This window comes from Streptomyces sp. NPDC001093, from assembly GCF_040298985.1.
Taxonomy (GTDB): domain Bacteria; phylum Actinomycetota; class Actinomycetes; order Streptomycetales; family Streptomycetaceae; genus Streptomyces.
The window spans coordinates 1-56,135 of sequence record NZ_JBEPBF010000048.1 but is presented as its reverse complement, the minus strand read 5'-3'; the positions used below and the strand labels follow the sequence as shown (position 1 = coordinate 56,135).

52 protein-coding genes, 1 pseudogene and 1 riboswitch (1 of these 54 running past the window's edge) are annotated in these 56,135 nt (G+C 71.9%); of the genes and pseudogenes, 28 read left to right on the top strand and 25 right to left on the bottom strand.

Annotated elements, in window-relative coordinates; translation table 11 throughout:
• From ABT288_RS23815 to sucD, 3 genes are all read left to right on the top strand, one after another.
• Positions 1–1,156, top strand: the 3' portion of a protein-coding gene (locus ABT288_RS23815; RefSeq protein WP_351611161.1) for a hypothetical protein. The gene continues 881 nt to the left of window position 1, outside the view; 1,156 of the gene's 2,037 nt are visible here — the last part of the coding sequence; its start codon lies off the left edge, out of view; it ends in the stop codon at positions 1,154–1,156.
• A gap of 453 nt (positions 1,157–1,609) precedes the next feature.
• Complete coding sequence (sucC, locus tag ABT288_RS23810) at positions 1,610–2,788, top strand: ADP-forming succinate--CoA ligase subunit beta (RefSeq protein WP_055706939.1); 1,179 nt, start codon at positions 1,610–1,612, stop codon at positions 2,786–2,788.
• Positions 2,789–2,816: 28 nt separating this feature from the next.
• A complete protein-coding gene (gene sucD, locus ABT288_RS23805; protein WP_351611157.1) occupies positions 2,817–3,701 on the top strand; it encodes a succinate--CoA ligase subunit alpha in 885 nt (294 codons plus the stop codon).
• 94 nt (positions 3,702–3,795) lie between these two features.
• Here the strand turns inward: sucD and ABT288_RS23800 are convergent, their stop codons facing one another.
• The gene (locus tag ABT288_RS23800) at positions 3,796–4,908 is read right to left on the bottom strand and encodes a sigma factor-like helix-turn-helix DNA-binding protein (protein ID WP_351611155.1); all 1,113 of its coding nucleotides are present in this window, start codon (positions 4,906–4,908) and stop codon (positions 3,796–3,798) included.
• A 67-nt stretch (positions 4,909–4,975) separates the two neighbouring features.
• Between ABT288_RS23800 and ABT288_RS23795 the strand changes: the two genes are divergently transcribed.
• Positions 4,976–7,084 carry a cell division protein PerM gene (locus ABT288_RS23795; protein ID WP_351611152.1) on the top strand — a complete coding sequence of 703 codons (2,109 nt, stop codon included), beginning with the start codon at positions 4,976–4,978 and terminating at the stop codon, positions 7,082–7,084.
• Between the two features lie 11 nt (positions 7,085–7,095).
• Here the strand turns inward: ABT288_RS23795 and ABT288_RS23790 are convergent, their stop codons facing one another.
• Positions 7,096–7,878, bottom strand: coding sequence for a hypothetical protein (locus ABT288_RS23790; protein WP_351611150.1), 783 nt, complete (start codon positions 7,876–7,878; stop codon positions 7,096–7,098).
• 293 nt (positions 7,879–8,171) lie between these two features.
• Here ABT288_RS23790 and purN point away from each other — a divergent pair, with 293 nt between their 5' ends.
• Both purN and purH read left to right on the top strand, forming a co-directional pair.
• Positions 8,172–8,810: a phosphoribosylglycinamide formyltransferase gene (gene purN, locus ABT288_RS23785; protein WP_351611147.1), complete on the top strand. Its 639-nt coding sequence runs from the start codon at positions 8,172–8,174 to the stop codon at positions 8,808–8,810.
• Complete coding sequence (gene purH, locus ABT288_RS23780) at positions 8,807–10,378, top strand: bifunctional phosphoribosylaminoimidazolecarboxamide formyltransferase/IMP cyclohydrolase (protein ID WP_351611145.1); 1,572 nt, start codon at positions 8,807–8,809, stop codon at positions 10,376–10,378. The genes purN and purH overlap by 4 nt, the downstream gene beginning before the upstream one ends.
• Before the next feature lie 85 nt (positions 10,379–10,463).
• On the opposite strand, the gene ABT288_RS23775 is transcribed toward purH, so the two are convergent.
• The 4 genes from ABT288_RS23775 to ABT288_RS23760 form a co-directional block, all read right to left on the bottom strand.
• The gene (locus ABT288_RS23775; protein WP_351611142.1) at positions 10,464–10,946 is read right to left on the bottom strand and encodes a hypothetical protein; all 483 of its coding nucleotides are present in this window, start codon (positions 10,944–10,946) and stop codon (positions 10,464–10,466) included.
• Between the two features lie 115 nt (positions 10,947–11,061).
• On the bottom strand, positions 11,062–12,603 hold the full coding sequence (locus ABT288_RS23770) for a serine/threonine protein kinase (RefSeq protein ID WP_351611139.1): 1,542 nt from the start codon (positions 12,601–12,603) through the stop codon (positions 11,062–11,064).
• Complete coding sequence (locus tag ABT288_RS23765) at positions 12,600–13,346, bottom strand: FHA domain-containing protein (protein WP_351611138.1); 747 nt, start codon at positions 13,344–13,346, stop codon at positions 12,600–12,602. The genes ABT288_RS23770 and ABT288_RS23765 overlap by 4 nt, the downstream gene beginning before the upstream one ends.
• A gap of 153 nt (positions 13,347–13,499) precedes the next feature.
• Positions 13,500–14,120, bottom strand: a complete 621-nt coding sequence (locus tag ABT288_RS23760; protein WP_351611135.1) for a hypothetical protein — start codon at positions 14,118–14,120, stop codon at positions 13,500–13,502.
• Between the two features lie 261 nt (positions 14,121–14,381).
• On the opposite strand from ABT288_RS23760, the gene ABT288_RS23755 reads away from it, so the two are divergent.
• From ABT288_RS23755 to ABT288_RS23735, 4 genes are all read left to right on the top strand, one after another.
• Positions 14,382–15,236: a bifunctional methylenetetrahydrofolate dehydrogenase/methenyltetrahydrofolate cyclohydrolase gene (locus ABT288_RS23755; RefSeq protein WP_351611132.1), complete on the top strand. Its 855-nt coding sequence runs from the start codon at positions 14,382–14,384 to the stop codon at positions 15,234–15,236.
• Positions 15,226–15,687, top strand: coding sequence for a DUF3017 domain-containing protein (locus ABT288_RS23750; RefSeq protein ID WP_351611129.1), 462 nt, complete (start codon positions 15,226–15,228; stop codon positions 15,685–15,687). Before ABT288_RS23755 ends, ABT288_RS23750 begins: the two co-directional genes overlap by 11 nt.
• A gap of 337 nt (positions 15,688–16,024) precedes the next feature.
• Positions 16,025–17,785 (top strand): helix-turn-helix domain-containing protein, encoded by a 1,761-nt coding sequence (locus ABT288_RS23740; RefSeq protein WP_450859786.1) that lies wholly within the window; start codon positions 16,025–16,027, stop codon positions 17,783–17,785.
• Between the two features lie 630 nt (positions 17,786–18,415).
• Positions 18,416–19,405 (top strand): malate dehydrogenase, encoded by a 990-nt coding sequence (locus tag ABT288_RS23735; RefSeq protein ID WP_351611127.1) that lies wholly within the window; start codon positions 18,416–18,418, stop codon positions 19,403–19,405.
• Between the two features lie 224 nt (positions 19,406–19,629).
• On the opposite strand, the gene ABT288_RS23730 is transcribed toward ABT288_RS23735, so the two are convergent.
• On the bottom strand, positions 19,630–21,036 hold the full coding sequence (locus tag ABT288_RS23730; RefSeq protein WP_351611124.1) for an MFS transporter: 1,407 nt from the start codon (positions 21,034–21,036) through the stop codon (positions 19,630–19,632).
• Between the two features lie 102 nt (positions 21,037–21,138).
• Between ABT288_RS23730 and ABT288_RS23725 the strand changes: the two genes are divergently transcribed.
• On the top strand, positions 21,139–22,065 hold the full coding sequence (locus tag ABT288_RS23725) for a LysR family transcriptional regulator (protein ID WP_351611121.1): 927 nt from the start codon (positions 21,139–21,141) through the stop codon (positions 22,063–22,065).
• On the opposite strand, the gene ABT288_RS23720 is transcribed toward ABT288_RS23725, so the two are convergent.
• From ABT288_RS23720 to ABT288_RS23710, 3 genes are read right to left on the bottom strand one after another with little or no spacing between them, the layout of a single operon-like run.
• Positions 22,042–22,965 carry a GNAT family N-acetyltransferase gene (locus ABT288_RS23720; RefSeq protein WP_351611118.1) on the bottom strand — a complete coding sequence of 308 codons (924 nt, stop codon included), beginning with the start codon at positions 22,963–22,965 and terminating at the stop codon, positions 22,042–22,044. The genes ABT288_RS23725 and ABT288_RS23720 overlap by 24 nt on opposite strands.
• 54 nt (positions 22,966–23,019) lie before the next feature.
• Entirely contained in the window at positions 23,020–23,631 is a 612-nt protein-coding gene (locus tag ABT288_RS23715; RefSeq protein WP_351611115.1) for a DUF2637 domain-containing protein, read from the bottom strand.
• Between the two features lie 23 nt (positions 23,632–23,654).
• Positions 23,655–23,819 carry a hypothetical protein gene (locus ABT288_RS23710; protein WP_351611112.1) on the bottom strand — a complete coding sequence of 55 codons (165 nt, stop codon included), beginning with the start codon at positions 23,817–23,819 and terminating at the stop codon, positions 23,655–23,657.
• A gap of 324 nt (positions 23,820–24,143) precedes the next feature.
• Here ABT288_RS23710 and ABT288_RS23705 point away from each other — a divergent pair, with 324 nt between their 5' ends.
• From ABT288_RS23705 to ABT288_RS23685, 5 genes are read left to right on the top strand one after another with little or no spacing between them, the layout of a single operon-like run.
• The gene (locus tag ABT288_RS23705; protein ID WP_351611109.1) at positions 24,144–25,664 is read left to right on the top strand and encodes an aldehyde dehydrogenase family protein; all 1,521 of its coding nucleotides are present in this window, start codon (positions 24,144–24,146) and stop codon (positions 25,662–25,664) included.
• A gap of 38 nt (positions 25,665–25,702) precedes the next feature.
• On the top strand, positions 25,703–27,235 hold the full coding sequence (locus ABT288_RS23700; protein WP_351611106.1) for a GMC family oxidoreductase: 1,533 nt from the start codon (positions 25,703–25,705) through the stop codon (positions 27,233–27,235).
• Positions 27,232–28,332 carry a quaternary amine ABC transporter ATP-binding protein gene (locus ABT288_RS23695; RefSeq protein ID WP_351611103.1) on the top strand — a complete coding sequence of 367 codons (1,101 nt, stop codon included), beginning with the start codon at positions 27,232–27,234 and terminating at the stop codon, positions 28,330–28,332. Before ABT288_RS23700 ends, ABT288_RS23695 begins: the two co-directional genes overlap by 4 nt.
• Entirely contained in the window at positions 28,332–30,257 is a 1,926-nt protein-coding gene (locus tag ABT288_RS23690) for an ABC transporter permease (RefSeq protein ID WP_351611100.1), read from the top strand. The genes ABT288_RS23695 and ABT288_RS23690 overlap by 1 nt, the downstream gene beginning before the upstream one ends.
• Before the next feature lies 1 nt (position 30,258).
• Positions 30,259–31,212, top strand: a complete 954-nt coding sequence (locus tag ABT288_RS23685; RefSeq protein WP_351611098.1) for an ABC transporter substrate-binding protein — start codon at positions 30,259–30,261, stop codon at positions 31,210–31,212.
• A 5-nt stretch (positions 31,213–31,217) separates the two neighbouring features.
• Here the strand turns inward: ABT288_RS23685 and ABT288_RS23680 are convergent, their stop codons facing one another.
• The 3 genes from ABT288_RS23680 to ABT288_RS23670 are packed head-to-tail and all read right to left on the bottom strand — an operon-like array spanning position 31,218 to position 32,877.
• Positions 31,218–31,940: an isocitrate lyase/PEP mutase family protein gene (locus tag ABT288_RS23680; protein WP_351611096.1), complete on the bottom strand. Its 723-nt coding sequence runs from the start codon at positions 31,938–31,940 to the stop codon at positions 31,218–31,220.
• On the bottom strand, positions 31,937–32,380 hold the full coding sequence (locus ABT288_RS23675; RefSeq protein ID WP_351611093.1) for a carboxymuconolactone decarboxylase family protein: 444 nt from the start codon (positions 32,378–32,380) through the stop codon (positions 31,937–31,939). Before ABT288_RS23675 ends, ABT288_RS23680 begins: the two co-directional genes overlap by 4 nt.
• Positions 32,377–32,877 carry a carboxymuconolactone decarboxylase family protein gene (locus ABT288_RS23670; protein ID WP_351611091.1) on the bottom strand — a complete coding sequence of 167 codons (501 nt, stop codon included), beginning with the start codon at positions 32,875–32,877 and terminating at the stop codon, positions 32,377–32,379. Before ABT288_RS23670 ends, ABT288_RS23675 begins: the two co-directional genes overlap by 4 nt.
• A gap of 47 nt (positions 32,878–32,924) precedes the next feature.
• Between ABT288_RS23670 and pdxR the strand changes: the two genes are divergently transcribed.
• Positions 32,925–34,319, top strand: a complete 1,395-nt coding sequence (gene pdxR, locus ABT288_RS23665; RefSeq protein WP_351611088.1) for a MocR-like pyridoxine biosynthesis transcription factor PdxR — start codon at positions 32,925–32,927, stop codon at positions 34,317–34,319.
• A 175-nt stretch (positions 34,320–34,494) separates the two neighbouring features.
• On the opposite strand, the gene ABT288_RS23660 is transcribed toward pdxR, so the two are convergent.
• The 3 genes from ABT288_RS23660 to rocD all read right to left on the bottom strand — a co-directional run bounded on the left by ABT288_RS23660 (position 34,495) and on the right by rocD (position 37,639).
• Positions 34,495–35,328: a DMT family protein gene (locus ABT288_RS23660; RefSeq protein WP_351611176.1), complete on the bottom strand. Its 834-nt coding sequence runs from the start codon at positions 35,326–35,328 to the stop codon at positions 34,495–34,497.
• Positions 35,329–35,426: 98 nt separating this feature from the next.
• Positions 35,427–36,386, bottom strand: coding sequence for a hypothetical protein (locus ABT288_RS23655; protein ID WP_351611086.1), 960 nt, complete (start codon positions 36,384–36,386; stop codon positions 35,427–35,429).
• A gap of 47 nt (positions 36,387–36,433) precedes the next feature.
• Positions 36,434–37,639 (bottom strand): ornithine--oxo-acid transaminase, encoded by a 1,206-nt coding sequence (rocD, locus tag ABT288_RS23650; RefSeq protein ID WP_351611083.1) that lies wholly within the window; start codon positions 37,637–37,639, stop codon positions 36,434–36,436.
• A 92-nt stretch (positions 37,640–37,731) separates the two neighbouring features.
• Positions 37,732–37,820: riboswitch (ZMP/ZTP riboswitch) on the top strand.
• Between the two features lie 32 nt (positions 37,821–37,852).
• Between rocD and ABT288_RS23645 the strand changes: the two genes are divergently transcribed.
• The 3 genes from ABT288_RS23645 (at position 37,853) to ABT288_RS23635 (ending at position 41,225) form a co-directional block, all read left to right on the top strand.
• Positions 37,853–39,304: a glycine hydroxymethyltransferase gene (locus tag ABT288_RS23645; protein WP_351611080.1), complete on the top strand. Its 1,452-nt coding sequence runs from the start codon at positions 37,853–37,855 to the stop codon at positions 39,302–39,304.
• A 91-nt stretch (positions 39,305–39,395) separates the two neighbouring features.
• Positions 39,396–40,421 carry a tryptophan--tRNA ligase gene (gene trpS / locus ABT288_RS23640; RefSeq protein WP_450859816.1) on the top strand — a complete coding sequence of 342 codons (1,026 nt, stop codon included), beginning with the start codon at positions 39,396–39,398 and terminating at the stop codon, positions 40,419–40,421.
• Between the two features lie 222 nt (positions 40,422–40,643).
• A complete protein-coding gene (locus ABT288_RS23635; RefSeq protein ID WP_351611075.1) occupies positions 40,644–41,225 on the top strand; it encodes a 2'-5' RNA ligase family protein in 582 nt (193 codons plus the stop codon).
• 7 nt (positions 41,226–41,232) lie between these two features.
• Here ABT288_RS23635 and dprE2 read toward each other — a convergent pair whose 3' ends face one another.
• Entirely contained in the window at positions 41,233–41,973 is a 741-nt protein-coding gene (gene dprE2 / locus ABT288_RS23630) for a decaprenylphospho-beta-D-erythro-pentofuranosid-2-ulose 2-reductase (protein WP_351611072.1), read from the bottom strand.
• A gap of 116 nt (positions 41,974–42,089) precedes the next feature.
• On the opposite strand from dprE2, the gene ABT288_RS23625 reads away from it, so the two are divergent.
• Entirely contained in the window at positions 42,090–43,010 is a 921-nt protein-coding gene (locus tag ABT288_RS23625; protein ID WP_351611069.1) for a YihY/virulence factor BrkB family protein, read from the top strand.
• On the opposite strand, the gene ABT288_RS23620 is transcribed toward ABT288_RS23625, so the two are convergent.
• Positions 42,958–44,178 (bottom strand): D-alanyl-D-alanine carboxypeptidase family protein, encoded by a 1,221-nt coding sequence (locus ABT288_RS23620; RefSeq protein WP_351611066.1) that lies wholly within the window; start codon positions 44,176–44,178, stop codon positions 42,958–42,960. The genes ABT288_RS23625 and ABT288_RS23620 overlap by 53 nt on opposite strands.
• Before the next feature lie 91 nt (positions 44,179–44,269).
• Here ABT288_RS23620 and ABT288_RS23615 point away from each other — a divergent pair, with 91 nt between their 5' ends.
• Positions 44,270–44,509, top strand: a complete 240-nt coding sequence (locus ABT288_RS23615) for an SCO4848 family membrane protein (RefSeq protein ID WP_351611063.1) — start codon at positions 44,270–44,272, stop codon at positions 44,507–44,509.
• 269 nt (positions 44,510–44,778) lie between these two features.
• The gene (locus ABT288_RS23610) at positions 44,779–46,323 is read left to right on the top strand and encodes an ABC transporter substrate-binding protein (RefSeq protein WP_351611061.1); all 1,545 of its coding nucleotides are present in this window, start codon (positions 44,779–44,781) and stop codon (positions 46,321–46,323) included.
• Here the strand turns inward: ABT288_RS23610 and ABT288_RS23605 are convergent, their stop codons facing one another.
• From ABT288_RS23605 to ABT288_RS23575, 7 genes are all read right to left on the bottom strand, one after another.
• A complete protein-coding gene (locus ABT288_RS23605) occupies positions 46,324–47,112 on the bottom strand; it encodes a TetR/AcrR family transcriptional regulator (protein WP_351611059.1) in 789 nt (262 codons plus the stop codon).
• A gap of 39 nt (positions 47,113–47,151) precedes the next feature.
• Entirely contained in the window at positions 47,152–47,562 is a 411-nt protein-coding gene (locus ABT288_RS23600; protein ID WP_351611057.1) for a VOC family protein, read from the bottom strand.
• Positions 47,563–47,675: 113 nt separating this feature from the next.
• On the bottom strand, positions 47,676–48,455 hold the full coding sequence (locus tag ABT288_RS23595) for a succinate dehydrogenase iron-sulfur subunit (RefSeq protein WP_351611055.1): 780 nt from the start codon (positions 48,453–48,455) through the stop codon (positions 47,676–47,678).
• Positions 48,455–50,209 (bottom strand): succinate dehydrogenase flavoprotein subunit, encoded by a 1,755-nt coding sequence (sdhA, locus tag ABT288_RS23590; RefSeq protein ID WP_351611052.1) that lies wholly within the window; start codon positions 50,207–50,209, stop codon positions 48,455–48,457. The genes ABT288_RS23595 and sdhA overlap by 1 nt, the downstream gene beginning before the upstream one ends.
• A 19-nt stretch (positions 50,210–50,228) precedes the next feature.
• A complete protein-coding gene (locus tag ABT288_RS23585; RefSeq protein WP_351611050.1) occupies positions 50,229–50,711 on the bottom strand; it encodes a succinate dehydrogenase hydrophobic membrane anchor subunit in 483 nt (160 codons plus the stop codon).
• A 5-nt stretch (positions 50,712–50,716) separates the two neighbouring features.
• A complete protein-coding gene (gene sdhC, locus ABT288_RS23580) occupies positions 50,717–51,097 on the bottom strand; it encodes a succinate dehydrogenase, cytochrome b556 subunit (protein ID WP_076087831.1) in 381 nt (126 codons plus the stop codon).
• Between the two features lie 192 nt (positions 51,098–51,289).
• Positions 51,290–51,862 (bottom strand): 2-oxo-4-hydroxy-4-carboxy-5-ureidoimidazoline decarboxylase, encoded by a 573-nt coding sequence (locus ABT288_RS23575; RefSeq protein ID WP_351611048.1) that lies wholly within the window; start codon positions 51,860–51,862, stop codon positions 51,290–51,292.
• Between the two features lie 154 nt (positions 51,863–52,016).
• Between ABT288_RS23575 and ABT288_RS23570 the strand changes: the two genes are divergently transcribed.
• The 5 genes and pseudogenes from ABT288_RS23570 to ABT288_RS23550 form a co-directional block, all read left to right on the top strand.
• The gene (locus ABT288_RS23570; RefSeq protein ID WP_351611046.1) at positions 52,017–53,678 is read left to right on the top strand and encodes a beta-N-acetylhexosaminidase; all 1,662 of its coding nucleotides are present in this window, start codon (positions 52,017–52,019) and stop codon (positions 53,676–53,678) included.
• 101 nt (positions 53,679–53,779) lie between these two features.
• Positions 53,780–54,337: a hypothetical protein gene (locus tag ABT288_RS23565; protein ID WP_351611044.1), complete on the top strand. Its 558-nt coding sequence runs from the start codon at positions 53,780–53,782 to the stop codon at positions 54,335–54,337.
• Positions 54,338–54,506: 169 nt separating this feature from the next.
• On the top strand, positions 54,507–54,893 hold the full coding sequence (locus ABT288_RS23560; protein ID WP_351611043.1) for a hypothetical protein: 387 nt from the start codon (positions 54,507–54,509) through the stop codon (positions 54,891–54,893).
• Positions 54,894–55,158: 265 nt separating this feature from the next.
• A complete protein-coding gene (locus ABT288_RS23555; RefSeq protein WP_351611041.1) occupies positions 55,159–55,791 on the top strand; it encodes an RNA polymerase sigma factor in 633 nt (210 codons plus the stop codon).
• Between the two features lie 112 nt (positions 55,792–55,903).
• A pseudogene (locus ABT288_RS23550) lies at positions 55,904–56,135 on the top strand (hypothetical protein); the annotation flags it as partial.

The window sequence follows — 56,135 nt, the reverse complement described above, 5'->3', positions numbered from 1 at the left end:
CCGGGCCGTGCCGGGCGCGGTCACCCCGGTGGTGGACGGGACGACCGCCTCTGCTGTGCCGCCGGTGGCCGCCGCTGCGGTGAACGGCGCCGTGCCGCTCGCGGGCCAGGCCGTGAGCGGCGTCCGGGCCACGGCCGGGCACGCGGTGTCGGGCGGGTACGGCACCGTCGCGGGCGCCGTCCACGGGGTGCAGGGGGTCGCCACGGGCGCCGTCGGAGATGCCTGGCCGGTGGGCGCGGATGCGACGGCGTACGCCGGTGGGCCGGTCGGACAGGCCGGACGGGATGCCACGGACGCGGTGCTGCCGCCGGTGGCCGCCAGTGCCGTGCACGGGGTCGTGCCGGTCGCCGGGCAGGCCGTCGCGGACGCGGGCGCCCTCGGCCACGGCGTGGCGGGTGACGTCCGCCCCTTCGCGGGCGGCGTCGTCGGCGCCGTACCCCCGCTCGCGCACGGTGTGACCACGCAGACCGGAGCCTTCGCCGAGGGCGTCACCGCCCAGGTGCCGCCCTTCACGGCCGGGATCACCGGCGCGACGGCACCGCTCACCGACACCACGAGGTCCGCGGCCGCACAGACCACGGACACCGCCGCCGGGACCGTCTACCGGGCGGCCGGTACCGCGACGGGAACCGCGCACCAGACGGCAGGAACCGCCACCGGGACCGTGCACCAGACGGCCGGGACCGCCGCCGGGACCGTCTACCGGGCGGCCGGTACCGCGATGGGAACCGCGCACCAGACGGCAGGAACCGCCACCGGGACCGCTTACCAGGCGACCGGGACCGTGCACCAGACGGCCGGGACCGCCGCCGGCGTCGTGGGGCCCGTCGCCGGTCGGGTTGCCGACGCCGTGCTGCCGGTGGCCGGTGGTGTCGGTGGGAGTGCCGGCGGTCTGGGCCGTGGTGTCGCGGGCGAGGCCGGGCCGTTCGCGGCCGGGGTCGCCGGTGCGGCCGTGCCGGTCGGCCGGTCGGCCGGAGGGTTCGCCCGCGACGTCCACGGCACCGTCCGGGACGCCGGCGGCTCGCTCGCCGGGCACGCCGTCGGCGGGGCCGAAGGGGTCGCCCGTGCGGCCGTACCCACGTACCTGCAGGACGCGCACAGCCGGCAGGACTTCCAGGACGTCCACGACGGGTACGGCATCCGGTACCAGGGCTGAGTCGCAGACAGGGCTGAGAGCCCCCACCGCTCCGCGGGGTGTCCGGACCCGGATGGCCGAATGCCGTCGGCCCGTTCGGCCGGGGCCCCGCGGGCCCGGGCGGGTGGTCCCCATTGGGGTGGGGATCAACCGCCCCGGCCCCGGCGCCACCGGGGCCGCCCCAGAGGCCTCACCGGGTCAACCCCAGCCCGGTGAGGCCTCGCACATCGCCACCGAGGCAGCCGCTCTCGGCACGCCGTGCCAGAAAACCAGGCATCATGTGACAGGTATCACCGCTCGTGTGTGACCCTCGATTTAGGGTGCCCCCTCAAGCGGCGATAACCTGCGAGACGGACATGCCGCGCGCTCGGACACCGTGTGCGCCTCCCTTGTGACAAGCGGACGTCACGTTGCCCTTCGCGGCACGCCCACGCATCCAACGAACCGCGAGATCACTGATAGGGACGGAAGCGCGTGGACCTGTTCGAGTACCAGGCGAGGGACCTCTTCGCCAAGCACGATGTACCGGTGCTGGCCGGTGAAGTCATCGACACGCCTGAGGCGGCGCGCGAGATCACCGAGCGTCTGGGCGGCAAGTCCGTCGTCAAGGCGCAGGTGAAGGTCGGTGGTCGCGGCAAGGCCGGTGGCGTCAAGCTGGCCGCCTCCGCGGACGAGGCCGTCGCCCGTGCGACGGACATCCTCGGCATGGACATCAAGGGCCACACGGTCCACAAGGTGATGATCGCCGAGACCGCTCCGGAGATCCTCGAGGAGTACTACGTCTCCTTCCTCCTCGACCGTGCCAACCGGACTTTCCTCTCCATCGCCTCCGTCGAGGGCGGCATGGAGATCGAGGAGGTGGCGGCCACCCGTCCGGAGGCCGTCGCCAAGACGCCGATCGACCCGATCGACGGTGTGGACGAGGCCAAGGCCCGCGAGATCGTCGCGGCCGCGAAGTTCCCGGCCGAGGTCGCGGACAAGGTCGCGAACGTCCTCGTCAAGCTGTGGGACACCTTCATCAAGGAGGACGCCCTCCTCGTCGAGGTGAACCCGCTGGCCAAGGTCGCCTCCGGTGACGTCATCGCCCTCGACGGCAAGGTGTCGCTCGACGACAACGCCGAGTTCCGCCACCCCGACTTCGAGGAACTCCACGACAAGGCCGCGGCCAACCCGCTCGAGGCCGCCGCCAAGGAGAAGAACCTCAACTACGTCAAGCTCGACGGCGAGGTCGGCATCATCGGCAACGGCGCCGGTCTCGTCATGAGCACCCTGGACGTCGTCGCGTACGCCGGTGAGAAGCACGGTGGCGTCAAGCCCGCCAACTTCCTGGACATCGGCGGCGGCGCCTCCGCCCAGGTCATGGCGAACGGCCTGGAGATCATCCTGGGCGACCCGGACGTCAAGTCCGTCTTCGTCAACGTCTTCGGTGGCATCACCGCCTGCGACGAGGTCGCCAACGGCATCGTGCAGGCCCTGAAGCTCCTGGAGGACCGCGGCGAGAAGGTCGAGAAGCCGCTCGTCGTCCGCCTCGACGGCAACAACGCCGAGCTGGGCCGGCAGATCCTCACCGACGCCAACCACCCGCTGGTGCAGCGCGTCGACACCATGGACGGCGCGGCCGACAAGGCCGCCGAGCTGGCCGCCGCCAAGTAAGCACTCAGGACGAGGACACCAACACACCATGGCTATCTGGCTCAACAAGGACAGCAAGGTCATCGTCCAGGGCATGACCGGCTCCACCGGCATGAAGCACACCAAGCTCATGCTCGGTGACGGCACCAACGTCGTGGGCGGCGTGAACCCGCGCAAGGCGGGTCAGACCGTGGACTTCGGCGGCACCGAGGTACCCGTCTTCGGCTCCGTCAAGGAGGCCATCGACAAGACCGGCGCCAACGTCTCCGTCATCTTCGTGCCGGAGAAGTTCACCAAGGACGCGGTCGTCGAGGCCATCGACGCCGAGATCCCGCTGGCCGTCGTGATCACCGAGGGCATCGCCGTGCACGACACGGCGTCCTTCTGGGCGTACGCCGGCAAGAAGGGCAACAAGACCCGCATCATCGGCCCGAACTGCCCCGGCATCATCACCCCGGGCCAGTCGAACGTCGGCATCATCCCGGGCGACATCACCAAGCCGGGCCGCATCGGCCTGGTGTCGAAGTCCGGCACGCTGACGTACCAGATGATGTACGAGCTGCGTGACATCGGCTTCTCGACCGCCGTCGGCATCGGTGGCGACCCGATCATCGGCTCCACCCACATCGACGCCCTGGCCGCGTTCCAGGACGACCCGGAGACCGAGCTCATCGTGATGATCGGTGAGATCGGCGGCGACGCCGAGGAGCGCGCGGCCGCGTTCATCAAGGAGAACGTGACCAAGCCGGTCGTCGGCTACGTCGCGGGCTTCACGGCGCCCGAGGGCAAGACCATGGGTCACGCCGGCGCCATCGTCTCCGGCTCCTCCGGCACGGCGCAGGCCAAGAAGGAGGCCCTGGAGGCCGCGGGCGTCAAGGTCGGCAAGACCCCGACCGAGACGGCCAAGCTCGCCCGCGAGATCCTGGGCGGCTGAGCTTTCCAGCTGACCGTTTGGTGGGCCCGTACCCTTGGCTGGGGCGGGCCCACCGGCGTTCACGCGCGCCACGCCGGGTGGCGCGCCGCGGCGGTCACCGGGGTTCCGGCCCCAGCCTCTGCGGCCCCTTCGCGGCAGCGCTCTGCAACTTCGCCCGCAACGCCTGCTCCTTGCGCGACAGCGGCCCCATCGCCCCCACCGGCGGAACCCCCTGCACCGCCTGCGCCGGTGCGAGCGGCGCCTCGTAGTGCGTCGGCGCCGACCGCACCGTGAGCGTTGTCGCGCCGATGATCGCCACCGTGAACGCGATCGCCGCGCGCGTCCAGAACACGTTCCGCCGTTCGCTCTCCCGCCGCACCGGCTCCGGCCCGGCCGCGGGCAGCCGCTCCGCCGAGGCCAGCACCAGCAGCCGGCGATGCAGCTCGGCGGGGTCGGCCAGCTCCGGCAGCCCCGCGGCCAGCGCCTCGCGGGCGTGGGTCAGCCGGTTCGCGGCGGCCGGCGTGCTCGCCTCCGTCTCCGCCGCCGTCTCCGGCAGGTCGAGGCCCACACCGTCGTACAGGACGAGCGTGCGCCGGTACACCGGCGGCAGCTCCAGCAGGGCGTGCAGCAGCGCCCGGTCGGCCGGGTCGGTGGGCGGCGGCTCCGGGTCGCGGTACCGGGGCCGGAAGCGGTGCCAGGGCGAGAGAGCGCAGTCGTGCGCCGCCGCCCGCACCCAGCCGCCCGGATCCCGGTCCCGGGCCACCTCGGGCCAGCGCTGCCAGGCCAGCTGGAACGCCCGCTCCACGGCCTCGCGGGCCAGTTCCCGGCGTCCGGTGAGCAAATAGGCCTGGCGTACGAGGGCGGGGGCGCAGAACGCGTAGAGCGCGTCGAAGGCCTGAGCGGGCGTCAGGGGATCGGCCGCGGCCGCCAGGGGGGCCGGGGGTGTCTCCGGTCCGGGGCTCGCCTCGGGGGCTGCCGCCCGCTCGACCGTCTCCTGGAGAACGTACGTCGTCAGATGCCGGGCGTACGCCTCGCCCTCGCCGTCCTGCGGGACGCGGCGGCCGGATTCCCACGCGCCCAGCGTCGAGCGGCTGACGCCGACCCGCGCGGCGACCTGAGCCCGCGTCAGCGACCGGGAACGGCGCAGGCGTCGGCGTTCCCTCGGCGGTGGCAGCGAACGGGCGGCACTCCGCGTCGTTCGTGCGCCCTTCCGTACGAAAAAGAACATAATCGTATATTGAGCGACACTACGGAGGTTCGCCTGTTACGACGGGAAAGTGTGTGCCGTTGGGAGCATGGCGTACGTGAACCTGATGACCGCTCGCCGACCCTCGCTGTCGCCGTTGCTGACCCGGATGCGGGACCGCGAGCCCGGACTGGCCGCGAGCCTGCTGGGCGGCGCCGTCGCGGCCGGACTCGGCTTCGCCTCCTTCGCCGCGCTGCTGATGGTGCTGTGGGTCAGCTCGCCGTACCCCGACAGCGGTCCCGGCGGCGCGCTGCACGTCGCCGGTGCGCTGTGGCTGCTGGCCCACGGCGTCGAACTGGTCCGCACCGAGACGCTCTCGGGCGCCCCCATGCCGGTGGGGGTGACTCCGCTGCTGCTGCTCGTGCTGCCCGTGTGGCTGGTGTACCGGGCGGCCAGGGACGCGGTGGACGCGCCCACCGACGCCGACGGCCCGCCGCCGGTACCGGCGCACACGGTGTGGACCGGGGTCGTCCTCGGCTACCTCGGCGTCGGCGGCGCGGTCGCGCTGTACTGCTCGGGCGGCGAACTGCGGCCGTCCTGGTCCTGGGTGACGGTGTGTCTGCCGCTGGTCGCGGCGGGCTCGGCGGCGGCCGGGGTGTGGTCGGCGTACGGCCGTCCGCGCGAGCCGGTGCTGAGCGCGCTGGGCGTGCTGCCGGGGCGCGTGCGGCGGCTGCTGTTCGGCGCGGACGAACGCGCCCGGCTGGGTACGGCCGTACGGGCCACCGGCGCCGCCACGGCGGTGCTCCTCGGCGGTGGGGTGCTGCTGCTCGCGGTGTCGCTGGTGTGGCACGGCGGAGTCGCGCGGGCGTCCTTCGTCCAGCTGACGGAGGGGTGGACGGGACGGTTCGCCGTACTCCTGCTCGGCGTCGCGCTGATCCCCAACGCGGCGCTGTGGGCCGCGTCCTACGCCCTCGGACCCGGTTTCCTCCTCGGCGCCGGGCATGTGGTGCAACCCTTCGCCTCCGACCCGGCCCCCCTGTTGCCGCCGTTCCCCCTGCTGGCGGCGGTTCCGGACGCCGGTGTGGGGACGCTGCCGAACTGGGCGGCGGGGCTGGTGCCGGTGGCGGCCGGGATGACGGTGGGGTGGTTCGTGGCGCGCGGGGCCGTACGACGGCCGGAGTCCGGCGCACCGGTGTTCGCCCGCTGGTCGGCCGTCGGTACGGCGGGGGTGGTGCTGCTGACCGCGACGCTCTGCGCGGCAGCCCTTGCCCTGCTCGCCGACCTGGCCGGCGGTCCGCTGGGCGTGTCCGCGCTGGCCCGCTTCGGACCGGTGTGGTGGCAGACCGGGGGAGCGGCGGGGGCGTGGACGGCGCTGTTCGGGCTGCCGGTGGCGCTGATCGTACGGGCGTGCCGGCTGTGGGGCCGGCGTGCGCGGGGCGGGGAGATCCCGGCACAGGGGACGGGGACGGAGAACTCCGGGGGCGGAACGGAACAGGGGAGGACGAAGGACGCGGCGAAGGAGCGGGAGAAGACCGGTGCCAAGGCCGAGAAGGCGGGCCGGGAGGAGGAGACGACCAAGGGCGGGGGCAAGGGCAACGGCGAGGGCGCGGGCGAGGGCCTCGCGCGGACCGGCGGGGAATCGGCCAAGGACAAGGACTCGGCCGACAAGGACTCGGCCGACAAGGACTCGGCCAAGGGGAAGGAGCGGGGCAAGGCCAAGGAGCCGGGCAAGGGCAGGACGCCCGCGCCCCGGCCGGGGGTGGCCGTGCCCGACGAGGAGGAGATGTACGACTTCCTCCCGGCCGGCGACGCGTTCCCCACGGACTGGCACGACGACCTGGCCCGCGCCTCCCGTTGGGCCGCTCTTCGAGAGGCAACCGGCCCCCGTGACCTGCCCGCCGCCTGGCCGAGCCCCGCGGTCCCTCCCACGCCCCCCGCGGAGGCGACGCCCCGCGCAGAGTCAAGGCTGCCCGCGGAGTCGGTGCCCACGGCGGAGTCAGCGCCCCCCGCAGGCTCAACGCCGACGGAAAACTCATCGCCCCCTGCAGGCTCGTTGCCCGCCGAAGGCTCAGCGCCCACCACAGACGCCGCGCCCACCACAGACACCGCAGACGCGGCGCCTGCCACAGACTCGAAGCCCACCGCGGAGCCGACGCCCCCGCCCGAGCCCCGGCCGGACCACACCGACGCGTCGCCCGGCACGCCCGAAACCCCCTGACAGGCGGAGCCTCAGCTGTTGCCGGTGCCCAGAACCCCGCGCAGCTGCTGCGGCAGCAGTTGGTCGCAGGACTGTTTGGCCTCGTGGGTGAGGGCGTCGTTCACGCACGTGTAGTAGTCGCGGTAGACGAACTGGACCGTGAAGGTCGAGGCCACCAGGACCAGGGCCAGGGATGCCGTCAGCAGGCCGCCGACCGCTGCCGTGATCTGGGGACGGCCGCCCGCGGGGGCCGAGGTGTTCGGGTCGGGCGTGCGCGGCTTGGCGCGCAGGGCGCTGACGCCCCAGTACAGGGCCAGCGCGCCCAGCAACAGGGCCACGTACGGCCAGCTGAACAGGGCGAAGAAGACGGCCCACATGCCGGACAGCAGGGCGTAGCGCGCGCGGCGCTGGGCGGGGTCGGTCGGGTCCCAGCGCATGCCGCCGGGAGAGGCCGGTCCGCCGGGGCCCTGGGAGCCGCCGCCGGGCCGCTCGCCGAAGCCGCCGGGAGAGCGCCCGGGCTGGCGGTCGCTCCACTGGTTGCCCCACGGGGCGCCACCGCCGGGGCCGGTGCCGTGCCCGGAGCCCTGGGAGTCCTCCGGGTGGCGCGGCTGCCAGGGCCGGTCCGGGGCGCCCTCGGGCGGCGGCGCGAAGGGATTGTCGTCCTGCGGCCCACTGCCCCGTCCGTCACCGTCGCGTCCGCCCTGGGGCGCCTCCGGCGGCGAGGCCGGCCGCTCCCGCAGCAGCACGGCGCGACGCTCGCCTCCCTGGGCCGGGCGCAGAGGGAACGTCAGGAGTCGCAGGCTGCGATCGGGCATCAAAAGAGCGTCTTCCCCTAGGTCAATACGGCAGTCCGACGTGAGCTTCCACCCCGTGAACGCGCCGCGTGACGGCCACGTTCCCGGGGCTGCCGGAGTCAGCCCCCTTCTTGATTCGCCACGAACGCTACCTTCCGGCCACGCCCCCGTCCCGTGGGGGCCTTCCTGTGTGCCGGTATCGTTGCTGACGGTCGGCCGCTTCGTAGACTTCCCTGTATCGAGGGGCGTAACGCATTCGTACGAATGCACAAAGCACCGGCCGGAACCGTCGCCACCCCAGAAAGGGCCCCATCGTGGCCGCCACCCCCGCTGGCCCAGCGGTCAAGCGCCTCGTCGTGCTGGTCTCCGGATCCGGCACCAATCTGCAGGCGCTCCTGGACGAGATCGAGCGCACCGGAGCCGAGCGGTACGGCGCCCGGATCGTCGCCGTAGGGGCCGACCGCGCCGGCATCGAGGGGCTCGCCCGCGCCGAGCGGGCCGGGCTGCCGACCTTCGTGTGCAAGGTCAAGGACCACGCGAGCCGCGAGGAGTGGGATGCCGCCCTCACCGAGGCCGTGGCCGCGTACGAGCCGGACCTCGTGATCTCCGCCGGGTTCATGAAGATCGTCGGCAAGGAGTTCCTGGCCCGGTTCGGCGGGCGGTTCGTGAACACGCACCCCGCCCTGCTGCCCAGTTTTCCGGGGGCCCACGGCGTGCGTGACGCGCTGGCGTACGGCGCCAAGGTCACCGGCTGCACCGTCCACTTCGTCGACGACGGCGTCGACACCGGCCCGATCATCGCCCAGGGCGTGGTCGAGATCCGGGACGAGGACGACGAGAGCGCGCTGCACGAGCGCATCAAGGAAGTCGAGCGAAGGCTGCTCGTCGAGGTCGTGGGGCGGCTCGCCCGCAACGGCCATCGCATTGAGGGACGAAAGGTAGTTATCCAGTGACCGCCGAGAGCATCGAGAGCGGCAAGCGGGCCATCCGTCGCGCGCTCGTCAGCGTCTACGACAAGACCGGGCTGGAAGACCTCGCGCGCGGGCTGCACGAGGCCGGTGTCGAGCTCGTCTCCACCGGGTCCACGGCCGGCCGGATCGCCGCCGCCGGCGTCCCCGTCACCAAGGTCGAGGAGCTGACCGGCTTCCCCGAGTGCCTGGACGGCCGGGTGAAGACCCTGCACCCGAGGGTGCACGCGGGCATCCTCGCCGACCTGCGGCTGGAGAGCCACCGGCAGCAGCTCGCCGAGCTCGGCGTCGAGCCGTTCGACCTCGTCGTCGTCAACCTCTACCCCTTCCGCGAGACGGTCGCCTCCGGCGCCTCGGACGACGAGTGCGTGGAGCAGATCGACATCGGCGGCCCCTCCATGGTCCGCGCCGCCGCCAAGAACCACCCGTCGGTCGCCGTGGTCACCAGCCCCGAGCGGTACGCCGACGTCCTCTCGGCCGTGCAGGACGGCGGCTTCGACCTCGCCGCCCGCAAGCGGCTGGCCGCCGAGGCGTTCCAGCACACCGCCGCCTACGACGTGGCCGTCGCCTCCTGGTTCGCCTCCTCCTACGCCCCGGTGGACGAGTCGCGCTTCCCCGACTTCCTCGGCGCCACCTTCGAGCGCAGGAACACCCTCCGCTACGGCGAGAACCCGCACCAGCCGGCCGCCCTGTACGTCGACGGCAGCGGCGGACTCGCGGACGCCGAGCAGCTGCACGGCAAGGAGATGTCGTACAACAACTACACGGACACGGACGCCGCCCGCCGTGCCGCGTACGACCACGACGAGCCGTGCGTCGCGATCATCAAGCACGCCAACCCCTGTGGCATCGCGGTGGGTTCGGACGTCGCCGAGGCGCACCGCAAGGCGCACGCCTGCGACCCGGTCTCCGCGTACGGCGGTGTCATCGCCGTCAACCGTCCGGTGAGCCGGGAGATGGCCGAGCAGGTCGCGGAGATCTTCACCGAGGTCATCGTCGCCCCGGACTACGAGGAGGGGGCCCTGGAGGCCCTCACCAAGAAGAAGAACATCCGGGTCCTGAAGACCCCGGGCGCGCCCTGCAACCGGGTCGAGGCCAAGCCGGTCGACGGCGGTCTCCTGCTCCAGGTCACCGACCGGCTCCAGGCCGACGGCGACGACCCGGCGCACTGGACGCTGGCCAGCGGCGAGGCGCTCTCCCCCGAGGAGCTCAAGGAGCTCGCCTTCGCCTGGAAGGCTTGCCGCGCCGTCAAGTCCAACGCGATCCTGCTCGCCAAGGACGGCGCCTCGGTCGGCGTCGGCATGGGCCAGGTCAACCGGGTCGACTCCTGCAAGCTGGCCGTCGAGCGGGCCGGTGAGGAGCGGGCGCGCGGTTCCTACGCCGCCTCGGACGCGTTCTTCCCCTTCCCCGACGGGCCGGAGATCCTCATCGGCGCCGGTGTCCGGGCGATCGTCCAGCCGGGCGGCTCGATCCGTGACGAGCAGGTCGTCGAGGCCGCCAAGAAGGCGGGCGTGACGATGTACTTCACGGGCACGCGCCACTTCTTCCACTGATCACCCCGGATCACGCTGATCACCTGGAACACACGACGGCCTCCGGCCCTCCCCCGAGGGAGCCGGAGGCCGTCGGCCCATCGGGTCAGCAGGGACGCAGGGAGTAGATCGGGTCCCACGTCGCCGTGCCGGCCTCGTAGGCCGTCGAGGTCCAGCGGACGCTGCCGTCCTGGTTGAAGAACCTGGCGACCGTGCCCGGCGTCTGGTTGTTGGTGAACGGGCCGTCCCCGGTCCAGTTGTTCACGGTCCAGGTCTGGCACTTGTAGAAGTCGAACTTGGTGCCCTTGACGACCATGCACAGGTGGCCGTAGGCGCAGTCCAGGTCCTTGGCGGCGACCTTGCCCCGCGGGGCCTCGGTGAGGGTCAGGCCGTCGTAGCGGACCTTGCCGGCGGAGGCCGAGAGCGGCTTCGGGTGCCCCGCGAGCACCTGGTCGGCCACCTGCTGGACGCCGGTGACGCGGGTGCCGTCCGGTGCGGCGGCGGTGGCCGCCACCGTGGACCCGGCGAGCAGGGCGGTGGCCGCGACGAGCAGCGCGGCGGGCTTGGCGATGTTCACGTGTTCCCCCATGTGAACGAACGGTGTCGGTCGCTCCCCCTGACGTCCGTGATGCCGGAGACGTCCTGGCGGAGTGGTCCCACCGTCGCAGCCGTGTCCCTGTGCCGGTACCTCGGACGTCTGAGGGTCACTTCCTGCCCGGGGGCGCGTACTCCTTGAGGTAGTGGGCGACACGGGCGCAGTAGTCGCGGTACTTCGGGGGAACTCCGTTCGTGTCGTTCACTTTCTTGTACGACGTCCGGTAGGCGGCGGAGAGCAGCACCCGCCTGTCGCCGGGCAGGCCGGCCTTCAGAAGGGGCGCCATGAAGCAGAGGTAGCGGCCCATGGCCGGGATGGAGACGGAGGGGGTGAGGGGCGGGGTGGGCGTGGCCGAGGCGGGAATGCCGTCGTCGCGCAGGTACCAGCGCAGGACGGATGGGGTCCAGCGGGCGATGCCGAACTCGTGCTTGGCCGGGTCGGAGAGGTTCGGGTCGAAGTTGCTCTCGGCCTTCAGCATCGACGCCATGAGCGCGGGGGTCACGTCGCGCTCGGGGCAGGCGTGAGCGGAGTCGACGATGAGCTTCCGGTACCGCGCCGGGACACCCTTGTCCGTACGGAGGTCGGAGGCGCCGTAGGCGGCCAGAGCCTTGTCGCCCGTGCCGTCACCGCCGTTGCCCGCCCAGCTGCTGATGCCGTAGCCGAGGGCCGCGACGGCGACGGTCGCGGCGGCGGCGCCCGCGACGGCCGCGCGTCGGCGTCCGCGGCGCGGGAACAGCCGGCGGGGCAGCCGCGGCGAGCGGCCCGTGCCGGCGGCCGCCTCGACGCGGCGCAGCAGTGCCTCGGTGCCGATGCGCGCCTCGTGCGTCCGGGCCAGGCAGTCCCGCACGATCTCCCGCCAGGCGTCCGGGAGTTGGGGCGACAGGCGCAGTTCGTCGGTGCCGCGCGCATAGGCGGCGGCCGCGTCGCGGCGGGCCGTCGGGGTGGCGCCGGACAGCGGGAAGGAGTCGGTGAGGACGAGATGGGCGAGCACACCGAAGGCCCAGACGTCGGCGGACGGGCGGATCCGCCGGCCGCGTTCGCCGATCTCCGCCCACAGCAGCTCGGGCGGGGTGTAGTCGGGGGTGGAGAAGGCCGGGGTGTAGCCGTGGGTGCCCTCCAGTTCGGCGGCCATGTTGAAGTCGGCGAGCCGCGCCGAACCGTCCGCCATCAGCAGCACGTTGGCCGGTTTCAGATCCCCGTGCACCCAGCCCGCCCGGTGCAGTTGCGCCAGCCCCTCGCAGATCTGGGCGAGCAGGGCGGGCCCGGCGTCCGGGCGCGGCGCGGCGGCGAGCAGGGCGGACAGGGAGCCCTCGGCCCGCTCCAGGACGAGGACGGTGGCGCCGTCGAGTTCGGGGCGGTCCGGGTCGTCGACGACGAGCGACTGGTACATCCGGATCAGCCGCGGCCTTCTGAGCCGTCGGTGCAGGTCGATCTCGCGCTCGATGAGTTCGCGCAGATGGGTCAGTTGGCGCGGGGTGCCGGTGCCGGTGGGCAGGAACTTCAGCGCGGCGGTGCCGGGCAGTTCGTCGGAGTCGCCGGTGTGCCGGCCCGCGTACACGCTGCCGAAGGCGCCCGTCGCGATCGGCTCGCGCACCTCCCAGGTGCCCACCCGGTAACCCCGCGGCACGGGGACGGCGTACGGCTCGGTCACCGGGCCGTCCGGCCGGCGTCGGCGGCGGACAGGACGACCAGGTCGTCCTCCCGTACGAGGTCGAAGCGGAGCGCCAGGGACACCAGGGACTCCTTCTTGCCGTTGAGGCGCGGACCGGTGTCCGCCGTCTCCGGGCCGGGCTTGAGCCGCAGCTTCACCGCCAGGTAGTCGATGTTCCACTGCACCGAGGTGCGCGAGGCGGCCGGCCAGGCGGGACTCAGCCGGTCGACGACCTGGTCGACCGTGGGCAGCGGGGCGTGCGGGTCGCCGCGCAGCCGCGGTTCGCACAGGGCGGCCAGGACGGCGAAGTAGCGCTTGGTGCGGTCGACGGAGAAGGCGGGCGCGGTGGTGTCCCCGTCCGCCCCGGCCCCCTCCCGCAGATAGTCGTGGCGCGGCGCCCACACCTCGATCGTCAGCAGGTCTCCGGCCGCGGGCAGCACGATCCGCGAGAACTCGAAAGGGATGGGCGCGTCGAGCCGGCCCGGGCCGACCTTCACGTGCTCGCCGGCGCCCTCCGGGTTCTCCACGACGTAGGTCTGCCGCGCGGACAGGTTGCTCAGTATCCAGAACGCGCCCTGGGCGCTGAGTTCGCCGGCCCGGCGGGAGACCCCGTCGTGCGGGATCGTCAGACCGTTGCCGGACGCCCGTCCGAAACTGAGGCGCTCACCCGGGGCGAGCTCGATCCGGTTGCCGTGCTGTCGGTCCTCCGGGGTCGGCGGAGGTACGACGATGATGCTGTACAAGGTGCGTCTCCCCGTGCCTGACGGCCACTCCGGCCGGGAACGGCTCCGCCGGTCAGCCTAGGGGGAGACAGCGGGGCCGTGCCTCCCCCTGGACGGGTGAGACACGGCCCTCGGCGTTGAAATGGCGCGAACTGTTCCGTCGCGCGGGCGGGTTCAGTAGCGCGGGCGGTCGAACCAGGCCGCCCCGGAGGGGGCGATCATCGCGGCGGCCATGATGCCGCCGAAGCCCATCCACAGCAGCGCCGAGATCAGTCCGGTGCTGGTGCCCTGGTTCGCCGCGCCGATCAGGATCAGGACGCCGACGAGGGCGCCGAGGATGCCGTAGATCATCGTGGTGATGCGGATGCCCTGGCCGCCGCGGGTGAACTTCACGCCCAGTGTGATCGACAGCCCGGAGAGCCCCAGGAAGATCAGCGCGAGGACGAGGACGATGCCGGCGCCGTCGTGACCGATGTTGGAGAAGGTGTTGTTGCCGAAGGTGTCCTCGCCCGCGTTGGACACGTCGTTGATCGTCGCGGCGATGTACAGCGCGAAGATACCGATGATGATCTGCACGGCCGCCACGATGTAGAGCATGACCCGCGCGGTGACCATCAGGCCCGGCATCGTCTGCGGCATCATGGCGCCGCCCGGGTAGCCGGGGTAGGCGGGCTGCTGCGGGTAACCGTAGCCCTGCGGCGGAGCGGGCGGCTGCTGCGGGTAGCCGTAACCGGGAGCGGCCGGAGGCTGCTGGGGCGGCGGGCCGTAGGGGTTGTTCGGGTCGCCAAAGCTCATGGCGCTCTTCCTCCGTTGATCCAAGTGCGGGGACGACGCGCGGCACGGTTCGGAGGAGAGTTCTACAGATGCGGTCCGTCCCCCCGGCACTGTCCGCGGCACTGTAGTGCTCATCGTTCTTTAGGTCGGTCTTACTTGTCCAGCCGGAATCGTGAGGTGTTGTGCAAGTGCAACATCACTGATCATGCTGTGACATAGCGGGGGAGGGCGGCGGGGCACCCGGATTGGAACCGGGGGCGGGTCATCCGCGAGGATGGGGGTATGACCGCCCAGATTCTCGATGGCAAGGCCACCGCAGCCGCGATCAAGTCCGATCTGACCGCCCGCGTGGCGGCGCTGAAGGAGAGGGGCGTCTCGCCCGGCCTCGGCACGATCCTGGTCGGGGACGACCCCGGCAGCCAGAAGTACGTCGCCGGCAAGCACCGCGACTGCGCGCAGGTCGGCATCGCCTCCATCCAGCGCGAGCTGCCGGCCACGGCCACCCAGGAGGAGATCGAGGCGGTCGTACGCGAGCTGAACGAGGACCCGGCCTGCACCGGTTACATCGTCCAGCTGCCGCTGCCCAAGGGCATCGACGAGAACCGCATCCTGGAGCTGATGGATCCGGCCAAGGACGCCGACGGGCTCCATCCGATGAACCTCGGGCGGCTGGTGCTGAACGAGCCGGCCCCGCTGCCCTGCACCCCCAACGGCATCCTCTCCCTGCTGCGCGCGCACGGCGTGGAGATCAAGGGCGCCGAGGTCGTGGTCGTCGGCCGCGGTGTCACGATCGGCCGGCCGATGCCGCTGCTGCTCACCCGGCGCAGCGAGAACGCCACCGTGACCCAGTGCCACACCGGAACCCGCGATCTGTCCGCCCACCTGAAGCGGGCCGACATCATCATCGCCGCGGCCGGTGCCCCGCACCTGATCCGCGCCGAGGACGTCAAGCCGGGCGCCGCCGTCCTGGACGTCGGTGTCTCCCGCAACGCCGAGGGCAAGATCATGGGCGACGTCCACCCGGACGTCACCGAGGTGGCCGGCTGGATCTCCCCGAACCCCGGTGGTGTGGGCCCGATGACCCGGGCGCAGCTGCTGGTCAACGTGGTCGAGGCGGCGGAGCGCAGTGCCGGCTGAGCGCGCCCGCGCGGGGGCGGTCACCCGCGGTACGCACAGCGCCGGGGAGCCTGCGAAGCGGACCACCCGCCGCTTCCCGAGGATCACCCGGGACACCGCGCGGCCCGAGGGCGGCGGCCGGGCCGCCTCCGGTGACGCCCCGGCCCCGGCGCGGCAGTGGCCCCTGCTCGTGGTGCTCGGCGGGGTCGCGTTCGGCCTGCTGCTGACCGCCCTCGACGCGTTCCGCGCCGGCACCCTGCTGATCGGCGCGGCCCTGCTGGCGGGCGCGGTCATGCGCTGGATACTTCCGAGCGTCGGCATGCTCGCCGTGCGCTCCCGCTTCACGGACATCGCCACCTACGGCGTCCTCGGCCTCGCGATCGTCCTGCTGGCGATGATGGCCCAGCCCAGGCCGTGGATCGTGGTCCCGTTCCTGAAGGATCTCCTGCACGTCACGCTCAGCAACAGGTGAGCGAGTCCGCACGGCGGTGCGGCAGAACGGTGGCCCACCCCCTCCCCCGATGAGGGGTGGGCCACCGTCACAACTCAGCCTTCCCCGACGGGAACTGCCTGTTCAACGCCTGTCTGTGCGCTGTGGCACGGAAGTGACCGTTCCGCTACCGTGTTCCGGCACTGCGACATGTGTCCTCAGCGTGTCGATGTCTTGACAGTTCGGGATACGTTGGGGCATGACCGGCGGCATTGGTGCTCCCGTGCGCCCCCACTCCGGGAACTGGGATCCCGAGTCGGCGCATCCTTGTGGGTAGCCAGGACGGGGAAACGCCGGGGGAGAGCAAGAGGGGGAATCGATGCCTCGCTGGAAAGATCTGCCCGAGGACCTGGACCCGCAGATCAAGGAGTTCACCCAGCAGGTGCGGCGGCTCGTGGACCGCAGCGGCCTGAGCATCGCGGCACTCGCCGACCGCACGGGCTACAGCAAGACGTCCTGGGAGCGTTACCTGGGCGGCCGGCTTCTCGCCCCCAAGGGCGCGATCGTCGCGCTCGCGGAGGTCACCGGCACCAACCTCGTGCATCTGACCACGATGTGGGAGCTGGCCGAACGCGCCTGGAGCCGGGCCGAGTTGCGGCACGACCGCACCATGGAGGCGATCCGCATCTCCCAGGCGCGCGCCGCGCTGGGGGAGTTCGGGGCGGCCGAGGCGACCGGCGGCCCGTCCGGCCGCAAGGGCGCCGGCGCGGCCATGGGCATCGCCGGCCCGGCCGGCGTCTCCCCGACGATCCCCACCCAGCCGACGGCCCCCGACGCCGACGCGCGGGACGAGGCGGGACGCGGACGCGATCGGGCCGGCGGCCGTGGTCGAACCGACGGTTCCCTTCGGGGACCGGGGGACGGCGTGGGGCAGGAGCCGGGTCGTGGGTCGGGCGGCGGTCCGGGGCATGGCGCGGGCGACGGTATGGGTCGTGGTCCGGGCGACGGTTTTGGTTCGGAGCCGGACGATGGCGTGGGGCGGGGGCCGGTCGACGGCTCGGGGCGTGGTGGCCCGGGCGGGGGTTCGGGGCAAGGTCCGGGGCGTGCCTCGGGTGATGGTCCGGGGCGTGGTGCGGGCGAGGGCTCGGGGCGGCGTTCGGGTGACGGCTCGGGGCGTGGCTCGGGAGATGGATCCGGGCGTGGCTCGGGCGACGGCGTGGGGCCGGGGCCGGTCGACGCAGCAGGGCTGGGCGCCGTGGACCGCGTGGGCCGGGGGCCGGCCGACGGAGCGGGCGGGGGTGTGGCCGACGGCACGGGCCGGGAGGCGTCCGACGCAGCGGGCCCGGGTACGGCAGATGCGATGGGCCTCGGTGAGGCCCGCCGGGAAGGCTTCGGGCCTGGTGGGACCTCGGGTGGCAACTCCTGGGGTCTGGCCGGGTATCAGGGCCCGTCCAAGGCGAGCGCCCGCCCCGGAGGCGGGGTCCGCGCAGGGGCCGGCGCCGCTGCCGCGAACGGTGCGCGGCCCGCCGGCCCGCCCGAGGGTCCCGGCCGGACCCCGACCGCCCCTAACCCGTACGACGGCCGGCCACAGGAGCCCGGGCCCGCTGGGGCCACCCCGTCCGGGGGAGGCACCCCGGCCCCGGGGAACGCCGGCCGGCAGCGGGTGATCATGTTCCTCGCGGGGCTCGTCGGCGTGCTCGTCGTCATCGGCGCCGTCTTCTTCTTCACCAACCAGGGCGGAGCGAAGCACGGCAACGCCGCCAGGCAGCCGTCCCCGAGCGCCACCGCGCACGCGACCCCGCCGCCCGGGGTCAAGTGCGCCGGCGCCACCTGCGACGGCAAGGACGCCGAGGCCATGGGGTGCAGCGGTGACCTGGTGACCACCGCCAAGACCGCCACCGTCGGGGCCACCACCCTGGAGGTCCGCTACAGCAAGGCCTGCGGCACCGCCTGGGGCCGCATCACCGGCGCCGGCCAGGGTGACAAGGTCCAGATCTCCGTGGGGAAGGCCCGGCAGACCGGCGAGACTTCCGGCGTCGGCGACACCATCGCCTACACCCCGATGGTCGCCGTGAAGGACGCGGCGGAGGCCAAGGCCTGTGCGACGCTGGCGTCCGGGCGGACGGGGTGCACCAAGTAGGGCGAAGGGGCGCACCGGACAAGGCGCGGTTGGGGCCTGGCCCATGGCACCCGGCGGTGGCGCCTGTCGGTCGCTGCGGGTGTGTCGCGTCGATCCCCGGTGGTGGCCCGGAGTCGACGGGCCCGGCCCTGTCCTGTGGTGTCTGTGGCGGCCGTACGGCGGCGCGGCACTCCCCCCGACAGGGGCGGGCGGCGCACCGGCGTACGGCGTGCGGTGGAACGGACTGCCCGAACAGGGCAGAACGGACTGCCCGAACAGGACAGATGGGGCTCGGCACATCCGCTGGACGGCGTGCGCGGACGGTGTGCGGGGAATCGGGACGATGAAATTCCGGGGCCGGGTGCATGCCGGGCCGGATTCTGGGCACGCGGCCCGATACCCCCACGGGAGTCCGGCAGTCCGGTACCCCCACCTGGCGGCCGCCTCCGTCCTCTCCCCCTCTCCCGGACGGGCGGCCGCCCCTTTCGTTCGACACTCCTCCGACTTGTGGGGTGAGCCACAGGGCCCTGCGCGTCTCGCATGCCGGATGCGCGATAGCCTGACCGCTGGATCGATCTCTTGACGCCAAGAGATCGATCATCCGCCCGGGGCCCGGGACGCCCCACCGCCAGCTGTCATACGGAGAACGCCATGACCCGCACTCCCGTGAACGTCACCGTCACCGGCGCGGCCGGCCAGATCGGTTACGCCCTGCTCTTCCGCATCGCCTCCGGCCAGCTGCTCGGCGCGGACGTGCCGGTCAAGCTGCGCCTGCTGGAGATCACCCCGGCGCTCAAGGCCGCCGAGGGCACGGCCATGGAGCTGGACGACTGCGCCTTCCCGCTGCTCCAGGGCATCGACATCACGGACGACCCGAACGTCGCCTTCGACGGCGCCAACGTAGCCCTCCTGGTCGGCGCCCGTCCCCGTACCAAGGGCATGGAGCGCGGCGACCTCCTCGAGGCCAACGGCGGCATCTTCAAGCCGCAGGGCAAGGCCATCAACGACCACGCAGCGGACGACATCAAGGTCCTGGTCGTCGGCAACCCGGCCAACACCAACGCGCTCATCGCGCAGGCCGCCGCGCCGGACGTCCCGGCCGAGCGCTTCACCGCGATGACCCGCCTGGACCACAACCGCGCGCTGACCCAGCTCGCGAAGAAGACGGGCTCCACGGTCGCCGACATCAAGCGGCTGACCATCTGGGGCAACCACTCCGCCACCCAGTACCCGGACATCTTCCACGCCACGGTCGCCGGCAAGAACGCCGCCGAGGTCGTGAACGACGAGAAGTGGCTCGCCGAGGACTTCATCCCGACCGTCGCCAAGCGCGGTGCCGCGATCATCGAGGCCCGCGGTGCCTCGTCGGCCGCCTCCGCCGCCAACGCCGCGATCGACCACGTGTACACCTGGGTCAACGGCACCGCCGAGGGCAACTGGACCTCCATGGGCATCCCGTCGGACGGCTCCTACGGCGTCCCGGAGGGCCTGATCTCCTCCTTCCCGGTCACCTGCAAGGACGGCAAGTACGAGATCGTCCAGGGCCTGGACATCAACGAGTTCTCCCGCGCCCGCATCGACGCGTCGGTGAAGGAGCTCGAGGAGGAGCGCGACGCGGTTCGCGGCCTCGGCCTGATCTGACCGGTCACGCTTGATCGGCAGCATCCCACTCGGTCCCCGGCCGCTGCGACAGCGGCCGGGGACCGGTGCGTTCGGGGTCAGGTCGCGGAGTGGGGGAGTGGGGGAGAATCCAGGCGCTGCGCGCGCAACGGGGTACAGGGAGTGAGCCGGAGCGCGGGCCGGTCCCGGTCGTCAGTCGTCCCCTGAGCCCGGCCCGCAGCGGTGGGCCTGCCCTGCCGCCCCGGTCATGGGCGGCCCGCACCGGACAGCTCCCGCGCCCGCCCGGCGCTCACCCCGCGGCCCCCGGCCCCGCCGCCGCCGTACCCCGCCACCACCAGGGCCGTGGCCGCCAGCACCACCACCCCCACCGTCCGCAGCGCCGGCCCCATCCCGTGGAGCAGGTCCGCGTGGGCCGACAGCACCGTGCCGGTGACGGCGACGCCGAGCGCGGCCCCCGTCTCGCGGGCCGTGGTGCCGAGGCCGGAGCCGAGGCCCGCCCGGTGGGCCGGGAGGGAGGTGACCACGCCGACGGTCAGGGCGGGCATGGACAGTCCGGCGCCCGCGGAGATGACCAGCAGCCAGCAGACGAACACCGCGTACGGCGTGCCCGCGTCGGCCGTGGACGCGCCGAGCAGGCCGAGGCCGATCAGGGCGAGACCGGTGCCGATGACCGCGCGGGGGCGGTCGGCCCAGCGGGTGGCCAGCTTCTGGGCCACGGCCATCCCGAAGACCAGGGGCATGATCGCCACTCCGGTGAGGGCGGCGCCGTAGCCCTTCACGCCCTGCAGGTACTGGGAGTTGACGAAGAACAGGGAGAACAGGCCGAAGAAGCCGGTGGCCGTGCCGAGGGAGGCCGCCCGCAGGCGTGCGGAGGCGAAGACCCGCGGGTCGAAGAGGGGGGCCGCCGAGCGCAGGGCGTGGGCGGTGAAGGCGGCGATCAGCAGCGCGCCCGCCGCGAAGGCACCCAGGATGCGTGCGGAGGTCCAGCCGTACGCCGGGCCCTCGATGATGCCGAACAGGATCGCCACCAGGCCCGCCGTCAGCAGCAGGGTGCCGAGCGGGTCGGGGTTGCCGGCGGGGGAGCGTTCGGTGCGCGGGACCGTGGTCGAGACGGCCACCGCGAGGACGACGGCGAGCGGGACCATCACCGCGAACAGGGCGCGCCAGGTGAGGAACTGCCCGGCCAGGCCGCCGCCCAGGTTGCCGGCCGCGCCGCCCAGGCCGATCGACAGGGTCCAGGCGCCCATCGAGCGGGCCCGGTGCTCGGGCGCGGACAGCTGCATCAGGATCGAGAGGGTGGCCGGGGTGATCAGGGCCGCACCGGCGCCGGACAGGCCCCGGCCGACTGTCAGGACGGCCGGGCCGGTCGCGAGCGCGCTGGTGGCGGCGCCCGCCGCGAACAGGGCGAGCCCGGCGAGCAGGGCGCCCTTGCGGCCGTACCGGTCCCCGAGTGCGCCGGCCGGGATGAGCAGGCCCGCGAAGACGATGACGTAGGCGTCGACCGTCCACAGGATCTCGGTGCGCGAGGGATGCAGGGACGACGAACTCAGTTGCGGTATGAGGAGGTTGACGGCGGCGACCATGCTCTGCGCGACCAGGACGCAGGCGCACAGCGCGAGCAGGGTGGGGCGTTTCAGGGCGTGCGTGGGCACGGCTCCTCCCGGGAGCTTCGGTGGGTGGTGGGGGATGCGCCCTCACCGTAGGCTCGCCGGTGACCTGCTTTCCAGTGCAACCTTCGCAAGGGATACCTGCACATGACGCAATCCGCCGGGCTCGACCTGAATCTGCTGGTCGCGCTGGACGTGCTGCTGGAGGAACAGAGCGTGCAGGGCGCCGCCCACCGGCTGCATCTGTCCGAACCCGCCATGAGCCGTACCCTCGGCCGGATCCGCAAGGCGCTCGGCGATCCGGTCCTGGTGCGCGCCGGACGCCGGATGGTGCCCACTCCGCACGCGCTGGCCGTACGGGCCGAGGTGAGCGCGGTGGTGGAGCGCGCCCGGGCCCTGTTCGCGCCGGGCCGCGACACCGACCTGCGGGCGGTCTCCCGTACCTTCACGATCCTCGGCCACGACGCGATCGCCGCCGCCCACGGCGCCACCCTCTTCGCCCGCGCCGCCCGCGAGGCCCCCGGCATCCGGCTGCGCTTCCTGTCCGAGAGCCATGTGGACGTCCCGTTCCTGCGCCAGGGCACCGCCGACCTGGAGGTCGGGGTGATCGACACGACCGCGCCCGAGGTGCACCGGGAGACGGTGTACGAGGAGCGCATGCTGGGCGTCGTACGGCCCGGACACCCGCTGCTGCAGGGGGAGTTGACGCCCGGGCGGTTCGCCGGGGAGGCCGGTCATCTCGTCGTCTCCCGGCGCGGCCGGCAGCGCGGCCCGATCGACGACGCCCTGGCCGAACTCGGCCTCACCCGCCGGGTGGTGGGCAGCGTCGGCACCTACCCGGCCTCACTGTTCGTGCTGCGCGAGACCGACCTGATCGGGCTGATCACCACCAACAGCCGCCCGATGGCCGACTCCCTCGGCCTGGCCACCTTCGAGATCCCGTTGCCGCTCCCCGCGGTCGAGGTGGGCTTCGCCTGGCATCCCCGGCACGACGCCGACCCCGCCCACGCCTGGCTGCGCGGCTGCGTACGGGAGTTGATGAACGAGGTGTCAGGCGCCGTCCTCGAGAGGTAGCCGCTTCTCGAACCAGTGGCCGCCGTAGACGTCGTCGTTGTAGCGCGGAATCTCCGTGTACCCGCACGCCCGGTACATCGCCTGCGCCTCGGTGAGCACGGTGTGCGTGTCCAGGCGTACGACCGTCAGGCCGCGCGTCAGCGCCTCCCGCTCCAGCCCCGCCAGCAGCCGCCGCGCGAGCCCCAGCCGGCGCGCCTCGGGGTGCACCCACACATGCCGGATCTCGCCGACCCCGGGGGCGAGGCGTCTGAGGGCGCCGCAGCCCACCGGGCGCCGCTCCTCGTACGCCACCAGGAAGGCGCCGGCGTCCCCGGCCACCTCCTCGGGGCGTACGAGGGCCGCCTTGTCGTAGCCCTCGGGGAAGCGGGCGTCGATGTCCGCCGCGTAGGCGTCCAGGCAGGCCCGCGCGTCCGCCGAGGCGCCGTCGACGGTCTCCACGCTGATCGCGGCCAGCCGCAGCAGCCGCTCCGCGGTCGCCATGGCCGCGGTCAGCTCGGCCCGCTGGGCGGGGCCGAGGCCTTCGAGGAGACCGGCGGCGAGGGCGTCCGCCCGGCGCTGCTGCTCGGCGACCTCGGCGCGGCCGGCCGCGGTCGGCTCGACCAGCCGCAGCCGGTTGTCGTGCGCGGGCACCACGAGCCGGATCAGGCCCTGCGCCTGAAGGGCCTTCGTCATCCGGCTCAGGTATCCGGCGTCCAGACCGAGCCGCCGGCGCAGCTCCCGCAGGGACACGCCCTCACCGATCTCGAACAGCAGCCGGGCCTCGCCGAGCGGGCGGTCCTGACCGAGGTAGTGGTCGTCCAGGACGCCGATGCGGCGGGTGAAGTACCGGTTGAAGCGGCGGAAGGCGGCCACGTCCTCCGCCCGGACCGGTGGTCTTTGACTCTGGTCAAAGGCTTTCATTCTTTGACTGTAGTCAGAGACCACCGCCGCGTCCATGGCGCGGACGACGCGGCCTCACGGTGTGGAATCGGGCGGCTCGCTGTGCGTGGCGTGCCGCGGACGACTCCTGGCCGAGATCTGGCCGACGAGTTCCCAGAAGCACACCAGAGCGGTGACCGGCGGAATCCCGAAGATCACTAACGACAGCAGCGCATGTGACGAGTGGCTGACGCACAGCGCCACGGCCATCGCGGAAGCGGCCAGCACCACGCACCAGGAGCGGCGCGCACTGCGGCGCTGAGCGGTGGCCCGCAGAACGGAGAGGGCGGCCACGAACCACGGCCCGTACACCGTCAGCGGCCAGCATTGCGCCAGTCCCGACGGCAGCACCGACGAGGCGATTTCACGCAGTTGCCCGTAGGAATAGCAGACGGACCAGCCCAGCATGCACACCGCGCACACGGACACCGTCGCGATCAGCACCGTGATGTGGGTGACGCGCCGGCCGCCGTCGAGCAGATGGTCCTGCCGGAGCCTGCGGCGGCTGACCCTGCGCGGGTGCGGCAGGTCCAGGGGGGTGGTGACGGGGCTGACGCTGGTCGGCGTGGACAGTATCTGGGCCAGTTCCTCGACGGGGTCCCAGTCGTTCGGCGCGATGTCCTGTTCCGGGATGTTCCAGGTGTCCATCGATTTACCTCCGTACCCCCGCCTCAGGATGCCCTGTACAGAGCTGCCATCGACCGCCGATATTCATTTTCCATGGTGTTGATTTTTTTCAGGAAATCGTCGAGAAGGTCCGAGCACGAGGTGAGATCCGCCTCCGCTCCCCAGCGCAGCGTGGTCGTCGTATGATCCTCGGCCGTGAGCCAGTCCAATCGCATCACGGTCAGCTAACGACGGCCGGTGGAGGTGGGCTCTGAGGCATTCGGGGGAATGCGGTGACCCGGAAGTGGGGTCTGTCGATTTCCTGTTGACGCGTGATCTAAGGAATTATAAATGCGCGGCCAATTGTATTCCGTGAATACTCGAATCACATGGTCGGGGTGTTGATGATCAGGTGTGCGGTGATGTGACACCGCGCACTTTCGGGTCTCGATCGCGCATGCGAGTCGCCGGTCCTGGGCAGGCGGCGACGGTCCCCGAGCGTGACACGCATGTCACACAGGGGCACGGATCAGGAACGGAAGGCAACACCGATCATGGCGGACACAACGGCACGACAGGCCCAGGCGACCATCCACGCGGGAGGCGAGTGGCTGGCAGCGCTCTCCGGCGCGACACGCGAGATCCTCGACCCCGCGGACGCCCGGCCGTTCGCCGTGGTCGCCGAGGGCGACGAGAAGGACGCCGAGCGTGCGGTGGCCGCGGCCCGCCAGGCCTTCGACCACGGCCCCTGGCCGCACACCCCGGTCGCCGAACGCGCCGCCCTGCTGCGCCGGGTCGCCGACCTCCTGGTGCGGGACCGAGAGGGGCTCGGCCTGCTGGAGAGCCGGGACGCGGGCAAGACCGCCGAGGAGGGCCGGATCGACATCGACTGTGTCGCCGACGCCTTCCGCTACTTCGCCGACCTGGTCGCCGCCGAGGCGCCGGGCCGGGTCGTGGACGCGGGCTCCCCGGACATCCACAGCGTCGTCGTGCACGAGCCGGTCGGCGTCTGCGCGCTGATCACCCCCTGGAACTACCCGCTTCTCCAGGCCAGCTGGAAGATCGCCCCGGCGCTCGCCGCCGGCAACACCTTCGTGATCAAGCCCAGCGAGATCACCCCGATGACCACCGTCGCGCTGATCGAGCTGCTGGCGGAGGCCGGTCTGCCCGCGGGCGTGGCCAACCTCGTCACTGGCCCCGGCCACACCGTGGGCGCCCGCCTCGCCGAGCACCCCGACGTCGACCTGGTCTCCTTCACCGGCGGCCTGGCCAGCGGCACCAAGGTGGCCCAGGCCGCCGCCCCGACCGTGAAGAAGGTCACCCTCGAACTCGGCGGCAAGAACCCCAACGTCGTCTTCGCCGACGCCTGCGCCACCGAGGAGGGCTTCGACACCGCCGTCGACCAGGCCCTCAACGCCGCCTTCATCCACAGCGGCCAGGTCTGCTCGGCCGGCTCCCGCCTCATCGTCGAGGAGTCGATCAGGGACCGCTTCGTCGGCGAACTCGCCCGCCGCGCCCAGAGGATCAGGCTCGGCCGCGGCACCGCGGACGGCGTCGAGTGCGGCCCGCTCGTCTCCGGGCAGCAGCGCGCCAAGGTCGAGGCGTACGTCGCCTCCGCGCTCGAAGAAGGCGCCGTGCTGCGCTGCGGCGGCAAGCGGCCGGAGCCCGGTGAGGACCGCCCGGAGTCCGGCTACTTCTACGAGCCGACCGTCCTCGACGCCTGCTACCGCGAGATGAGGGTGGTCCGCGAGGAGGTCTTCGGCCCGGTCCTCACCGTCGAGACCTTCCGCACCGAGGAGGAAGCCGTCCTCCTCGCCAACGACACCGAGTACGGCCTCGCCGGCGCCGTCTGGACCACCGACCCCGGCAAGGCCCGCCGCGTCGCCGGCCGGCTCCGCCACGGCACCGTCTGGATCAACGACTTCCACCCCTACCTGCCGCAGGCGGAGTGGGGCGGCTTCGGCAGGAGCGGCACCGGCCGCGAGCTGGGGCCCGCCGGACTCGCCGAGTACCGCGAGACCAAGCACGTCTACCAGAACCTCGCGCCGAAGCCCGTGCGCTGGTTCGCCGGCTGAGCCCCGACCTCGTTCCACACCCCTGGAGTAGTACCCCCATGCCCGAGACCCCCCACGTCTACGACTACGTCGTCATCGGCGGCGGCACCGCAGGCTCCGTCATCGCCTCCCGCCTCACCGAGAACCCGGACGTCACCGTCGCCGTCATCGAGGGCGGCCCGAGCGACGTAGGCCGCGACGACGTCCTCACCCTGCGCCGCTGGATGGGCCTGCTCGGCGGCGAACTCGACTACGACTACCCGACGGTGGAGCAGCCACGCGGCAACTCCCACATCCGGCACAGCCGCGCCCGCGTCCTCGGCGGCTGCTCCTCCCACAACACCCTCATCTCCTTCAAGCCGCTGCCGTCCGACTGGGACGAGTGGGAGGAGGCCGGCGCCAAGGGCTGGGGCGCCGTCCCCATGGAGGCCTACTTCGCCCGCCTGAAGAACAACATCGTCTCCGTCGACGAGAAGGACCGCAACGCCATCGCCCGCGACTTCGTCGACGCCGCCCAGGCCGCCCTCGGCGTCCCCCGCGTCGAGGGCTTCAACAGGAAGCCGTTCACCGAGGGCGCCGGCTTCTTCGACCTCGCCTACCACCCCGAGAACAACAAGCGGTCCTCGGCCTCGGTGGCGTACCTGCACCCGGTGATGGACCAGCGCCCCAACCTCACCGTCCTGCTGGAGACCTGGGCGTACCGGCTCGAGCTGACCGGCACCCGCGCCGAGGGCGTCCACGTGCGCACCAAGGACGGCGAGGGACTGCTGATACGGGCCCGGAGCGAGGTCGTGCTGTGCGCGGGCGCCGTGGATTCGCCGCGCCTGCTGCTGCACTCGGGCATCGGGCCCCGGGGGGACCTCGAGGAGCTGGGCATCCCGGTCGTCCACGACCTGCCGGGCGTCGGCGAGAACCTGCTGGACCACCCCGAGTCGGTCATCGTCTGGGAGACCCACGGCCCCATCCCGGAGAACTCGGCGATGGACTCCGACGCGGGCCTGTTCGTGCGCCGCGACCCCGGCCACGCGGGCCCGGACCTGATGTTCCACTTCTACCAGGTCCCGTTCACGGACAACCCGGAACGGCTCGGCTACGAACGCCCCCCGTACGGCGTCTCGATGACCCCGAACATCCCCAAGCCGAAGAGCCGCGGCCGCCTCTACCTCACCAGCGCCGACCCCTCCGTCAAGCCCGCCCTCGACTTCCGCTACTTCACCGACGAGGCCGACTACGACGCCCGGACCCTGGTCGACGGCATCCGCATCGCCCGTGAGATCGCCAGGACCGAGCCGCTGGCGGGCTGGCTCAAGCGCGAGGTGTGCCCCGGCCCCGAGATCCAGGGCGAGGCCGAACTCAGCGAGTACGCCCGCAAGGTCGCGCACACCGTCTACCACCCGGCCGGCACCTGCAAGATGGGCGCCGCCGACGACGAACTCGCCGTAGTGGACCCGGAGTTGAGAATCCGCGGCCTCGACGGCATCCGCATCGCCGACGCGTCCGTCTTCCCCACCATGACCGCCGTCAACCCGATGATCGGGGTGCTCATGGTCGGGGAGAGGGCCGTCGACCTTATCGGAGGTGACGCCCGATGACCCTCACCGTCCCCACCCGCAAGCCGCCCACCGACGACACCCCCGTCTTCTCCGTCTCCGGCCTGTGGAAGGTCTTCGGCCCCAAGCCGCAGCGGATACCCGACGACCCCGGACTGGCCGCCCTCGAACCCGCCGACCTGCGCGCCCGCACGGGCTGTACGGCGGCCGTCCGCGACGTCTCCTTCGACGTCCGCAAGGGCGAGGTCTTCGTGGTCATGGGCCTGTCGGGCTCCGGCAAGTCCACCCTGGTCCGCTGCCTCACCCGCCTGATCGAACCGACGGCGGGCACGATCTCCATCGACGGCGAGGACGTCCGCGCGATGGACAGAACCCGCCTGCGCGAACTGCGCCGGCACCGGGCCGCCATGGTCTTCCAGCATTTCGGCCTGCTCCCGCACCGCACGGTCCTGGACAACGTGGCGTACGGCCTGGAGATCCAGGGCGTCGGCAGGGCCGAGCGGCGCGAACGGGCCGCCGGGGTCGTCGCCAAGGTCGGTCTCGAAGGCATGGAACACCGCCGCCCCGCCGAGCTCTCCGGCGGCCAGCGCCAGCGCGTGGGGCTCGCGCGGGCACTGGCGGTCGACCCCGAGGTGCTGCTGTTCGACGAACCGTTCAGCGCCCTCGACCCGCTCATCCGGCGCGACATGCAGGACGAGGTGGCCCGCCTGCACCGCGAGGAGGGCCGCACCATGGTGTTCATCACCCACGACCTGGCCGAGGCCCTGAAGCTCGGCGACCGCATCGCCCTGATGCGCGACGGCAAGGTCGTCCAACTGGGCACCCCGGAGGAGATCGTCGGTTCCCCGGCCGACGACTACGTCCGCGAGTTCGTCCGGGACGTGCCGCGCGAGCAGGTCATGACGGTGCGTACGGCGATGAAGCCGGGTGCCTGCGGCGGCCCGGAGCACCCGGGCGCCCTCGCCCCGGACGCGGTGGTCGCGGACGCCATCAGAACCGTGGCCGAGACCGGCACACCGGCGTGCGTGGTGGAGGACGGCGCCTGCGTCGGCACCGTGGACCACGAGCTGCTGCTGGACGTCGTGGCCGGCATCGACGTGGCCGTACCCGGCCCCCGGACCAGCCCGGAGGCCGTCTGATGGCAACCCTCAGTCTTCCGACCTCCCGTACCGCCGGACCCCGCGTCCTGAAGAGCCGTACCGCGGGCAAACTCCTCCTCCTCGCGCTCGTCACCGCCGTACTCCTGCCCCTCCTGCACGGCGGATCCTGGCCCCACGACCTGACCGTCAGCCTGGACAAACCGCTCACCAGCGCCAGCAACTGGGTCATCGACAACCGCGACAGCCACCCCCTGTTCCTCTACTTCTTCGGCTACATCAGCAACGCGGTCGTCCTGTCCGTACGAGCCGTCTACCTCACCCTGCTCGCCGCGGGCTGGACCGGCGTCACGGCGCTCGGCGCCCTGCTCGCCTGGCGCTTCGCCGGCCCCCGCCTCGCCGCCGGCACCGCGATCGCCTTCCTGGCCTGCGGCGCCCTCGGCATGTGGGTGCCGACCATGCAGACCCTCGCGCTCATGGTCATCGCGGTCCTCGCCTCCGTGGTCGTCGGCGCGCTCCTCGGCCTCGCCGCCGGCCTGTCCGACCGCCTGGACCGCGCCCTGCGCCCGGTCCTGGACACCATGCAGGTGCTCCCGGCCTTCGCCTACCTCCTCCCCGTCGTCCTGGTCTTCGGCATCGGCGTCCCCGCGGCCGTGCTCGCCACCGTCGTGTACGCCGCCCCGCCGATGGCCCGCCTCACCGCGCTCGGCCTGCGCGGCGCCGACCCCGAGGTCCTGGAGGCCGTGGAGTCGCTCGGCGCGACCCGCCGCCAGCGGCTGCTGACCGCCCGTATCCCGCTGGCCCGGGGAGAACTCCTCCTCGGCCTCAACCAGACGATCATGATGGCGCTGTCCATGGCCGTCATCGCCTCGGTCATCGGCGCCGGCGGCCTCGGCGACCGCGTCTACCAGGCGCTCGCCTCGGTCGACGTCGGCCAGGCCCTCGCCGCCGGCATCCCGATCGTGCTCCTCGCGATCGTCCTCGACCGCGTGACCGCGGCGGCAGGCGACGGCACCACCCGCCCGAAGACCATCGGCTGGGCCTACGCCCTGGCCGTCACCGTGGCCGTCGCCCTGGCCGCCCGGCTCCTCGGCCGCCTCGACTGGCCCTCCGGCTGGACACTGGACATCGCCGAACCGGTCAACCGCGCCGTCGACTGGATGACCAACCACCTCTACTCCGGCGTCCCGGTCGTCGGCGGTACGGCCGACTGGGCGGGCCACTTCACCACCTGGGTGCTGGACCCCGTCCGCGGCGGCCTGCAGTGGCTGCCCTGGTGGTCGGTGCTGCTGATCATCGCCGCCCTGGCCTGGTCGATCGGCACCTGGCGCACCGCGCTGACCGCCGTCCTCGCCATGGCCGCGATCGGCGTCCTCGGGGTCTGGGAACCGGCCCTCGACACGCTGTCCCAGGTGCTCGCGGCCGTCGCCGTCACCCTGGTCCTCGGCTTCGCGACCGGCATCGCCGCCGCCCGCAGCGACCGCGTCGAACGCGCCCTGCGCCCAATCCTCGACGTGTTCCAGACCATGCCGCAGTTCGTGTACCTGATCCCGGTCGTCGCCCTGTTCGGCGTGGGCCGCGCCCCGGCCGTCGCCGCGGCCGTCGTCTACGCGCTGCCCGCCGTCGTCCGGATCGCCGCCCAGGGCCTGCGCCAGGTCGACCCGGCCGCACTGGAGTCGGCGCGCTCGCTCGGCGCGACCGGCCGGCAGCAGCTGTGGCAGGTCCAACTCCCGCTCGCCAAGCGGTCGTTGCTGCTCGCCGTCAACCAGGGTGTGGTCCTGGTCCTCGCCGTCGTCATCATCGGCGGCCTGGTCGGCGGCGGCGCCCTCGGCTACAACGTGGCCTTCGGCCTCGCCCAGGGCGACCTGGCGACCGGTCTGGTGGCCGGTGCCGCGATCGTCTGCCTGGGCCTGATGCTCGACCGGGTGACGCAGCCGACCGAGCGACGCGCGACGAAGGGAGCCTGACATGCGCGCACGTACGACACTCGCGGTGGGCTCGCTGCTGTTGCTGACGGTGACCGGCTGCGGCGCCGCCGACATGACCAAGCAGGCGTCGCCCTTCGCCAACGCCCAGGGCGCGAAGTCCGTGACCCTGTCCGTGCAGTCCTGGGTGGGCGCCCAGTCCAACGTGGCCGTCGCCCAGTACCTGCTGGAGCACAAGCTCGGCTACCGCGTCGACACCGTCCAGGTCGACGAGGTGCCCGCCTGGGACGCGCTCAGCCAGGGCCGGGTCGACGCCATCCTGGAGGACTGGGGCCACCCGGACCAGGAGAAGCGGTACGTCGAGGACAAGAAGACGATTCGGCGGGGCGGCGGCCTCGGGGTGACCGGCCACATCGGCTGGTACGTCCCCACCTACCTCGCCCAGCAGCACCCGGACATCACGAACTGGAAGAACCTCGACAAGTACGCCTCCCTCTTCCGCACCGCGGAGAGCGGCGGCAAGGGCCAGCTGATGGACGGCTCCCCGTCGTACGTCACCAACGACAAGGCCCTGGTGAACAACCTGAGACTGAACTACCAGGTCGTCTTCGCCGGCTCCGAGGCCGCCCAGATCACCCAGATGAAACAGTTCGCCAAGCAGCACAAGCCCTTCCTGACGTACTGGTACGCCCCCCAGTGGCTGTTCAAGAAGGTGCCCATGACGGAGGTGAAGCTGCCGCCGTACAAGGACGGCTGCGACGCGGACGCGGCGAAGGTCGCCTGCGCCTACCCGCACACCCCGCTGCAGAAGTACCTCAACGCCGGCTTCGCCAGGTCGGGAGGCAAGGCGGCGGCCTTCCTGAAGAGGTTCCAGTGGACGACCGAGGACCAGAACGAGGTCTCCCTGATGATCGCCGACCAGAAGCTCTCGCCGCAGGACGCGGCGAAGAAGTGGGTGGACAGCCACCCTGACGTGTGGAAGCGGTGGCTGTCCTGACGCCGTCATCCCTTGAGGGCCTCGGCGAGGTCCTGGACCGCCGCGGTGGCCCGCCGCTGCGGTCCCGGCCCGAACGTGATGCGGGTGGCCCCGAGTTCGCCGAGTCCGGTGGGTGAGGGGCCCTCCCCGTCCAGGCGGGACAGCGCGTTGAGCGGGCCCTGGATGCCGGACCGCAGCAGGGGCAGTACGCCGGCGGGGGCGAGGATCGGATAGACGCAGTCCGCGCCCGCCGCCACGTACAGCGCGGCCCGCTCGATGGCCCGCTCGGGATCCTTGTCGCCGTGCACGAAGACGTCCACCCGGGCGTTGACGAACAGCCGGTCGGCGGCGGCCGAGCGGACCTCGGCGAGGAACTCGGCCTGCTCGTGCGGGTCCTTGAGAACACCCCCGTCGGAGTCCTCGAGGTTGCAGCCGACGGCGCCGGCCTCCAGCAGCCGCTCCACGATCTCCTTCGGCGCGAGCCCGTACCCGCTCTCGATGTCCGCCGACACCGGCACGTCCACCGCCCGCGCGATCCGGGCGACCGCGGCGAACATCTCGTCGGCCGGGGTGGCCCCGTCCGCGTACCCGAGCGAGGCGGCCACCCCGGCGCTCGGTGTGGCCAGCGCCGGGAACCCCGCCTCCACGAACACCCGCGCACTGGCCGCGTCCCAGGGGCCGGGCAGGACCAGCGGGTCGCCCTGGGGGCGTTTGCGATGCAGGGCACGGAAGACATCGACCTTGTTCACGGCTGGTAACCCCCGGGTGGAACGCGACGGCTGACCATGATCCGGTTCCAGCCGTTGATGGCAGTGATCAGGGCGATCAGGTGGGCGAGTTCGGGCTCGGTGAAGTGCTTGGCCGCCCTCTCGTACACCTCGTCCGGCACAAAGCCCTCGGTCAGCACGGTGACCGCCTCGGTCAGCGCGAGCGCGGCCCGCTCCCGTTCGCTGAAGAGGTCCCCGGTCTCCTCCCAGGCGTTGAGGAGCTGGATCCGGTCCTCCGACTCGCCGTTCCCGCGGGCCACTCGACGGTGCATGTCCAGGCAGAACGCGCAGTGGTTGAGCTGCGAGGCGCGGATCATCACCAGTTCGGCGAGGACCGGATCGCCGAGCCCCCTCTTCGCGGCCGCGCTGAGCGCGGACATCGCCTGCCCGACCTTCGGGTCCAGCAGCTGGGTACGGTTCACTTGTGCGACCCCGGCTGGTAGTGGCCCGGGGCCATCCGCGTGGTCACACCGAACCGGTTCCAGGCGTTGATCACCGTGATCGCGGCGATCAGCTGGGCCAGCTCGGCCTCCTCGAAGTGCTTCGCCGCCCTCTCGTAGACCTCGTCCGGCACGAAGCCGTCGGTCAGGACGGTGATCGCCTCGGTCAGCTCGATCGCCGCCAGCTCCTTCCCGGTGTAGAAGTGCCTCGACTCCTCCCACGCGCTGAGCTGCACGATCCGCTGCACGCTCTCACCGGCCGCGAGCGCGTCCTTGGTGTGCATGTCGAGACAGAAGGCGCAGTGGTTGAGCTGCGAGGCGCGGATCTTCACCAGCTCGTACAGCTGGGGGTCCAGCCCCTGCTTGGCGGCGCTGTCCAGCCGGACCATCGCCTTGTAGACCTCGGGGGCGTGCTTGGCCCAGGCCAGTCGCGGGGCCGGCTCGGGGGCGTACTCGACGGTTTCCTCTGCAGTACTCATGCCTCCGACCCTACGAGCGAGGCAGCCCAGGAGTATGGTCCATTTCCATGGTGGAATCCTGGGCCACTCTGGGCGTCGACCTGCACCTCGAACCGGCCGGCTCCGGCGGGCTGCGCCGGGGCCTGACCGACGCCCTGCGCGAGTCCGTCCGCACCGGCCGACTCGCCCCCGGCACCCGGCTGCCCTCCTCCCGCACCCTCGCCGCCGATCTCGGCATCGCCCGCAACACCGTCGCCGAGGCCTACGCGGACCTGGTGGCGGAGGGCTGGCTCACCGCCCGGCAGGGCTCGGGCACACGGGTGGCGGCGCTGGCGGCGACTCCGCCCTCCGGCAGGGGCGCGGGACCCCGCCACCGGGAGCCCGACCGGCCGACGTACAGCCTCCTGCCCGGCGCCCCCGACCTCGCCGCCTTCCCGCGCAGCGAGTGGCTCAGGGCCGCCCGCCGCGCCCTCACCACCGCCCCGTACGACGCCCTCGGCTACGGCGACCCGCGGGGCAGGCCCGAACTCCGCACCGCCCTCGCCGGGTACCTCGCACGGGTGCGCGGTGTCCGCGCCGACCCGGAGCGGGTGCTGATCACCTCCGGGTTCGCCCACGCGCTGCGCCTCACCGGCACTCTGCTGCGGGCGCGCGGGGTGCGGACGGTGGCGGTCGAGTCGTACGGCCTCGACGCGTACCGGGGCCTGCTGCAGCGGTCCGGACTGACCACACCGGCCCTCCCGTACGACGAACTCGGCACCGGCACAAGGGCGTTGGGCGGGCAGGGCGCGGTCCTGCTGACCCCCGCCCACCAGTTCCCCATGGGCACGCCCCTGCACCCCGACCGGCGGGCCGCCGTCGTGGACTGGGCGCGGCGCACCGGCGGGCTGGTCCTGGAGGACGACTACGACGGCGAGTTCCGCTACGACCGCCAGCCCGTCGGCGCCCTCCAGGGCCTCGACCCCGACCGCGTGATCTACTTCGGCACCGCCAGCAAGTCACTGGCCCCCGGCCTGCGACTGGGCTGGATGGTGCTGCCGGCGTCTCTGGCGGAGGAGGCGGCCTCGGCCAAGGGCACCACCGACACCGTGGGGGTGCTCGAACAGCTCACCCTCGCCGAGTTCATCACCTCCGGCGCGTACGACCGTCACGTCCGCTCCTCCCGCCTGCGCTACCGGCGCCGCCGCGACGCCCTCGCCGCCGCCGTCTCCGCCCGCGCCCCCGAGGTGACGGTCACCGGCATCGCCGCCGGCCTGCACGCGGTGCTGCGCCTGCCGGCGGGCATGGAACAGTCGGTGATCCAGGCCGCGACCTGGCAGGGCCTGGCCCTGCAGGGCCTCGCCTTCCACCGCCACCCGGAGGCGGTCGCCGAACCGCTGGACGCGCTGGTCGTGGGATACGCGACCCCACCGGACAGCGCGTGGGCGGGGGCACTGGAGGCGTTGTGCAGGGTGCTGCCGTAGGAACGGGGCCTTCGGCCGGTACCGGGGGAGGCGATTGCGCTATTCATGCGGACCTCCCGCCTCGAGGAACTGCCGGTAAACGAGGTCGAGCAGGGCCGCGTCGGGTCTGCACGCGGTAGCGGTCGTCCTGGTGGGCGGCCTGGGTGCGGCGGGTGGTGAGGTAGGTGCCGCCCGCTCAGGCGGGCTGCTCCTCCGCGGGTGCCTCTCCGAATCGGGCCAGCGCCAACGCCCCCACCACAGCCACCAGGAACCCCAGCACCGCCAGCCAGGCGAGCCCCTCCTTCGTGCGGTCCCCCAGCCACACCACGCCCACGGCCGCCGGACCGATGGTCTCGCCGATCACCAGGCCGGCGGTGGCGGTGGTGACCGAACCCCGCTGCAGGGCCGAGGTGAGCAGCATGAACGCCGCGCCTCCTCCGATCAGCAGCGCATAGGCCGCCGGGTTGGTCAGAAGATCAAGCGGCGCCAGGCTGTCGATCAGCCGGACCGAGACCTCCACCACCCCGAACCCGAACCCGGCCCCGAGTCCGAGCACCAGCGCCCGCCCCGGGCCGGTCAGCCGACCGCCCGCGAACGCGAGCAGCAGCATGCCGACCGCGACCGCGAGCATCACGTACCGCAAGGCGTCCGAACCGTCCTGGTTCCCCTCCGGCCCGGACGCCAGCCCCAGCATCGCCAGCCCGGCGCACACCACGGCCACCGCGCTCCACTCGGTCCCGCTCAGCCGCACCCGCAGCAGCCGCGCCGCGACCACCGCGGTCACCGCCAGACTCGAGGCCAGCGCCGCGCTGACGGCATAGATCGGCAGGGACCGCAGCGCCGCGATCTGGAACAGGAAGCCGAGCCCGTCCAGCGCGAGCCCGGCGATGTACCGCCACTGTCGCAGCGCCCGCAGCAGCAGTGCCGCGTCACCGCCGCCACTCCCGTCCATGCTCGCCGCTCGCGCGGCAACCGCCTGCAACACCGTCGCGGTGCCGAAGCAGACCGCCGCGCCAAGGGCGCACACCATTCCGAAGACCACAAGGGGACTCTAGGAGACGGCTGATCCGGCCAACCCCTGTGGCCTGCGCTCTTACCGTTCTCTAGGCTGACGCCCCGCGGCGGCTGTCACGGCGCCGGGGGGTTCCAGCCGCCGTACGCCTGGGCCGGTGGCCGCCGGCCGGGCTGGTCGGTCATGACCGGGCGGAGGTCCGGGATCGCGAGCAGCAGCAGGGCCACGACGCCGACGGCGATCTCCAGGAGCAGGGTGAGTCGCTGCAGGACGACGTTCGTGGCCGCGTGGTGGAGGGTGAACGGGATGTGCTCCGTGTGGTACTGGACGAGCGCCACCGTGCCGAAGACGATCAGCGTCCCGCCGAGAGCCATGCCCATCGTGCGGGCCAGCGGTGTCCTGACGAACGCCTGGACCGCGGTGAGCACGCACAGCACCGCCGTCGCCCAGCCGCTCCAGGCGGGCGCGGGCGCCAGCAGGGCGCTGATGGTGTGCTCACCGGTGAGCATGTGCCAGTAGGTGAGGGGGCCGTACTTCTCGGCGGTGAACTCCCGCATGTCCCACAGCTGCCAGGCGGCGCCCACCACCCCGAAGACCGCGAGCAGCACCCCGGCGCAGACGGCCGGACCGGGCCGCGGCGGTGCGGCCGGGGCTCCCGCCGGCCGGCCGGCCACCAGTGCGGCGATGATCAGATAGACCGCCCCGAGGACCTCGGCGACGGCGGTGACCAGCACGAGGGTGCGGTCCGGCGCCCCCTCGGCCCAGTCCGCGCCGAGCATCCACACGGTGGGGGTCCGGTAGGCGAGGGTGAGCGCGGCGGCCGTGGCCAGGGCGCTGCGACCGGCGGGCTTCGTGGCCGTCAGGCCGGCGACGGCGTACACGACGAGGAGCACCACGTCCACGGCGGAGGTCGCCAGGATTCCGTGGTGCTGTCCCGGCAGCATCCCCCCGAACCAGGTCCACACGGTGTCGTGCAGCCCGGCGCCACGGAAGTCCCGGATCATCCAGGCGAGTTCGAGCAACGCCAGCACGACACAGATGATCGCGCCGAGTGCACGTGCGGTGGACGTGGGCACGGTCCCACGGTTCATGGCCATCAGATCCCCCCGGACACGGTGATCCCCTAAGCCTCCAGCACTGCCGCCAACTGTGCCACCCCCCAATCCAGTTCGCTCTCCTCGATCACCAGCGGCGGCGCGATCCGGAGCGTCGGACCATGGGCCTCCTTCACGAGGACCCCGCGCTCCATCAGCCGCTCGCAGACCTCCCGCCCGGTGCCGCGGGCGCGTGGGACGTCCACGCCCGCCCACAGCCCACGCCCGCGCACCGCCGTCACCGCGCCCGTGTCCAGCAGCGCCCCCAGCGCCCGGTGCATCCGCTCACCCAGCTCGGCCGCCCGCGCCTGGAACTCGCCCGTGCGCAGCATCGCGATCACCTCCAGCGCCACCGCGCAGGCCAGCGGATTCCCGCCGAACGTCGACCCGTGCTCGCCCGGCCGGAACACCCCGAGCACCTCCGCGCTCGACACCACCGCCGACACCGGCACGATCCCGCCGCCCAGCGCCTTGCCCAGCACGTACATGTCCGGGACCACCCCCTCGTGCTCGCAGGCGAAGGTCCGCCCGGTGCGGCCGAGACCCGACTGGACCTCGTCGGCGACGAACAGCACGTTCCGCTCGCGGGTGAGCTCCCGCACCACGGGGAGATAGCCGGCCGGCGGCACGATCACCCCGTTCTCGCCCTGGATCGGCTCCAGCAGCACCGCCACGGTGTTCTCGGTCAGCGCCTGACGCATCGCGGTCAGATCGCCGTACGGCACGATCTCGAACCCGGGCGTGTACGGCCCGAAGTCCGCCCGGGCCCCGGGGTCGGTGGAGAAGCTGATGATGGTCGTCGTACGGCCGTGGAAGTTGCCGCCCGCGACCACGATCTTCGCCATCTCCGCGGGCACCCCCTTCACCCGGTACCCCCACTTCCGGGCCGTCTTCACCGCGCTCTCCACCGCCTCCGCCCCGGTGTTCACGGGCAGCACCATCTCCATCCCGCACAGCTCGGCCAGCTCCGTGCAGAACGCCGCGAACCGGTCGTGCAGGAAGGCGCGGGAGGTCAGCGTCACCCGCTCCAGCTGGGCTTTCGCCGCCTTGACGAGCCGCCGGTTGCCGTGCCCGAAGTTCAGCGCCGAGTAGCCCGCCAGCAGATCCAGATAGCGCCGCCCCTCCACGTCGGTCATCCACGCCCCCTCCGCCGTGGCCACGACGACCGGCAGCGGATGGTAGGTGGGCGCACAGTGGGCTTCGGCGGCGGCGACGAGGTCTTCTGCAGCGGTCATGGCCTCTCCCGGAAAGGACGGTGGCCCCCTTCCTATCGTCGCTCGCATGGTGGACGCGGGACCTGCGCCGTCCGGCTCGCCCGGTAGGCTGATCACCGGGCCGTGACTGGCGCGCTGGGATGGGACGGACCATCGGGGAGCGGCCCGAGTGTGATGTGTGCCGTGCGCCTGGGCCGAACGTGAACGCTGTACACACGCCGTCCGGAGGTCCTCATGCCAGAGCAGCAGCCCCTCTCCACCGAGTCCACCGCCTTCCGCGCGGCCCTCGACGTCGTCCGCGCGGTCGAACCGCGCGTCGCCGACGCGATCGGCCAGGAGGTCACCGACCAGCGCGCGATGCTCAAGCTGATCGCCTCCGAGAACTACGCGTCCCCGGCCACGCTCCTGGCCATGGGCAACTGGTTCAGCGACAAGTACGCCGAGGGCACCGTCGGCCGCCGCTTCTACGCCGGCTGCCGCAACGTCGACACCGTGGAGGCCCTGGCCGCCGAGCACGCCCGCGAGCTCTTCGGCGCCCGCCACGCCTACGTCCAGCCGCACTCCGGCATCGACGCCAACCTCGTGGCCTTCTGGGCCGTCCTCGCCGACCGCGTGGAGGCCCCCTTCCTGCAGAAGACCGGCGCCCGCCAGGTCAACGACCTCACCGAGGCCGACTGGGCCGAACTGCGCCAGGCCTTCGGCAACCAGCGCATGCTCGGCATGTCCCTGGACGCCGGCGGCCACCTCACCCACGGCTTCCGCCCGAACATCTCCGGCAAGATGTTCGACCAGCGTTCCTACGGCACCGACCCGGCCACCGGCCTCATCGACTACGAGGCCCTGCGCGCCCAGGCCCGCGAGTTCAAGCCGCTGATCATCGTGGCGGGCTATTCGGCGTACCCCCGTCTGGTGAACTTCCGGATCATGCGCGAGATCGCCGACGAGGTCGGCGCGACCCTCATGGTCGACATGGCGCACTTCGCGGGCCTGGTCGCGGGCAAGGTCCTGACCGGCGACTTCGACCCGGTCCCGCACGCCCAGATCGTGACCACCACCACCCACAAGTCGCTGCGCGGCCCGCGCGGCGGCATGGTCCTGTGCGACGACTCCCTGAAGGACCAGGTGGACCGCGGCTGCCCGATGGTCCTCGGCGGCCCGCTGCCGCACGTCATGGCCGCCAAGGCCGTCGCCCTCGCGGAAGCCCGTCGGCCCGCCTTCCAGGACTACGCCCAGCGCATCGTCGACAACTCCCGCGCCCTGGCCGAGGGCCTGATGCGGCGCGGCGCCACGCTGGTGACCGGCGGCACCGACAACCACCTGAACCTGATCGACGTCGCCACCTCCTACGGCCTCACCGGCCGCCAGGCCGAGGCCGCCCTCCTCGACTCGGGCATCGTCACCAACCGCAACGCCATCCCGGCCGACCCCAACGGCGCCTGGTACACCTCCGGCATCCGCATCGGCACCCCCGCGCTGACGACCCGCGGCCTGGGGACCGCGGAGATGGACGAGGTGGCGGGCCTGATCGACCGCGTCCTCACCACCACCGAGCCGGGCACCACCAAGTCGGGCGCCCCGAGCAAGGCGGCCCACGTCCTGGACGAGAAGGTCGCCCAGGAGATCGCTCAGCGAGCGACCGACCTGGTGGCGGCGTTCCCGCTCTACCCGGAGATCGACCTGGGCTGAAGCGCCCCGTAAGCGGTGTGGGGAACTGTGCGGGCAACCACGGATCACGCGCAGTTCCCCTCGCACGGAACCCCCCGTGCTCTCTGCGACAATGAAAAACATGGCCTCTGCTGACCGACCCCGCGTGCTCTCCGGCATCCAGCCCACCGCCGGCTCGTTCCACCTCGGCAACTACCTCGGCGCCGTCCGCCAGTGGGTGGCCCTGCAGGAGACCCACGACGCGTTCTACATGGTCGTCGACCTGCACGCGATCACGCTCCCGCAGGACCCGAAGGAGCTGCGGGCCAACACGCGGCTCGCCGCCGCGCAGCTGCTGGCCGCCGGCCTGGACCCGGACCGCTGCACGCTCTTCGTCCAGAGCCACGTCCCCGAGCACGCCCAGCTCGCCTGGATCATGAACTGCCTCACCGGCTTCGGCGAGGCCAGCCGCATGACCCAGTTCAAGGACAAGTCCGCCAAGCAGGGCGCGGAGCGCGCCTCCGTCGGCCTGTTCACCTACCCGATCCTCCAGGTCGCCGACATCCTCCTCTACCAGGCGAACGAGGTGCCGGTCGGCGAGGACCAGCGCCAGCACATCGAGCTGACCCGCGACCTGGCCGAGCGCTTCAACGGCCGCTTCGGGCAGACGTTCACGGTCCCCTCGCCGTACATCCTCAAGGAGACGGCGAAGATCTACGACCTGCAGGACCCGTCGATCAAGATGAGCAAGTCGGCGTCCACGCCGAAGGGCCTGATCAACCTGCTCGACGAGCCGAAGACCACCGCCAAGAAGGTCAAGAGCGCCGTCACCGACACCGACACCGTGATCCGCTACGACGCGGAGAACAAGCCGGGCGTGTCGAACCTCCTCACCATCTACTCCACGCTCACCGGCACCTCGATCGCCGAGCTGGAGCGGGAGTACGAGGGCAAGATGTACGGCGCCCTCAAGACCGACCTCGCCGAGGTGATGGTCGAGTTCGTGACGCCCTTCCGGGAGCGCACCCAGCAGTACCTGGACGACTCCGAGACGCTCGACTCGATCCTGGCCAAGGGCGCGGAGAAGGCGCGCGCGGTCGCTGCGGAGACGCTGGCGCACGCCTACGACCGCGTCGGTTTCCTGCCGGCGAAGCACTGAGGAGCACGGACCGGCGCCGAGGCGCACGACCGTACACATGTCCCGCTCGGCAGAGCGCTGCACATCACTTCCGCTGCGCCTGCCCACGGGACATCCGTGGCCGTACAGTCGATAGCCAACGGCCCGAACGTGACGAAACGGGACGGCCGCCAAGACCACAGAGCGACGACAGGCCGACAAGTCCGACGAGAGACCGACGAGAGACCGACGACAGGAGACGACGTGGGGACCGTAACGATCGGCGTGTCGATCGCGGTCCCGGAGCCTCACGGCAGCCTGCTCCAGGAGCGGCGCGCGGGCTTCGGCGACGCCGCGGCTCATGGCATCCCCACGCATGTCACGCTGCTGCCGCCGACCGAGCTCGACGAGAGCGAGCTGGCGGCGGTCGAGGCGCACCTCACCGAGGTCGCCGCGGGCGGACGGCCGTTCCCGATGCGGCTGTCCGGCACCGGCACGTTCCGTCCGCTCTCCCCGGTGGTCTACGTCCGCGTCGTCCAGGGCGCCGAGGACTGCACCCTGCTGCAGCAGCGGGTGCGGGCCGCCTCGGGGCCGGTGGCGCGTGAGCTGCAGTTCCCGTACCACCCGCATGTCACCGTCGCGCACGGCATCGACGAGGCGGCGATGGACCGCGCCTTCGAGGAGCTGGCCGGCTTCGACGCGCAGTGGCCGTGCACGGGGTTCGCCCTGTACGAGCAGGGCGCCGACGGGGTGTGGCGCAAGCTGCGGGAGTACACGTTCGGGGGAACGGTGGTACCGCCGCAGGCCGGTGCGCTGCGCGGCTTGGGCCGTAGCGCGGTGTCGTAGGAAGGCCTCAGATCGGCAGCCGCCGGAACAGCGCCCGCGGCATGTGCCGCAGCGCCGCCATCACCCACCGCAGCGCGCCCGGCACCCACACCACCTCCGAGCGTCTGCGCAGACCCAGTTCGATGGCCGTGGCCACCGCCTGAGGGGTCGTCGTGAGAAGCCCCTCCACCCCGACGTACCCGGGCCGTACGACCATGACGTGCACGCCCGTGCCGTGCAGGGCGTCGCCGAGGCCCTGGGCGAAGGTGTCGAGGCCGGCCTTGCTGGAGCCGTAGATGAAGTCGGCGCGCCGGGCCCGCTCGCCGGCGACGGAGGACAGGACCACGAGGGAGCCGTGCCCCTGGTCCTGCAGGGCGCGGGCGGCGACCAGGCCCGCGGAGACGGCTCCGGTGTAGTTGGTCCGGGCGACCTGGACGGCGCGTACCGGGTCCCGCTCGTCGTGGGCCTGGTCGCCGAGGATGCCGAAGGCGAGCAGCACCAGGTCGATGTCGCCCTCGGCGAAGACCTTGCCGAGGACGGTCTCGTGCGACTCGGGATCGAGGGCGTCGAAGGCGACGGTACGGGCGTCCGCGCCGAGTGCACGCAGGCTCTCGGCGGCCTGTTCCAGCGCCGGTGAGGGGCGGCCCGCCAGCCACACCGTGCGGGTGCGGCGGGCGATCATCCGGCGCACGGTGGCCAGCGCGATCTCGGACGTGCCGCCGAGGACGAGCAGGGACTGGGGGAGGCCGAAGGCTGTGTCTCCAGGCATGTCGGTGACCGTATCGTCCCGATATGAGGGATTAGTTACTGAACATTCGGCCGCTCCACACAATGGGTGATTAGTGGGATGTCTTACGAGCGCACGGTCAGGGGCAGGAACGGATCATGGACTGGCTGAAGGGACTCCCCGGCATCGGGCCGATCGTGGTCCGGCTGACGGAGACACACGCGTGGCACTGCTACGAACGGCTGGACCGGGTGAAGTGGACCCGGCTGGCGGCCGCGATGACGTTCATCAGCTTCGTGGCGCTGTTCCCGCTGCTGACCCTGGTCGCCGCGATCAGCGCCGCCACGCTCAGCGCGGACCGGCAGAAGACCGTCGAGCACAAGATCGCCGAGCAGTTCCCCGGCGTCCTCTCCAGCCGGCTGGACCTGACCTCGCTCGTCCAGAACGCCGGCACGGTCGGTGTCATCGCGGGCGCCCTGCTGCTGTTCACCGGCATCGGCTGGGTCGGCCAGATGCGGGACTGTCTGCGCGCGGTGTGGGAGCTGCCGGAGCAGCAGCAGAATCCGGTGGTGGCCAAGGCCAAGGACGCCGGCATCCTCCTCGGCCTCGGCGGGGCCCTGCTGGTCACGCTCGCCGCGTCCACGCTGGCCTCGGCCGCCGTCGGCCTGGTGTCGCGCCAACTCGGCCTGGCCGCGCACAGCTGGGGGAGCCTGCTGCTGCGGATCGCCGCGTTCGCCGTCGCCGCGCTCGCCGACTTCCTCGTCCTGCTCTACGTCCTGACCCTGCTGCCCGGTGTCGAGCCGCCGCGCCGCCGCCTGGTGGTCGCGGCGCTGCTCGGCGCGGTCGGCTTCGAGCTGCTGAAGCTGCTGCTCAGCGGCTATATCCAGGGAGTCGCCGCGAAGAGCATGTACGGCGCGTTCGGCGTCCCCGTGGCGCTGCTGCTGTGGATCAACTTCACCGCGAAACTGGTGCTGTTCTGCGCCTCCTGGACGGCGACGCCGAGTGCGGCGGCCGAACCCGCGTGCGTCACGGACGCGGCCGACGGCGCATCAGGTCCGGCAGCGGCCACCGGCGATTGACCAGGAACGCCGCGCCCGCGAGGAGCACCAGCACCCCGCCGGTGATGGCCGCGGCGGTGCCGACGCCGGAGCCGGAGCCGGTGGCGGCGCCGGCCACCGGCCTGGTCCCGGACCCGTCCTTGCCCGCCTTCCCGCCGGAGCCGCTGGGCCCAGGGCTCGGCAGGGCGCTCTTCGGCGGCACCAGCTCGCCCACCGGACTGACCTTGCCGGCCGCCTGGAAGCCCCAGTCGAACAGCTTGGCCGTCTCCTTGTAGACCTCGTTGTGCGCGGCCTTCTCCGGATGCATCACCGTGACCAGCAGCACCCTGCCGTTGCGTTCGGCGACCCCGGTGAAGGTGGCGCCCGCGTTGGTGGTGTTGCCGTTCTTCACACCCGCGATGCCCTGGTAGACGGGCACATCGGTGTCACCGCTCAGCAGCCGGTTGGTGTTGCGGATCTCGCCCGACTCGAACCTGGCGCTGACGGTCGAGCAGTAGTCGCGGAAGTCCTTCTTCTGCAGCCCGGACCGGGCGAACAGCGTCAGGTCGTACGCCGAGGACAGCTGGCCCGGCTCGTCGTAGCCGTCGGGCGAGACCACGTGCGTGTCCTGGGCCTGCAGTTCGTCGGCGTGAGCCTGCATGTCCTTGACGGTCTGTGCGACACCCTCGTTCATCGCGGACAGCACGTGCACCGCGTCGTTGCCCGAGCGCAGGAAGACCCCGAGCCACAGGTCGTGGACGCTGTAGGTGTGCCCTTCCTTTATCCCGACCACGCTGGAGCCGGCGCCCATGCCCGCGAGGTCGGACGGCGCGACCTTGTGCCTCTCCTCCCTCGGGAAGCGGGGCAGCAGGGTGTCCGCGAAGAGCATCTTCAGCGTGCTCGCCGGGGGCAGCCGCCAGTGCGCGTTGTGCGCGGCGAGCACCTCCCCCGACTCGGCGTCGCTGACGATCCAGGAGCGCGCGGTGAGGTCCTTCGGCAGCACCGGGACCCCGGGCGCGAGATTGACCTGTGTGCCGGGCTGCCCGAGCCGGACGCCGCCCACGGTCGACATGGCGGCCGGGGGCGTGGCCGTCGGACCGGCCGGGGGGGACGGGGCGGCGAGGGCGGCGGGTGCGGTGGCGGACAGGCACAGCAGGGTGGCGGAGGTGACCAGCAGGGATCGCCGACCGGTCTTCATCGGAGCGGGCACGGTCGAGAACGTACCTTTTGTCGGCCGTGAAGTCCCATGACCCGCCTCACCCCCGACACGGAACCGGACGGCGAACGGCGATACTGGTCGCATGAAGCTCAGCCGCCCGGTCTCCTGGTTCCTGCTCGCTTTCGGGGTGTGGTCCTGGGTCATCTGGGTCACTTTCGTCAAGAACCTGGTCAAGGACAGCAGCGGGCTCGCCTTCGACAACGGTCACCCGACCGCGTACTTCTGGGTGCACCTGCTGCTGGCGGTCGTTTCCTTCGTATTGGGGACGGCCGTCGGGGTCATCGGGTTGCGCGGACTGCGGGCACTGCGCCGTACGTCATAGCCGTACGTCATAGCGGACACCCGGGACTTCGCACCGGGCCGCCGTACCCCCCTGGCCGAAACCGCTCCCACACCTGTGAAGGCGCTGTGAAACCCGGGGGAAACAACGCCTCGGTAAGTTCTTTCCCCATCTGGTCAGAAAGCCCTTCCCCCGGGCGAAACCCGTGTGATTAGGTGAGCCGCGCCACTAGGGGAGTGGCGAAATCGTGCTGGCCAGGGGTAGGGCCTTTGAAGGGGCCTGGGGAGGGCACCACCATGCGATCTGTTCGCATGCGCGTTCTCGTGGCACTGCTCGTGCTCGCGATCGCGGGAATCGGCGGCTGGCAACTGCTGCCGTCGCAGAACAACAAGGACAAAACCATCGCGGTCGGTACGACGGACGCCGTCACGAACCTCGACCCGGCGGGCGCCTACGACGCCGGCTCCTGGGCTTTGTTCAGCAACGTCTTCCAGTCGCTGCTGACGTTCGAGCCGGGCGGCGTCGAGCCGGTCCCGGACGCGGCGACGAGCTGTGCCTTCCAGGGCAGCGGTCTGCGGACGTACCAGTGCACGCTCCGCTCCGGGATCACCTTCCCGAGCGGACGCGCGATGACGGCCGAGGACGTCAAGTACTCGTTCGACCGGGTCAAGAAGATCAACTCCGATGTCGGCCCGTCATCGCTGTTCTCCACGCTCGCCTCGGTCACCGCCGACAACGCGACGACGGTCACCTTCCACCTGTCGTCCGCGGACGCCACCTGGCCGCTGAAGGTCGCCACGGGCGCCGGCGCGATCGTGGACAAGGACAAGTACCCGGCCGACTCCCTGCGCAAGGACACCGCCGTCGACGGCACCGGCCCGTACACCCTGACGTCGTACACCAGGAACGAGAAGGCCGTCCTCCAGCCGAACGCCAGCTACAAGGGCTACCTCAGCGGCACCGGCCGCCCGATCGAGCTGCGCTACTACGCGGACTCCGCGAAGCTCGACAGCGCCTGGAAGGCCAGGCAGGTCGACGTCGCCACCCGGGAGCTGCCGCCCGGCGTGCTCTCCGCGCTGAACCCGAGCGACCCCAACCAGCGGGTCACCGAGTCCGACAGCGCCGAGACCCGCAACCTGTACCTCAACACGCGCGCCGACTCGCCCTTGCGCGACGTGCGGGTGCGCCGCGCGATGGCCTGGCTGGTCAACCGCGAGGAGCTCGCCTCGACGGTCTACGAGGGCACGGTCGACCCGCTGTACTCGCTGATCCCGACCGGCATCACCGGCCACACCACCTCGTTCTTCGACGACTACCCGAGGCAGAGCGTGCAGAAGGCGCGGGCGCTGCTCACCCAGGCGGGGGTGTCCCTGCCCGTCCGGTTCACCTTCGGCTACGGCAGGAGCCGGGGCGCGGGTGAGCAGGAGGCCGCGGCGCTGGAGAGGCAGCTGGAGGCCGGCGGCCTGTTCAAGGTGGACGTCCAGGGGTACGAGTGGACCGACTTCCAGAAACGCTGGGCCACCGGCAAGATCGACGCGTGGGCGGTCGGCTGGGTGCCCGACTATCCCGACCCGGACACCTTCGGCGCCGCGCTCGTCGGCACCGGCTCCACGATGAGCACCGGGTACAGCAACAAGCTGGTCGACCATCTCATCCTGGACAGCCAGCAGTACGCCGACCGCAGCCGGACCGCGAACGACTTCAGGGACATCCAGGCGGACGTCGCCCAGGACGTCCCGCTGATCCCGCTGTGGCAGCGCAAGGAGTACGTGGTCAGCACCGAGGACGTGGGCGGCAGCCAGTACCTGGACGACGGCACGGGTGTCTTCCGCCTGTGGCGTCTGCAGTGGATCTGATCAGCCGGCCTGCTCCGCGTGCCCCTTGGTCCCCTCGGCCCCCGTGGTCCGTGGGTCCGGCAGTGCCTTCGTCATGCCGGGCAGGAAGTCCGTGAACAGCTCATGGATCTCCAGGACCAGGGGGCGCAGCACGCGGAAGCGGGCGAGCGCCACGCCACGGGCGGTCAGCCGGGCCCCGCGCCGGGCCAGCCGGTAACTGCGCTCGCGCCCTTGCGTCCGGTCGAAGACCCAGTACAGGACGAGGCCCATCTGGGCGAGCCACATCAACTCCGGCAGGACATCACGGAGTTCGGCCGGAACCTTGGACTTCGAGCCGGCCAGCACCTCGCGGTGGACGGCGATGGCCTGCTCACGGGCGTGCTCGCTCTCCGGGGAGAAGGGGCTGAGCGGGCTGTCGGGGTCGGCGGCGTTCTTGAAGAACTGCACGGCGAACTCGTGGTAGGGCCGGGCGATGTCGAGCCAGACGGTCAGCACGCCCGCGAGCCGTGCCTCCAGGTCGGTCTCCCGGTCCAGGACCTCGCGGACCGCCCGCTGGTGCTCGGCGGCGATCCGGTCGTAGAAGCCCTGGATCAGGTGCTCCTTGCCCTCGAAGTAGTAGTAGGCGTTGCCGACGGAGACCCCGGCCTCCTTGGCGATGGCCCGCATGGTGGTCTTGTCGTACCCGCGCTCCTGGAACAACCGCATCGCGGTCTGAAGGATCAGCGCGCGGGTCTGCTCGGACTTGCTGCTGGGCTCGGACTTGCTGCTGGGGGAGCCGGCCGTCTCGGGGCCGTCGTTCTTCGCGGGCACGGCAGAGAGCCTAACGAGTGGCTCGGGCGCCCCGGGTGGTCAGCTTCGGCGGCCCAGCTCCGGGCGCTTGGTGTAGTCCGTGAGTCCGAGGATGTTGCCCCACGGGTCGGCGAACTCCACGGTCCAGCCGGTGACCACCTGGAAGACCCCGTCCAGCGGCGGGATGCCGGCGGCGGCCAGCTCCCGCGCCGCCGCCCGGGCGTCCGGTACCTCCAGCCAGACACGCGGCGAGGGCCAGGGCGGGGTCCGGCGCCCCACCGCCTCCTCCGCCTGCAGCAGGATCCCGGGTGTCTCGCCCCCGACCTTCAGCAACGCGATACCGCCCTCGTCGAAGCGGAACCCCACGGTGAATCCGGCCCGCTCGTAGAAGCCGACGGCCTCGCCGAGGTCGCCGACGGGAAGCAGCACGTTGTCGAAACCGAGCAGCTCGTAGGACTCATCGTCTGCCATGTCGTCAGATTAGAGCCGCGGGGAATACAAACCGCGCAAACCCGGTCGAAAACGCCCGAGGGCCCCGCTTCCGGAGGATCGGAAGCGGGGCCCTCGGCGCCGGACCGGCAGGATCAGTAGCGGCGCGTGATCAGCGCGCGCTTCACTTCCTGGATCGCCTTGGTGACCTCGATACCGCGCGGGCAGGCGTCCGTGCAGTTGAAGGTCGTACGGCAACGCCACACGCCGTCACGGTCGTTGAGGATCTCCAGGCGCTGCTCGCCCGCCTCGTCACGGCTGTCGAAGATGAAGCGGTGGGCGTTCACGATCGCGGCCGGACCGAAGTACTGGCCGTCGTTCCAGAACACCGGGCAGGAGGAGGTGCAGGCCGCGCAGAGGATGCACTTCGTCGTGTCGTCGAACCGCTCGCGGTCCTCGGCCGACTGCAGCCGCTCACGGGTCGGCTCGTTCGTGTCCTTGGTGACCAGGAACGGCATGACGTCCCGGTACGCCTGGAAGAACGGCTCCATGTCCACGACCAGGTCCTTCAGGACCGTCAGGCCCTTGATGGCCTCGATCGTGATCGGCTTCTCGGGGTTGATGTCCTTGATCAGCGTCTTGCAGGCAAGGCGGTTCTTGCCGTTGATCCGCATCGCGTCCGAGCCGCAGATGCCGTGCGCGCACGAGCGGCGGAAGGTGAGGGTGCCGTCGAGGTCCCACTTGATCTTGTGGAGGCCGTCGAGGACACGCTCCTTCGGGTCGATCTCCAGCTGGAAGTCTTCCCAGGCCGCCTCCGCCGAGACCTCCGGGTTGAACCGGCGGATCCGGAAGGTGACCGTGATGTAGGGGGAGTCGGCGAAACCGGGCTCGGGCTTGCCGGCCGCCTCTTCCTTGTCCAGAACAGGGGTAGCCATCAGTACTTACGCTCCATCGGCTGGTAGCGGGTCTGGACGACCGGCTTGTAGTCGAGACGGACGGTTTCCGAGCCGTCGGCGCCGACCTCGCGGTACGCCATGGTGTGGCGCATGAAGTTGACGTCGTCGCGGTTCGGGTAGTCCTCGCGGTAGTGACCGCCGCGGGACTCCTTGCGGGCCAGCGCCGAGACGGCCATGACCTCGGCCAGGTCCAGCAGGTTGCCCAGCTCGATGGCCTCCAGCAGGTCGGTGTTGAACCGCTTGCCCTTGTCCTGGATCGCGACGTTCTTGTAGCGCTCGCGCAGCTCGGCGATCTTCTCGACGGCCGTCTTGATCGTCTGCTCGGTGCGGAACACCATGACGTTGGCGTCCATGGTCTCCTGCAGCTCGCGGCGCAGGGTCGCCACCCGCTCGGTGCCGGTGGAGTTGCGCAGCCGCTCGATCTGCTCGACGACGAACGACTCCGGGTTCTCCGGCAGCTCGACGTAGTCCGCCGTGTGGGCGTACTCGGCGGCGGCGATGCCCGCGCGGCGGCCGAAGACGTTGATGTCCAGCAGCGAGTTGGTGCCGAGGCGGTTGGCGCCGTGCACGGAGACACAGGCGACCTCGCCGGCCGCGTACAGACCCGGGACGACGGTGGTGTTGTCCGACAGGACCTCACCCTCGACGTTGGTCGGGATGCCGCCCATCGCGTAGTGCGCGGTCGGCTGGATCGGGATCGGGTCCGTGTACGGCTCGATGCCGAGGTAGGTCCGCGCGAACTCGGTGATGTCGGGCAGCTTGGCGTCCAGCTGCTCCGGCGGCAGGTGGGTGAGGTCCAGGTAGACGTGGTCGCCCTCGGGACCGCAGCCGCGGCCCTCACGGATCTCCGTGTAGATGGACCGGGACACGACGTCACGGGACGCCAGGTCCTTCATGACGGGAGCGTACTTCTCCATGAAGCGCTCGCCGTCCTTGTTGCGCAGGATGCCGCCCTCGCCGCGCGCACCCTCGGTGAGCAGGATGCCCATGCGCCAGATGCCGGTCGGGTGGAACTGGAAGAACTCCATGTCCTCCAGCGGGAGCCCGCGCCGGTAGACCGCCGCCTGACCGTCACCGGTCAGCGTGTGGGCGTTCGACGTCACCTTGAAGAACTTGCCGCAGCCGCCGGAGGCGTAGATGACGGCCTTCGCCTGGAAGATGTGGATCTCGCCGGTCGCCAGCTCGTAGGCGACGACACCGGCGGACTTCTTGACGCCGTCGACCTCGGTGATCAGCTGGTCCAGGACGTAGAACTCGTTGAAGAACTCCACGCCCTCCTTGACGCAGTTCTGGTACAGCGTCTGGAGGATCATGTGGCCGGTGCGGTCCGCGGCGTAGCAGGACCGGCGGACCGGGGCCTCGCCGTGGTTGCGGGAGTGACCGCCGAAGCGGCGCTGGTCGATGGTGCCGTCCTTGGTGCGGTTGAACGGCAGACCCATCTTCTCCAGGTCGAGGACGGCGTCGATGGCCTCCTTCGCCAGGATCTCGGCGGCGTCCTGGTCGACCAGGTAGTCACCGCCCTTGACCGTGTCGAAGGTGTGCCACTCCCAGTTGTCCTCCTCCACGTTGGCGAGCGCGGCGGCCATGCCGCCCTGCGCGGCGCCCGTGTGGGAGCGGGTGGGGTAGAGCTTGGTCAGCACGGCGGTGCGGCTGCGCTTCGTCGCCTCGATGGCGGCACGCATGCCCGCGCCGCCGGCGCCGACGATGACGGTGTCGTACTTGTGGATCTTCATGATTCTCGCAGCCCCGTGCCTAGCGGATGTTCGGGTCGAAGGTGAAGATCACCAGCGTGCCCAGCAGGATGGTCCACACCGTGGCGGTGTACAGCAGGGCCTTCAGCCACATGCGGGAGCTCGCGCGCTCCGCGTAGTCGTTGATGACCGTGCGCAGGCCGTTGGCGCCGTGCAGCATCGCGAGCCACAGCATCAGCAGGTCCCAGACCTGCCACCAGGGGGAGGCCCAGCGGCCGGCCACGAAGGCGAAGCCGATCTTGGAGACACCGCCGTCCAGCACGAGCTGGATCAGCAGGTGGCCGATGACCAGGACGACCAGCACGATGCCGGACAGGCGCATGAAGAGCCAGGCCGCCAGCTCGAAGTTGCCCCGGGTCGACTTCGGGGTCTTCTTGGTGCGCTTGCGCGGCGCCTCGATCAGCGGGGCCGGGTTGTCGGCGCTGTAGACGGGGGCGCCCTCGACGGGGCCGATTCCGGACGCGGTGGTTTCAGTCGTGGACATGGGCCTCAGCTCCCGAACAGAACACGAGCGGCGTGGCCGAGGACGGGGTAGATCGCCCCCGCCATCAGGACGACCCAGACACCCATCACGGTCCAGAACATCTGCTTCTGGTAGCGCGGGCCCTTCGACCAGAAGTCGACGGCGATGACACGCAGGCCGTTGAGCGCGTGGAAGAGGATGGCGGCGACGAGGCCGTACTCCAGCAGCGCGACGATCGGCGTCTTGTACGTGGCTACGACCTTGTCGTAGTCCTCGGGGGAGACACGCACGAGAGCGGTGTCCAGCACGTGAACGAACAGGAAGAAGAAAATGAGGACGCCGGTGACTCGGTGAGCCACCCAGGACCACATTCCTTCCCGGCCGCGGTACAGCGTTCCAGCCGGCACGGAAGTCCCTCCGGGAGCGGGGATTGGGGCCGCGCCGGCTTCGGTGTCGGGCGGGCCCGGCCGGGTACGGTCCACCGGCCCCCAGCATCGTAGCCATGCGCCGCGTTGTGCCTTACGGGGGGCCTACCTTGTGTGATCAAATTGGCACCGGATGGGGGAGCGGGCGCGCGGCTACTGGGGTGGTGTGTCCTGTTACTTGCCGACTGCGGGCGCGTTGGGGCTGGTCGCGCCCCGCGGCGGAGCCGCTGACGGACAAGGCCCCGCGCCCCTCAGGCAGGTGCCCAGTCTGCTTCTCGCCAGGCGCCGGAGCTCCTCCGCCGCTATCACCCGTTCCTCCTCCGGATCGTTCGTCAATCGTGATCGGATCGCTTCGAGGATGCGGTCGAGGGATTCGTCCGGGTGGATGTCGCCCAGGTAGATGACGAACGCGTGTCCGAACCTGGCCTCGTAGGCCGCGTGTGCCGCGCTCAGGGCCATGTGGGCCGCCGAGTAGGTGTCCTCGGGCAGGTCCGGGAGGGACTCCCCGGCCAGGGCCTCCGACAGGTCACCCGGGGAAAGGTCGTACGCCGCCTCGTCCGCCGCGGCCAGGAGGGAGTCCAGGTCGGGGTAGGGGCGGTGGTCCGCGACGCGGTGGGACCAGCGCAGGCTGTGGAGGCAGTGCAGCAGGAGGGCGCGTGCCTCGTCGGCGGGTGCGGCGTTGAAGGCGTCGAGGGGCTTGGGGAGATACGGAAGACGGTGGGCGGGCAGCGTGGGTCCTCGCGTCACATGTGGCGTGGCAGGGGATGCTGTGAAAGGTGTGTCGTCAGGTTATCGAGAGTGGTCACTGTGTGTCTGTGTGATGCCTGAAATTCACCCGAACGGGAGAGTTTCGGAACGTCTGGGTGACGGGTGACGCCCGGATCGGTCGTACGTTGGCGGGGTGACCCAGCACAAGCGCCGTGCCTCGGCGCACCAGGTGATACGCAAGCGGGCGGTCGTGGCCGCGGCGGTCCTCGGGACGGTCGCGGTCGGCACGGGGGTCGGCGTGTGGGCCTCGTCGGGCGCGGGCGGCGGGGCGTCGCAAGGGGGTGCCCGGCAGTCGTCGTCCGGCCGGGTGGCCGGTACCGCTTCCGGCGGGGTGGGCGCGCCGTCGGCGCGTCCGACGCCCAGCCGGCCCTATCCGCTGTCCCAGGCGCCGCGGACGATACCCGCGGTGCGCTCCCACACACCGGCGCGCGGGCCCGGCTGGAAGCCGCAGAAGGCGGACCGGGTGGTGATCAGCGACGGGGAGCTGGCCGACGAGGGGCGGCTGATAGCCGGGGAGCTGGGGCTGACCTACGCGGGGGAGAAGGACGACGTGCGGGCGGGGGACCTCCGGCTGGCGCTCGGCGGCGGGGGCGGGAACCAGGAGTCGTACACCATGACCGTCCGCGACGGGCGGGTCGACATCAGCGGCCCCGGCGACGCCGGCGTCTTCTACGGCACCCGCACCCTGAAGCAGGAGGTGCACGGCGGCGGCACGGCCCCGGAGGGGGTCGTACGGGACGAGCCGGCCAAGCCGGTGCGCGGGTTCAACCTGGACATCGCGCGCAAACCGTACTCCGAGTCCTGGATAGAGGACCGAATACGGGAGCTGGGGGACCTGAAGTTCAACGAACTGGGGCTGCACTTCTCCGACGACCAGGCGTTCCGGATCGAGTCCAGCACCCACCCCGAGATCGTCTCCGCCAACCATCTGACCAAGGCACAGGTCAAGCGGATCGTGGACCTGGCCGGCAGCCGGCACATCACCGTCGTGCCCGAGATCGACTCGCCGGGGCACCTGGGCGCCGTCCTCGCCGCCCACCCCGACCTGAAGCTGCGCAACGCGAGCGAGGTTGTGACCAAGGGCGCCATCGACATCTCCAAGCCCGCCTCCGCCAAGCTCGTGGACGATCTGCTGAACGAGTACGCGGGGCTGTTCACCGGCAACCAGTGGCACCTCGGGGGCGACGAGTACCAGGCGCTGACCATGAAGGACCCGCAGGCCTCCTATCCGCAGCTCGCGGCCGCCGCCCGGCAGAAGTACGGCTCCGGCGGCACCGTCGCCGACCTCACCACCGGCTGGCTGAACGACCGTGCCGCCACCGTCCGCGCCCACGGCAGGACCATGCGCGCCTGGAACGACGGCTTCTACCGCGGCACGTCCGTGCAGGCGGCCGGGGATCTCCAGGTCGCCTACTGGACCGGCAAGGAGATCGGCGCCCGGCAGCCGGCCGAGTACCTGAGCGCGGGCCGGAAGGTCATCAACTACAACGACGAGTTCCTCTACTACGTCCTCGGCCAGCCGCAGACCTTCGTCTATCCGACCGGACAGCGGATCTACGAGCAGTGGAACCCACGGGTGCTGCGCGGCACGACCGCCGTACCGGCGAGCTACGACGGCCAGATCCTCGGCGGGGCGTTCGCGGTCTGGGGCGACTTCCCGAACGCCCAGACCGAGGCCCAGGTCGCGGCCGGCATCCGGATGCCGCTGCGGGCCACCGCGCAGAAGCTGTGGGACCCGGGCGCGCCCGCGCTGTCCTGGACCGACTTCCGCAACCTGGCGAACCGGCTGGGCTGACTTGGCCGGAAACATCTGCTGTGACACTCCCGCGCCGTATCACGCAGTAAAGGGAAGTGCGGGCTCCGTAACGGTCGGCGCCCCGGCGAGGGAGACATTTCATGAGCCTGGTGGAACGGATCGCACAGGCCGACGAACGCGGACTGGCCACCAGCGGGCTGGCTTGTTTGGATCGGTGTCTGCCGCTGCTCGGCGCCGACGACGAGCTGCTGCGGCCGCTGTGGGCGAGCCTTGCCGATGGCTCCGACTGGGGCGCGAGCCTGGAGAAGGCCCGGGGAGCCGTCGGCGCCGAGGGGCCCGGCGACGACGAGGCCGTGCGGCTGGCCCGCCGCATGCTGCAGGCCGTTCCGGCCGAGCGCACCGCCGACGCCGTACGGCCCTGGGCCGACGCCTGCTCGGTCGCCTCCTTGCGCATCCACCGGCTGCTCGACCCCGCGGCGGACGGTACGTCGGCGACCGAGGGGCTCGACGCCGGGCGGGCGGGGGAGACGGCGGACCTGCCTCCGCTGGTCGCGGCGGAGCTGCGCCGGCAGACGGCGGTGCTGGACCTCCTCGCCGAGCACGGTCCGCAGGGCCTGCGCCGCGCGCTGGACCTGTCGATCGAGGGACGGCGCGTCCTGCGCGCGGTGGTGTCACGGCGGGCCCGCAGTGGGTCCTGAGCAGCGCCGCGGTTACGGCGATCCGGGGGTCAAACCCCCCTGCGTGCGTGAGTCCTGTGCCTGTCGTGCGGTGGACGTGGGGTAGTTCCGCGACGGTTGGCGAAACGTTTCGAATTGGCGTGACGGATGATCGGTCCAGCCCGCTCTTCCCTATGTGACAGCCCATTACGTGACAGCGCAGCAGGACACCAGGCCGCACGCCGCGGCGAAGCCCGTGCGATGGGCCGCGGACACCGTGGCGACCATGCGCGAGGGCGCGCGGGTGCGGCTCGACTACTCGGCGCAGAGCCTGTGGCGGGTGGACCGGATGATCGAGGAGATCCGGCGCGAGGGGCCGCCGTACGCCGCCGTCGAGAGCGTGCTGCGCGGCTTCGGTGCCTACGCCGGTGAGGTGATCGTCCGGCAGAGCGGCGCCGAGTGGTGGACGACCGGCGGCGACCACTGGGTGCGCACCCCCGACGGCCGGCTCTGGGACCCCATCGAGGAGGCCCGGCGCGCCTACGAGGGCCAGGGCTCGCTGCGGCTGCTCTGCCGGGACGCGACCGGCTCCCGCTGACCGGCCGGGAGCCCCGCCGCGTCACTGGTGACACCACCCGCCCCAGGCGGTCACTCGTGCCGCTGTCCGCGGTAACTCCCCCATGGGCCAGGCGGGTTGGCGGGTCCGCCGGTCGTCTGCCGGTCCGGTCTCCGTGCCGCGGGCCGCGGCGGGCGGAAGGCTGTGACACTTCCGTGAGCCCTGACGCTGATGTCCCTGGGGATTCGCTACGAGCACGAGCGCAGGTCCGAAGCGGGCGTGGGCTCGGTACGGACGAGGACGGTTCTTGGGTCACGCAGGGGAACCCCGCCGCCGGCAGGCGTACGACGGGGAGCTGGGCGCGGCCGTCGCGCGGGCCCAGGACGGCGACGAGACCGCCTTCGCGGTCGCCTACCGGATCGTGCAGCCCGGCCTGCTCGGCTATCTGCGGGGCCTGGTCGGCGAGGACGCCGAGGACGTGGCGTCCGAGGCCTGGCTGGAGATCGCCCGCGACCTGGGCCGGTTCAAGGGCGACGGCGCCGGCTTCCGCGGCTGGACCGCGACCATCGCGAGGCACCGCGCCCTGGACCATCTGCGCCGCCGGCGGGTACGGCCCCAGGCCGCGCCGCTGGAGCAGGACGCGCTGGAGCTGCCCGGCCGGCTCGACACCCACGACCAGGCCCTGGAGTCGCTGTCCACCGCCCGGGCGCTGGAGCTGGTGCGCACCCTGCCCAGCGACCAGGCCGAGGCCGTCATGCTCCGCGTGGTCGTCGGCCTCGACGGCCCGGCCGCCGCGCGCGTCCTCGGCAAGCGCCCCGGCGCCGTCCGCACGGCCGCGCACCGCGGGCTGAAGCGCCTCGCCCGGCAACTGGGCGTCCCGGACCCGGCGGACGAGGGTGTGACGGACGGCGGCACCCGGACGCCGGGTGAGTCGACATGAACGGTGCCGGCCGCGAGCCGTATGGATACGGGAGCGCGGTCGGTCCCGGAGCCCGCACGAGGCCCGGGAAGCGGTATGTCTCCGGTACGCCGGACGAGGACGGGGAACGGGCATGGGTGAACGGCACGGCGGCGACGGTCCCTTCGGTCGCCGGCGTGCGCACCCCGGCGGCACCCTCTCCGCGCCCGGCGACGCCTGCGCGGACCAGGCGGACGAGGGCGGTGCGGACTCCGGGTTCGAGGCGCGGCTCGGTGCCGCCCTGCGCGCCGGCGGCGTCGACGCCGAGGCCGAGCGCCGGGCCGTGGCCGCCTTCCGCGCCGCCCATGCGACGCGGGCGTCCCGCG

Bases quoted from the DNA above. Each gene is read 5' to 3' on its own strand.
- ABT288_RS23720 (WP_351611118.1), bottom strand. From the start codon at position 22,965: ATGAAAGCCTTTGACCAGAGTCAAAGACCACCGGTCCGGGCGGAGGAC.
- ABT288_RS23775 (WP_351611142.1), bottom strand. From the start codon at position 10,946: ATGGGGGAACACGTGAACATCGCCAAGCCCGCCGCGCTGCTCGTCGCG.
- sdhA (WP_351611052.1), bottom strand. From the start codon at position 50,209: ATGAAGATCCACAAGTACGACACCGTCATCGTCGGCGCCGGCGGCGCG.
- ABT288_RS23610 (WP_351611061.1), top strand. From the start codon at position 44,779: ATGCGCGTTCTCGTGGCACTGCTCGTGCTCGCGATCGCGGGAATCGGC.
- dprE2 (WP_351611072.1), bottom strand. From the start codon at position 41,973: ATGCCTGGAGACACAGCCTTCGGCCTCCCCCAGTCCCTGCTCGTCCTC.
- ABT288_RS23700 (WP_351611106.1), top strand. From the start codon at position 25,703: ATGCCCGAGACCCCCCACGTCTACGACTACGTCGTCATCGGCGGCGGC.
- ABT288_RS23595 (WP_351611055.1), bottom strand. From the start codon at position 48,455: ATGGCTACCCCTGTTCTGGACAAGGAAGAGGCGGCCGGCAAGCCCGAG.
- ABT288_RS23690 (WP_351611100.1), top strand. From the start codon at position 28,332: ATGGCAACCCTCAGTCTTCCGACCTCCCGTACCGCCGGACCCCGCGTC.
- ABT288_RS23740 (WP_450859786.1), top strand. From the start codon at position 16,025: ATGCCTCGCTGGAAAGATCTGCCCGAGGACCTGGACCCGCAGATCAAG.
- ABT288_RS23625 (WP_351611069.1), top strand. From the start codon at position 42,090: ATGGACTGGCTGAAGGGACTCCCCGGCATCGGGCCGATCGTGGTCCGG.
- ABT288_RS23725 (WP_351611121.1), top strand. From the start codon at position 21,139: ATGACGCAATCCGCCGGGCTCGACCTGAATCTGCTGGTCGCGCTGGAC.
- ABT288_RS23615 (WP_351611063.1), top strand. From the start codon at position 44,270: ATGAAGCTCAGCCGCCCGGTCTCCTGGTTCCTGCTCGCTTTCGGGGTG.
- ABT288_RS23800 (WP_351611155.1), bottom strand. From the start codon at position 4,908: ATGTTCTTTTTCGTACGGAAGGGCGCACGAACGACGCGGAGTGCCGCC.
- ABT288_RS23735 (WP_351611127.1), top strand. From the start codon at position 18,416: ATGACCCGCACTCCCGTGAACGTCACCGTCACCGGCGCGGCCGGCCAG.
- ABT288_RS23600 (WP_351611057.1), bottom strand. From the start codon at position 47,562: ATGGCAGACGATGAGTCCTACGAGCTGCTCGGTTTCGACAACGTGCTG.
- ABT288_RS23645 (WP_351611080.1), top strand. From the start codon at position 37,853: ATGCCAGAGCAGCAGCCCCTCTCCACCGAGTCCACCGCCTTCCGCGCG.
- rocD (WP_351611083.1), bottom strand. From the start codon at position 37,639: ATGACCGCTGCAGAAGACCTCGTCGCCGCCGCCGAAGCCCACTGTGCG.
- ABT288_RS23790 (WP_351611150.1), bottom strand. From the start codon at position 7,878: ATGCCCGATCGCAGCCTGCGACTCCTGACGTTCCCTCTGCGCCCGGCC.
- sucD (WP_351611157.1), top strand. From the start codon at position 2,817: ATGGCTATCTGGCTCAACAAGGACAGCAAGGTCATCGTCCAGGGCATG.
- ABT288_RS23760 (WP_351611135.1), bottom strand. From the start codon at position 14,120: ATGAGCTTTGGCGACCCGAACAACCCCTACGGCCCGCCGCCCCAGCAG.
- ABT288_RS23660 (WP_351611176.1), bottom strand. From the start codon at position 35,328: ATGGTGTGCGCCCTTGGCGCGGCGGTCTGCTTCGGCACCGCGACGGTG.
- trpS (WP_450859816.1), top strand. From the start codon at position 39,396: ATGAAAAACATGGCCTCTGCTGACCGACCCCGCGTGCTCTCCGGCATC.
- ABT288_RS23795 (WP_351611152.1), top strand. From the start codon at position 4,976: ATGGCGTACGTGAACCTGATGACCGCTCGCCGACCCTCGCTGTCGCCG.
- ABT288_RS23685 (WP_351611098.1), top strand. From the start codon at position 30,259: ATGCGCGCACGTACGACACTCGCGGTGGGCTCGCTGCTGTTGCTGACG.
- ABT288_RS23705 (WP_351611109.1), top strand. From the start codon at position 24,144: ATGGCGGACACAACGGCACGACAGGCCCAGGCGACCATCCACGCGGGA.
- ABT288_RS23670 (WP_351611091.1), bottom strand. From the start codon at position 32,877: ATGAGTACTGCAGAGGAAACCGTCGAGTACGCCCCCGAGCCGGCCCCG.
- ABT288_RS23565 (WP_351611044.1), top strand. From the start codon at position 53,780: ATGAGCCTGGTGGAACGGATCGCACAGGCCGACGAACGCGGACTGGCC.
- ABT288_RS23715 (WP_351611115.1), bottom strand. From the start codon at position 23,631: ATGGACACCTGGAACATCCCGGAACAGGACATCGCGCCGAACGACTGG.
- ABT288_RS23755 (WP_351611132.1), top strand. From the start codon at position 14,382: ATGACCGCCCAGATTCTCGATGGCAAGGCCACCGCAGCCGCGATCAAG.
- ABT288_RS23585 (WP_351611050.1), bottom strand. From the start codon at position 50,711: ATGTCCACGACTGAAACCACCGCGTCCGGAATCGGCCCCGTCGAGGGC.
- ABT288_RS23695 (WP_351611103.1), top strand. From the start codon at position 27,232: ATGACCCTCACCGTCCCCACCCGCAAGCCGCCCACCGACGACACCCCC.
- pdxR (WP_351611088.1), top strand. From the start codon at position 32,925: ATGGTGGAATCCTGGGCCACTCTGGGCGTCGACCTGCACCTCGAACCG.